Here is a 56,015-nt window from a genome sequence, read left to right as displayed (position 1 = left end):
ATCCGGTCGCGCATCGCCACGCGGTGCGGGCCGACCTTGGGTTCCTCGCAGATCAGCGTGAGGTCGATGAAGTCGATGATCCCGCCGCGCTCGGTGATGAGGCCGGCGGCATGTTGCAGGAACTGCGCCGAATCGGCGCCGCGCCACTGCGGGTCGCTCGGCGGGAAATGCGTGCCGATGTCGCCCGCGGCAATCGTGCCAAGCAGCGCGTCGGTGATGGCATGAAGCGCGACATCGGCGTCGCTATGTCCCGACAGGCCCTTGTCATGCGGGATCAGCACGCCGCCGAGCCACAGTTCCTCGCCGACCTCGAGCCGGTGGACGTCGAAGCCGGTCGCCATCCGGGTCCGGAGCGTGGCCTCGAGCCGGGCGTCGGCGGCGGCGAAATCGGCGGGGTGGGTAATCTTCTCGAGCATGGGATCTCCTGGGACCAGCGCCACGGTCCCGCCGGCGGCGCGGACCATCTGGGCATCATCGGTGGGTTCGTCGCCGCGCCAGCCGCGATGCGCGGCGAGCACGACGGGAAAGCGAAAAGCCTGTGGCGTCTGGATCCGGTGCAGTCCGTCACGCGCGACCGTTCCGCCGAGCAGCGTGCCGCTGAGCGCGGTATCGCGCGCGAGCGTGTCAGCAACGGGAAGGGCAGGAACCGCGCCGTCCCGCGTATCCAGCGCAGCGATCAGCGCGTCGATGACGGTTGCGCCGAGGAACGGGCGGGCGGCGTCATGGATCAGCACGCGTTCGACCTCGTCCGTCGCACCGGCCTCGACCAGATCGGAATTCGACAGCGCATCGGGCTGCGGGACGGTTACGGCCGGGCCGGGATGACGGATGAGCGCCTCGAGTCCGGCCAGCACCGAACGCCGACGGGTGGCCCCGCCGATCACGAACTCGACATCTCCCAGCGCGTCGGCGAGCGCCGCTTCCTGTCCGGCACCGATCACCACGATGACGCGGCCGATCGCCGGATGGCGCAGCAATGCTTCATAACTGTGCGCGAGGATCGCGCGTCCGCCAAGCGGCGCATATTGTTTGGGGACGGCGCTTCCCGAGCGTGCGCCGGTTCCGGCGGCGACGATGATGGCGGCGGTCTTGGTCGATGGCATGCGGCGCGCCTAGACCATGCCGCGCCGTCCCGCCAGCCTTGCCGCAAGCGCCTGTCCCCGCTATAGACTGCCTGTTTTTGAGGCAGACGCCGCTCCCCCCTCGCAGATTAGGCTCCCGTGACCCCGCGCACGCTTACCCCCTTGCAGATCGGCCCCGTGACGATCGCCTCCCCGGTCATCCTCGCGCCGATGACCGGCGTGACTGACATGCCGTTCCGCACGCTGGTCCGCCGCTACGGCTCGGGCCTGAACGTCACCGAGATGGTCGCGAGCCAGGCCGCGATCCGCGAGACGCGCCAGTCGATCCAGAAGGCGGCGTGGCATCCGATCGAGGATCCGGTGTCGATGCAGCTGGTCGGCTGCACGCCTTATGAGATGGGGGAGGCTGCCAAGCTGAGCGAGGATCGCGGCGCCGCGATCATCGACATCAACATGGGCTGCCCCGTGCGCAAGGTGACCAACGGCGACGCCGGTTCCGCGCTGATGCGCGATCTCGACAATGCCGCCGCGATCATCAAGGGCGTGGTGGACGCGGTCACTGTGCCCGTCACGCTCAAGATGCGGATGGGGTGGGACCACGATACGCTCAACGCGCCGCAACTCGCGCGAATCGCGCAGGACCTCGGCTGCAAGCTGGTGACGGTCCACGGTCGGACGCGCAACCAGATGTACAAGGGCAGCGCTGACTGGGCGTTCATTCGCTCGGTCAAGGACGCCGTGTCGATCCCGGTCATCGCCAATGGCGACATCTGTTCGATCGAGGATGCCAAGGCCGCGCTCGACCAGTCGGGCGCGGACGGGATCATGATCGGACGCGGGGCCTATGGCCGGCCGTGGTTGCTCGGGCAGGTGATGGAATGGTTCGCACACGGACGGCGTCGCGACGATCCCTCGCTGGACGAACAATATACCGTTATTGCAGAGCATTACGATGCGATGCTGACGCACTATGGGACCGAGACGGGCGTCAACATGGCGCGCAAGCATATCGGCTGGTACACCCGCGGCCTCCACGGCTCGGCCGAGTTTCGAAACAAGGTCAACCAGATCCCGGACCCCAAGGTCGTACAGGCGATGCTTGCCGAGTTCTACGCCCCGTGGCGCAGCCGCGCCGCCGCGTGACCCGCGCGGGGCAGGAGCCAGGGCCGGGCTTCGCCGAGCTTTTCGCGGCGCTGCCGGTCGCGGTGCTGGTCGTCGACCCGGGGTCGCGGATCATGCATGCCAATGCCGAATCCGAGACGTTGCTCAATCTGTCCGAGCGCACGATGGAGGGGCAGCCCTTGGCGTCGGTGCTGCAGCGGCCCGACGTCGACAACCCGCGCGAAGATCATGGCCTGTCGGCGTTCGACACCGAGATCCTGTTGGCACGCGGGGGCAGCGTGCGCGTCGATTATGTCGAGACGCTGATCGCGGACCATCCAGGCTGGCGCACGATCACGCTTCATCACGCCGCCGCGACGCGACGCATGGGGCACAGTGCGGACCGCGCCGCCGCCGCGCGCGCGGCGATCGGCGCGGCGGCAATGCTCGCGCACGAGATCAAGAACCCGTTGTCGGGGATCCGGGGGGCGGCGCAACTCCTGTCCAAGGCCAAGGGTGCCGTCGAGCTGACGACGCTGATCACTACCGAAGTCGATCGGGTCGCCGCGTTGATCGACCGGATGCAGGACTTCACCGATACGCGTCCGCTCAACCTGATATCCGAGAACGTCTACCCGTTGCTCGACCATGCGCGTCGCGTCGCGCTCGCCGGCTTTGCGCAGCATGTGAAGATCGAGGAACGGTTCGACCCATCGCTGCCGCCCGCGCAGCTGGACCGCGATTCGATCCTGCAGGTGGTGCTCAACCTGCTCAAGAATGCGAGCGAGGCGATGCGGGAACAGGCCGATGCCCGCATCACGCTGGCGACCGCCTACCGTCACGGCATGGCGATCGCGCCCGCGCCGGGTCGCCCGCGGCGGCCGCTGCCGATCGAGATCTGCGTGATCGACAATGGCCCCGGCGCGCCACCGGACATCGCCGACCATCTGTTCGACCCGTTCATTTCGGGAAAGCCGGAGGGGCAGGGACTTGGCCTCGCGCTCGTCGACAAGCTGGTGCGCGACATGGGCGGGATCGTCCAATATGCGCGGGAAGGAACGCCACCGATGACCGTGTTTCGTATCATGCTCCCGCGCGGTCGGGCATGAACCGGACGGGCCGGATCCTGGTCGTCGACGATGATGCGGCGATCCGCACGGTCGTCGGTCAGGCCTTGCAACGCGATGGACATCGCGTCGTCCTGGCGGCGACGATCGCGGAGGCCGACGCGCGTCTGTCCGCCGGCCTGCCCGACGTGCTGGTGACCGATGTCGTCCTGCCCGACGGCAATGGGCTGGATATGGTCGCACGGCTCGTTGCGCAGCACCCCGGCCTGCCAGCCATCGTCCTGTCGGCCCAGAATACGCTGACCACCGCGGTACGGTCGACCGAGGTCGGCGCGTTCGATTACCTGCCCAAGCCATTCGACCTCGATGCGCTGTCGCAGAGCGTGCAGAGCGCGCTCGCGCGTGGGTCGAGCGGAGCGCTCGAGCCGATCGCCAGCGAAGATGCGCTGCCCCTGATCGGACGATCACCGGCGATGCAGGACGTCTATCGCATCATCGCGCGGGTAGTCTCCAACGACCTGACCGTCCTGGTGTCCGGCGAGTCGGGAACGGGCAAGGAGCTCGTCGCCCGCGCCATTCATGACCTGGGTCCACGCCGTCGTGCCCCGTTTCTCGCGTTGAACATGGCGGCGATCCCGCGCGAACTGATCGAGGCCGAGCTCTTCGGTCACGAGCGCGGCGCCTTTACGGGCGCCCAAGCGCGATCCGCCGGACGGTTCGAGCAGGCCGCGGGCGGAACGCTGTTCCTGGACGAGATCGGCGACATGCCGATGGAGGCGCAGACCCGCTTGCTGCGCGTCCTGCAGTCCGGCGAGTTCACGACCGTCGGTGGCGCGCGCACGATCCGCGCCGACGTGCGTATCGTCGCAGCCACCAATCGCGATCTCGCGCAACTGGTTGCGACGGGGCAGTTTCGCGAAGACCTGTTCTATCGGCTCAACGTCGTGCCGGTCACCTTGCCGGCGCTGCGCGCCCGACGACAGGACATTGCCCTGCTGGCCCGGCATTTTCTCGACCGTGCGGTCGAAGACGGCCTGCCTCGCAAGCAGTTGGCGGCGGATGCTCTAGCCGTGCTGGAAGCGTACGACTGGCCAGGTAACGTTCGCGAGCTGGAAAACATGATGCGCCGCATGTCGGTGCTCGCGCGGGACGAGCGGATCGACGGCGCCGAGGTACGCGCGATGCTGGGCGGCGGCGCGCCGCAGCAGCGGCCGGCAGGCGACGCCGGGATCGAAGCCGCGATCCATGCGCGGATAGCACGGCTCGCCATCGAGGAGCCATCCGCGCTCGACGATGGAACGCTGTACGACCGCATCATCGCGGAGGTCGCGCGGCCGATGATCCAGGCGCTGCTGGCGCGCCATGGCAACAATCAGCTGCGCGCGGCGCGAGCGCTGGGAATCAACCGCAACACCTTGCGAAAGCGCCTTGATGTCCTTGGCATCGACGCCTGACGTCCGACCGGTGGGCTCGACAATGCGATCGATCGAGTATTAAGTGTGTTTTCTCGGCCACAATAGCGTTGTACCAATGTCACGATGGAAGGCAGTGCGCCCGCTTTGACTGTATCCGCGTCCCCCCGGTCCTCGCCGTTTCGGATCGTTCCGGCGATCGAGTTGCTGGTGCTCAGCGCGGCGATTGCGATCGCGTTCGCGACCTATTTCGTCATCACGAATGGAGCAGCGTCACACGCTTTGCTCAGCCCGCCGGTGATCGCACTGCTGCTCGTGGCCAATCTGTTGCCGGCTGGTGCCCTGCTGGTGTTGCTGGGCCGCCGGATCGCGATGCGGCGCGCGGCGCGGATGCCGATTGGCGGACGCGCGCGGTTGCACGTGCAACTCGTGGCGCTGTTCTCCGTCATTGCCGCGGTTCCGACCTTGTTCGTCGTCGTGTTTGCGTCGCTGCTGTTCCAATATGGCGTTCAGTTCTGGTATTCGGACCAGGCGCGCAGCATGATCGAAAACGCGACCGGCGTGGCGCGAACGTCCTACGATCAGATGTTGCGCCGCTGGCAGGACCAGGCGGTGTTCGCGGCTGCGGATATTTCGGACAACCTGCAGGTGAAACTGCGCTCGCCCGAATTTCCCAAATACTTCTTCCAGCAGATCTATCTTCGCAGCCTGTCGGACGGCTTCCTGTTCATCGCCGAGCCGAAGGGCGCTTCCCGCGAGATCGTCCAGGTCAATCCCGACAACCTCGATTATCGCAAGGAAGTGTCGCAGGCAGAGCTCGATCGGCTGCGGGCCGGAACGGCAAGCATCACCACCGTCAAGGGCGACCGGATCGAGACGGTGACGCTGGTACCCGGCACGACCAACGTCTTTTTGCTGACCGTCGCGATTTCCGACGTCCGGGTGATGGAAGTGCAGTCGAAACGCAGCATCGCGGTGCTGTCGAGCTACCGCGATCTCATCGCCAAATCCCGGTCGCTCCAGCTGAAGTTCAACGCGGCGTTGCTCGCCATGTCGTTGTTCATCATTGCCATCGCGGTGTGGATCGCGCTCGAGGTGGCGGACCGGCTGGTCAGGCCGGTCGGGGAGCTGGTCGCGGCCGCGCACAAGGTCGCGACCGGCGACCTGACCGCCCGGGTGCCCGAGACCAAAGTACAGGATGAACTCGGCACGCTCGGCACCGCGTTCAACCAGATGACGGAGCGGCTCCAGGCGCAGACCGGCGCGTTGGAGAGCCGTCGCGCGTTGATCGAGGCGGTGATGTCGGGCGTTACCGCTGGCGTCATTTCCGTTTCGCCCGAGGGGGTCATTCGCCTGATCAATCGCTCGGCCATCCTGCTGCTCGAAAGCGCCGACGACACGCCGGTTGGAAAACCGCTGAGCGTCGTTTCGCCGGAGTTGGCCGCGCTGATCGAGCGAGACGACCGCGATGCGATCGTCGAACTGGGGCAGGGCAATGAGATGCGGACGCTCGCGGTCAAGATCACGCGCGCGGCGGAGGGGCCGATCCTGACCTTCGACGACATCACCGGCCAGTTGCTCGACCAGCGCCGTGCGGCATGGTCGGATGTCGCCCGCCGGATCGCGCATGAAATCAAGAACCCGCTGACGCCGATCCAGCTCGCCGCCGAACGGCTCCAGCGTCGCTATGGCAAGCAGATCGATCCCGAGGACACGACGTTCGCGCGGCTGACCGATACGATCGTCCGCCAGGTGGGCGACTTGCGCCGCATGGTGGACGAGTTCTCGTCCTTTGCGCGGATGCCCAAGCCCGTATTCCGGGAAGAGTCGCTGGTCGAGATCGCCCGACAGACGCTGTTCCTGCACGAGGTCGCGCACCCGGGCATCACGTTCAGTCTCGAATGCCCGGAAACTACGCCCGCGCTGGTCTGCGATCGCCGCCAGATCGGCCAGGCGTTGACCAACATCGTCAAGAATGCGGTCGAGGCGGTCGAAGCCAACCCGGGCGCGCATGAAGCCGCGATCGCCATGGCGATCGAGCCGGGGGACGGCCGGACCGTACTGACCGTTTCCGATACGGGCATCGGCCTGCCGGCGGCACGGGACCGCATCGTCGAACCCTATGTCACCACGCGCGCGCGGGGCACCGGGCTCGGCCTCGCGATCGTCAAGAAGATCGTGGAGGAACATTGCGGAACGATCAGCTTCGCCGACCGCCCGGGCGGAGGAACGATCGTCACCTTGTGCTTCGATACCGAACAACTCGCCAAACTCGAGGGCGGAGACGACCTCGCGTCGTCCTCGTCCAACAGCGCATCCTCCGCGCCAGTCCTCGTACAGAACCGGACCTGAACCATGCCCCTCGATATCCTTGTCGTCGACGACGAACGTGACATCCGCGATCTGGTCGCCGGTGTCCTCGAAGACGAAGGTTATGACGCACGGGTTGCCGGCGACAGCGACTCCGCGTTGGAAGCGATTTCGGTGCGGCGCCCCTCGCTGGTGCTGCTGGACGTCTGGTTGCATGGCTCGCGGCTCGACGGGCTGGAGCTGCTCGACGAGATCAAGCGGCGTGATCCGTCGATCCCGGTGTTGATGATCTCGGGTCATGGCAATCTGGATACGGCGGTGGCCGCGATCCGGCGCGGTGCTGCCGATTTCATCGAGAAACCGTTCGAGGCGGAACGCCTGCTGCTGATGGTTGCACGGGCGACCGAGACCGAACGGCTACGGGCGGAGGTTGCAAGCCTGCGCGCAAGCGTCGGTCGCGACAACGACCTGACCGGCAGCTCGACTGCCATCAACGGCGTGCGCGCGACCCTCAAGCGAGTCGCCTCGACCGGGAGTCGCGTATTGATCATGGGCGGGGCAGGGGTCGGCAAGGAAGTCGCCGCGCGGCTGCTGCACGGCTGGAGCCAGCGCGCCACCGCCCCCTTCGTGGTCGTCAGCGCAGCCCGCATGACGCCGGAGCGGGTCGAGGAAGAACTGTTCGGCGTCGAAGAAGGGGGGCAGCTGGTCCGGTCCGGCCTGCTCGAACAGGCCCATGGCGGGACGCTGTTCCTCGACGAAATCGCGGACATGCCCCTGGCGACGCAGGGGCGGATCCTCAGGGTGTTGACCGAACAGGCGTTCAACCGGGTCGGCGGACAGCGAGTCGTCAAGGTCGACGTGCGCGTAGTATCTGCCACCGCGCGCGACCTGACGCACGAAATCGAACAGGGCCGCTTCCGCGAGGATCTGTATTACCGGCTCAACGTCGTTCCGGTCGCGATCCCCGGCCTGTCCGAACGGCGGGAGGATATCCCGGTCCTGATCGATCATTTCATGGCGCATTACGCTTCGGAACGCCGGGTTGCGACGCCACAGGTCGCCCCCGACGCGATGGTCGCGCTGCAATCCTACGAATGGCCGGGCAACGTGCGGCAGCTGCGCAACATCGTCGAGCGGACGATCATCATGGCGCCCGGCGACCGGCTGGCGCGGATCGACGTCGACATGTTGCCGCCCGATATCCTGGGTGATCCGGGCGAGATGGGCGGCGGGGCCACGGCGATCATGGGCGCGCCGCTTCGCGAGGCGCGCGAGAGCTTCGAGCGTGAATATCTCCGGGTCCAGATCCGGCGGTTTTCAGGAAACATCTCGCGGACGGCGAATTTCATCGGAATGGAACGCTCGGCCTTGCATCGCAAGCTCAAGCTTCTCGGCATCACCGAAGTTCGTGAGGACTAGTGGACGTGGGACCCGGGCGTCCCTAGATTAGCATTTCGTCACTATCCGACGCCGGGCACCGGCGCGCCGCGGGAAAACCCGCCAAGAACAAAGGATCGACCGATGGCCGACAAACAAACTTCGCTGCAAGATCTCTTCCTGAACGCGCTCCGCCGTACCAAGACGCCGATCACGATGTTCCTGGTAAAGGGCGTGAAGCTGCAGGGAATCGTGACATGGTTCGACAACTTCTCGGTGTTGCTCCGCCGCGATGGCCAGTCGCAGCTGATCTACAAGCATGCCATTTCCACGATCATGCCGGCAAATACGATCGACGTCGACGCGATCGTCAACGCGATCGGTGAAGCACAGCGCAAGCAGCCGTTGCTGCAGGAGATCTTTCTCAACGCGGTGCGCAAGTCCGAGGACAGCGTGACCATGTTCCTGGTCAACGGTGTGATGCTGCAGGGCCAGATCGCCGCGTTCGACCTGTTCTGCATGATGCTCCAGCGCGACGGCATGGCGCAGCTCGTCTACAAACATGCGGTATCGACCATCCAGCCCGCGCATCCGCTTAATCTCGCTGATGAGACAGCGGGCTCCGACGAAGATTGAGGACCATTTTTGACCACAGGATTTGAACGCGACCGCGACGATGTCGCCCGCGGTGCCAAGGCCGTCGTTGTTTATCCGGATACCGGCGCATCCTCGCGTGATGCCGAGGCGCGCCTCGCCGAAACCGCCGGGCTGGCCATGGCGATCCATGTCGAAGTGGTCGACCGGGTCGCGGTCAAGGTGCGCGCGCTTCAGCCGTCGACCCTGATCGGCAAGGGGCAGCTGGAGGCGCTTGCGGCAACGGTGCAGATGGCGGAGGCCGAGCTGGTCGTGTTCGACGCCAGTCTGACACCGGTGCAGCAACGCAATCTCGAGAAAGCGCTGTCCGCGAAGGTGATCGACCGGACCGGGCTGATCCTCGAGATTTTCGGCGAACGCGCCGCGACGGCGGAGGGGCGGCTGCAAGTCGAACTCGCGCATCTGGATTACCAGGCAGGACGTCTGGTGCGTAGCTGGACCCACCTTGAGCGCCAGCGCGGCGGCTTCGGCTTTCTCGGCGGTCCGGGCGAAACCCAGATCGAAGCGGATCGCCGGCTCATTCGCGACCGGATGGCGCGGCTCAAGAAGGAACTCGAGCAAGTCTCGCGCACGCGCGGGCTGCATCGCGACAGGCGCCAGCGCGCGCCGTGGCCCGTAATCGCGCTGGTCGGCTACACGAACGCCGGAAAATCCACGCTGTTCAACCGGATGACCGGTGCCGACGTGATGGCGGAAGACCTGCTGTTCGCAACCCTGGACCCGACGTTGCGGCAGATCGCACTGCCGGGGATCGACAAGGCGATCCTGTCGGATACCGTCGGCTTCGTGTCCGAACTGCCGACCCAGCTCGTCGCTGCGTTCAAGGCAACGCTTGAGGAGGTCGTCTCGGCCGACTTGCTGATCCACGTCCGCGACATCGCGCATCCGGACAGCATTGCGCAAAAGGACGATGTCGAGGCGGTGCTGCGCGATATCGGTGTCGAAGCGTCGGTACCGCGGATCGAGGCCTGGAATAAGCTGGACCTGCTCGACCCGGACGAGCGCACCGAGATGCTCGGCGAGGCGCAGCGTCGTGACGATGTCGTGGCGTTGTCGGCGCTGACCGGGGAAGGGGTGTCCGATCTGCTGGAGACGGTCGCCGCATTACTGACCTCAAGTCACCGTCGGTACGCGATCACGCTGGACGCGGCGGATGGCGCCGGGGCGGCGTGGCTGCACGCGCACGGAGAAGTCAGCGGGCAGACGATCGACGGCGATACGGCCGTCTATGAGGTGCGCATGGCGGAACGAGATTACGAACGGTTCTGCCAGCGCAACGACTGAGCGGTGGAATGGCGGCGGGTTGCTGGGCGCCTGCCGCTTCGAACGTGCGATACGTCTTCGGACGGCGGCAGGCCGGTGCGTGCGGGCCGCTATCCCTCGGTCCGTTTGACACGTTGCCAGGACGATTCCATTTCGGCGAGGGTCAGACCTTTGAACGCGGGCCCAGCTTCCCGTTCCATGGCGCTGAAACGGCGCTCGAATTTGCCATTCGCCCGCCGGAGTGCCGCTTCCGGGTCGACGCCCAGTTTGCGTGCCCAGTTGACGACGGAGAACAGCAGGTCCCCGATCTCGTCCTCGATCGCATCCGCCGATGCGGCGGATTCCACCTCCGCAATCTCTTCGTCGATCTTGGCCCGGGGGCCATTGGCATCCGGCCAGTCGAACCCCGTTCGTGCCGCACGGCGCTGGAGCTTGTCGGCGCGGAGGAGCGCGGGGAGGCCGATGGCAACCCCGTCCAGCGCTCCCACGCTTCCCTTGTCTGCGCGTTCGGAGGCCTTGATCTGCTCCCATGCTGCGGAACCGCCAGTGCCTCCGTCGCCGAAGATGTGCGGGTGGCGACGTTCCATCTTGTCGCTGACCGCGGCGACGACATCGGGCAGCGCAAAATATCCCGCTTCCTCGGCGATGCGGGAATGGAACACGACTTGTAACAGAAGGTCCCCGAGCTCGTCCTTGAGTTCGGGCATATCGCGCCGGGCGATTGCGTCCGCCACTTCATAGGCTTCCTCGATCGTGTAGGGCGCTATGCTTTCAAATCCCTGGGCGACGTCCCATGCGCAGCCGGTATCCGGATCGCGCAACCGCGCCATGATGCCAACCAGACGGTCGATCATTGCGCTTCGTCCGCGAACGCAGCCGGCGCGTCGCTCAGGGGCATCGAGCGGTAAACATCGTGGACCATTTCGAAAAAACACCTAACGGGCAAAGAAGCCTTTTCATGCCATGACCAGGCCGTCGACAAAAGCGGGCTTGAGGAGACGGCAGCCACGGGGGCGGAAGCGATCCGGCGACGGACTGTTTGGCAAATGCCAATTTCCACCACCAATTATCCGTCAGACCGATAATACACATTATGTTAAATAGTAATGTTGTCCGCGTGCTGCCAGAGCCAAACGATCCCCAATAAGCCACCGAAGATTGCCGTCCATACCAGCGCCAGCTTGATCACCGTCCGTGCTGGCAGGCGCCGCGACGCAAGAGCCGCGATCGGCAGGATCAGTACCAGCGCCGTGACGAAGGCGTTCACGCGTCCAGCACCAGGCCATCATAGCCCGGCTCTACATTCTCCGGCAGCTCACCCAGCAAGGTCGCATAATCCATGGTCTGATCCATATGGGTCAACGCCGCCCGTCTTGGCTGCAGTGTCGCGATCCAATGCAATGCCGTTGCAAGGTCCGCGTGCGATGGATGCGGCCGTTTGCGGAGCGCATCCACCACCCATATGTCGAGACCGCTGTACAAGACGGCCATATCCTCCGTCATGCCGCTGAGATCGGTCGCATAACCGATCACGCCGCCTTCGCCCTCGAATCGCAGGCCGGCCGACTGGATGCTGCCGTGCGGCTGGTCGGCGACGCGCACGTCGATGTCCCCGATCCGGATCTCGTCGGGCAGCGATTCAAGCGACGCGACCTTGGGATAGCCGTTCAGTCCCTGGAAGATATACCCGAACCGATCCTTCAGCCGTGTTTCCAGCGCAGGCCGTGCGATGCCGCGAACGGGGCTGCCGAGCGCATGATAGACCTGCCGCAAATCGTCGATGCCGTGGGTATGGTCGGCATGATCATGCGTCCAGATGACGGCGTCGACCGTCGCGACGCCCGCCGAAAGCAACTGCTCACGCATGTCAGGGCCAGTATCGACCAGAATGCGGGTCGTTGCGGTCTCGATCAGCACCGAAGCCCGCGTCCGGCGATTTTTCGGGTTCGCGGGGTCGCATTTGCCCCAGTCATTGCCAATTCGCGGAACGCCGGACGACGTTCCGGATCCGAGGATCCGCACTCTCATCCGCGCGTCTTCGCGAACAGCGTATGGAAGTTGGCGCGCGTGGCATGCGCCAGCGTTTCCAGCGGCTCGCCGCGCAGATCTGCCAGGAATGCAGCCGTGTCGGCGACAAACGCCGGTTCGCCCGTCTTCCCGCGATGCGGGACTGGCGCCAGGAACGGTGCGTCGGTTTCGATCAGTAATCGGTCGAGCGGCAATCGGGCGGCGGTTTCCTGCAGGTCCTTGGCGTTTTTGAACGTCACGATGCCGGAAATCGAGATGTAGAATCCGAGATCGAGCGCGATGTCGGCAAACGCACCGCTCGCCGTGAAGCAGTGAATGACCCCGGGAAAGGCCCCCTGCTCCAGCTCTTCGCGCAGGATGCGCGCCGTATCCGCCTCGGCATCGCGCGTGTGGACGACGATCGGCAGTTGCGTTGCGCGGCACGCCGCGAGGTGCGCGCGAAAGCTCGCCTGCTGGCGATCGCGATCGCTATGGTCGTAGAAATAGTCGAGACCGCTTTCGCCGATCCCGACGACGCGCGGATGCTGCGCCCGCTCGATCAGCCGGGCGGTCCCGACATCGGGATGCTGGTCGGCTTCATGGGGATGGATCCCGACCGTCGCCCAGACGTCGGATTCGCGCTCCGCCGTCGCGAGCACGGCGTCCCATTCGCTTTCGCGCGTCGCGATGTTGAGCATCGCCTCGACCCCCCGCCCGCGTGCGCGCGCGAGGATCTCGGGCTGCTGCTCCGCGAGCCCCTTGTAGTTCAGGTGGCAATGGCTGTCGGCGAACATCGTCAAGCCTCCACCGGCGCTTCGAGCCGGGGAAACACCCCGCTGGGCGCTGGCAGCGCCAGCCCCGCCGCGAGCGGATGCCCGAGCGCCGCGAAACCGCGCGCGTCCGCCGACTGGCCCAGCAGGTCGAGCAATTTGTCCGCGCCGCCCGGGATCGCCCAGCGCGCAAGAATCGCGATCTGCCGGATCGCGTCGGCGGCATGATAGAGGATCGTATCGGCGCGGGCCGGATCGGTCTTGCGCACGCTCCACGGCGCCTGGTCCGCAAAATACTGATTGGCATCGCGCGCTGCCGACCACACCGCGTCGAGCGCGTTATGCAGCGCCAGATCGTGCATCGCATCGTGCAACCCCTGCTCCGCTGCCGCCACGCTCGTTGCGAGCGTGGTCTCTGCTTCGGTTGCCGCGCCCGCCGCCGGGACGACACCGTTACAGGCCTTGGCGATGATCGACAGGCAGCGCTGCGCGAGATTGCCGAGATTGTTGGCGAGGTCCGCGTTGCACCGCGTGACGATCGCTTCGGCGGAATAGCTGCCATCCTGCCCGAAGCTGACTTCGCGCAACAGGAAATAGCGTAGCGCATCCACCCCGAAATGATCGACCAGCGCCATTGGATCGGTGACGTTGCCAAGCGACTTCGACATCTTTTCCCCGCGGTTGAGCAGGAAGCCGTGTCCGAACACCGCGCGCGGCAGTGGTATGTTCGCACTCATCAGGAAAGCCGGCCAGTAAACGGCATGAAAACGCACGATATCCTTGCCGATAATATGCAACTGCGCCGGCCAGAACGTCTCGTACAGTTCGACGTCATCGGGATAGCCGACGCCGGTCAGATAATTGGTCAGCGCATCGACCCAGACGTACATGACGTGCCCCGGACTGCCCGGCACCGGCACGCCCCAGTCGAAGCTGGTACGCGAGACAGAAAGGTCGGACAGGCCGCCCTCGACGAAGCGCAGGATTTCGTTGCGGCGCGCCTCGGGGCGGATGAAGTCGGGGTTGGCGGCGAAGAAATCGAGCAGCGGCTGCTGGTATTTGGACAGGCGGAAGAACCAGGTTTCCTCCGCGGTCCATTCGACGGGAGTACCCTGCGGCGAGAGCTTGGCGCCCCCTTCCCCGTCGACCAGCTCCTTCTCGTCGTAAAATGCCTCGTCGCGGACCGAATACCAGCCCTCGTAGCGGTCGAGATACAGGTCGCCTGCCGCCTCCATCGCCTGCCAGATCGCCTGGCTTGCACGATAATGATCGGCATCGCTGGTGCGGATGAAACGATCGTAGGAGATTTCAAGCGCGTCTGCCATCTGCTTGAAATAGCTGCTCATTTCGTCGGCCAACGCGCGCGGCGTCAGGTCGCGCTTGCGCGCTTCCTGGACCATCTTGAGCCCATGCTCGTCGGTCCCGGTCTGGAACCGGACCTCGCGCCCGAGCTGGCGCTGGTAACGCGCGATCGCATCGGTCGCGATCGCTTCATAGGCGTGCCCGATATGCGGGCGGCCATTGGGGTAGCTGATTGCGGTGGTGATATAAAAAGGGTCGGCCATGGCCGCCTCCTAGAGCAACCAACCGGCGAATTGAAGGCCTCAGGCAGCGAGCCGTGCAACGATCCCGGCCATTTCGTACACGGTTGCTTGCGCATCGAGCGTCAGCGCGCGCGCGCTCGCCGCCAGGGCGCGCGCGGCGTCGTAACTTTCGAGCGCGGTCCGCAAGCGCTGCCCCGTCCGCAACGGTGCCTCCGCCGCGATGAAGGCGGGCGCCCGGTCGAGAAACGCCTCGTAGCGCGCCTGTGCCGCCTTGAGCGCCAGCGCCTTGGCGAGCTTGCCACGGCGCGCGTTGGTGCGGTCCCCGTCCCGCGCGATCGCAGTGAGGGCCTGGTCGAGCGCAGCGAGATCGAGCCCCGCAAACCCCAAGGCGCGGCCGGGCGAGCCTTGCGCCACGCGCCGCAACGCCGCGATTTCCGCGTCGTCCGCCTTCGGCAAGGCTTCCCCCAACACCGTCGTCAACGCCGCGTCGTCGAGCGGGTCGAAGCGCAGCAACCGACAGCGCGACCGGATCGTCGGGAGCAGCCGCCCCGGGGCATGGCTGACAAGCAGGAAGATCGTGCCTTGCGGCGGTTCCTCGAGGCTCTTGAGCAGCGCGTTGGATGCGCCCGGGCGTTCCAGATCGTCGACCGCGTCGATGATGACGACCCGGCGATCCGACATCGACGGCCTGGTCGCGAACATCGGCCCCAGCGCGCGAACCTGCGCGATCGGAATGCTCCGCGCGAGCTCGAGCCCGGTCTTGTCGCCTTCCTTAGGCTGGCGCGTCAGCTCGCGATAGTCGGGGTGCGAACCCGCAGCGATCAGCGTCCGCGTGCGATCCGTCTCGGGCACGTCGAACCCCGGCGGAAGATCCGCCCCCGCACCCTCGGCAAGCATCCGGATCGCCGCGGCACGCGCGAAGCTGGCCTTGCCGATCCCCTCCGGGCCGGCGAACAGCCAGGCGTGGTGCAATGAGCCGCTGCGCATCGCCGCCGCAAACGCCGCATGCGCCGCGTGATTGCCGATCGGCAGAGTCACGGCAGCAGGTCGGCGAGGTCGGCGAGGAGCGCGGCCGACACGACGCCGATTTCTGCTGCGGCATCGATGACGCGAAACCGGTCGGGTTCGGCCGCGGCGAAGCGCCGGAACGCGGTCGCGACGTCGGCGTGGAACGCGTCGCCGCGCGCCGCGAACCGGTCGGCGGCGGCGCCGTCCCGTACCGCAGCGCGGGCGCGGCCTTCCTCAGGGCTCAGTTCGAGCACGAAGGTCCGGTCGGGCAACAATCCGCGCGCACCGAACCCGTGCAGCGCGAGGATAGCGGCATCATCGATTCCCCCGGCCAGCCCCTGATACGCGCGGCTGCTGTCGAGATAGCGGTCACAGATCACCCATCGACCAGCACCGATCGCCGGGCGGATCGTCTTTTCGACATGGTCGGCCCGCGCCGCGGCGAACAGCAGCGCTTCGCTATGCGCGCTCCACCGACCGACGCTGCCTTCCATCAACAGCCGCCGGATCGCTTCCGCGCCCTCGCTCCCGCCGGGTTCGCGCGTGATCAGCGCATCGATCCCGCGGTCGGCGAGCGCGGCGGCGAGCAGGCGCGCTTGCGTCGACTTGCCTGCCCCCTCCCCGCCCTCGAGCGAGAGGAACCGTCCGGTCACCGACACGCGATCAGCCGCCGAACAGGCTCATCAACCCCGCCCAGGCGCGTCCGAAGAAGCCGGCTTCGGCCACGTCGGTCGCCGCGACGAGCGGAAGCCGCTGCTGCGGCATGTCGGGGGTCGAAACAACGAGGTCGGCAATATGCTGCCCCGCCTTGATCGGCGCCTTGATCGGGCCGTCATAAACGACCTTGAGCGACATGTCGGCAGCCACGCCTGCAGGAAGCGTCGCGGTCAGGTCATTCGGCGCGACCAGGCCCACGGTCCGCGCACTGCCGAGCTGGACTTCGGCGGTCTCAATCTGCTTCCCCTTGGGCGCGATCTGCTTGGCCTGCCAAGCGCGGAAGCCCCAGTTGATGAACTTGACCGATTCATCGGCACGCTGCCCGGAACTCCCGAGACCCGCCATCACCATCACCAGGCGACGCCCGTTTTGCTGCGCGGATCCGGTGAAGCCGAAGCCGGCTTCCTCGGTATGGCCCGTCTTGAGCCCGTCGGCGCCCTGCACGCGCCCCAGCAACGGGTCGCGATTGGCCTGGTCGATCGGCTTCTGTCCGCCCAGGGTCTTGCCCCAGGTAAAGCTCGGGAGCGAGTAGAAGCGCTTGTAGAGATCCGGGTGATCCTGGATCGTCGCGCCTGCCAGCTTGGCGAGATCGCGCGCCGTAACGTAAGTCACGCCGCCATCGGGCCACCCGTTCGACGTGCCGAAGTGGCTGTTGGTCAGCCCGAGCTTGGCGCCTGCCCGGTTCATCCGCTCGGTGAAGGTCTGCTCGGTGCCCGAAATGCCTTCGGCCAGCACGACGCAGGCATCGTTCCCCGACAGCGTGACGATACCCTTGAGCAGGTTCTCGACGCTGACGTCCTCGCCCGACGACAGGAACATCGTCGACCCCTGGCTATGCCACTTGCGCCATGTCTCGGGCTGGACGTGGAAGGTCTGGTTGAGCTTGAGCTCGCCCGACTTGACCATCTCGAACGCGACATAGACCGTCATCATCTTCGCCATCGACGCCGGCGGCATGCGGCGGTCGGCATCCTTGGCATACAGGACCGCGCCCGAGGACAGGTCCTGGAGATAGGCGACCGGGGCCGGCGTCTGGAAATCGGGCTTGGCGATCGCAGGCGTCGTCGCAGCAATGGCGACGATGGCGGTGGCGGCGATCCAGTTCCGGCGGGATGACATGATGGTGGCTCTCGTTCTTCTAGTTGGAATGGAGAATGCGGGCGTCGCCATAGCCAGCCCGGGCGATGCCGTCACGCGCGCGCTTGGCGGATTGTGGATCGGCATAGGGCCCAAGCTGGACGCGGTACAGCCCACCGCCTGCTAAAACCTTCCCACCCAGCGTGCGTGCCAATGTGGCCGCACGCGCGCCGGAGGAAAGCGCCATGACCTGTACCGTCCAGCTGCCTCGGATGGACGTAGCTTTGGGAGCCGTGCCGGTGCCGGCAACCCACGGACGCACGGCCGGCGACGGAGCGCCCCGTGCAGCGGCCGTTGCCGGAGAATCGCCAGGCGGCGAAGCGGCAGGACCTTCGGAGAGCTTGCGTCGCAGGGCCGCTAGCAACGCCGGCGGGGCGTCGAGGCGCGGTGCGACGCTCTTGCCGGCCAAAAGGGCTTCGCGATCCGCGACCGACACGGTGACCGCGCGAACCCGCACGGGCGCATGATCGCCAACCCCCAATTGCCGCGCCGCGCCCGGCGACAGAGCAACCACGGCTTCATCCGCCGGGCCGCCAAGCACCTGTGCGGCAATCGTGCGTCCGCTATCGAGCGCGGTCAGTTCGACGAAGCTTCCGGCCGGCAGCGGAGGGAATGTCACCGCAACCATGACCGGCGAGAGCGGCCCCTCCGGTAACGGCGTCATGATCGTCGCATAACCGACCGCATCCGACGCGGATGCGCCCGAGGTCGCGCGAGGTCCCGCCTCGGCTGGCGCGGGATCCATTTGCCCCGCCAGCGGCGTCTCCGCCAGCAAGAGGAGCAATAGCGAGCCCCCCAGGCTCATCTCACCGCTCGACCGCGTCGGCGAGCAGACCCACCGACAGCGCGTAGAAATTGGAGCAATTATAATCGAGGATGACGCGATAATTGCCGGTCAGCAGATAGGCGGTTTGCCCCTGCCCGTCCGGCTCGATCAGCGTCGCCAGGACTCGGTCCCCCGGCCAGGACCGGGTCTGCGGCACGACCCCGAGCGCACGCCATTCGGCCATCGTCTTCCAGGCGCTCTGCCGCTGGAACACGCGCGGGCAACGCGGCGACACCAGGCGGGTGGCGATCTGGTTCCGGTCGAACGTCATCGGCACGGATACGGCAAACCCCCAAGGTTCCCCGGGGCGCCAGCCTGCATTGGAGAAGTAATTGCCGATCGACGCCAGCGTATCCGCGCTGCTCGTCCAGATATCCGCGCGCCCGTCCCCGTCGCCATCGCGGGCAAGCCGCAGATACACGGAAGGCAAGAACTGCGGTCCGCCGGTCGCGCCGGCCCAGCTTCCGACCAGCTGCGATCGCGGCACGCCGCGGTCCATCATCTGCAGCGTCGCGATGAATTCGTCCGCGAACAGGTCGCGCCGACGCCCTTCATAGGCAAGTGTCGCCAGCGCCCGGGGAAGGTCGAACCCGCCCATCACCCGGCCATAGCTGGTCTCATGCCCCCAGATCGCGACCATGATCGATTCGGGAACGCCGGTCTGTTGCTCGATCCGCTGCAAGCGTCCGCGTTCGGACAGATAGGCCGCCTGCCCGCGCGCGATGATCGCGCTCCCGACATGCTGTGCCTTGTACGGTGCGAAATTCGGGATCGCCGCGATCGCGGGACCGCCGGGCTGCTGCCGGTCGAGCTCGATCACGCGCGGGTTGAGCGTCAGCGACGGGATCACTGCATCCAGCGTCGCCCGGCTGACTCCGCGTGTCTCGGCCAGCGTCCGCAGGGTTGCCAGATAGGTCTGGAAGCCGGCGTCGTCCTGCGCATGTGCAGCCCCGCCCATCGATACGCAGACGAGGACCGCGGCGATGCCGCGCGTGATCCGACGCCAAGTTTTGCTGTTACCCCGCATGACCGGAACCTTGGCACAGCGGGCCAAGCGCATGAAGCCCCAAAGCCGGTAGGACTTGCACAAATCGCCAGACGCTGGCTAAGCGGGGGCGAACGGAAGAGTGGCCGAGTGGTTTAAGGCAGCGGTCTTGAAAACCGCCGTGGGTGCAAGCTCACCGTGGGTTCGAATCCCACCTCTTCCGCCAAAATCCCATTCCAGCACCGCCCAAACGATGCCTAACCCTAGCAAAACTGCGGGTTTTCGGCTATGGCTGTTCCTGACCAATCCCGATCTGTTCCATCCCAGCGCTGGGGTATCGAGGGCACTATCCGGGGTATTGGAATACGGGAGTCGGGGTACGATGCTCACAGATGCCGCAGTAAAGAACGCTGAACCGCGCGAGAAGGCATACAAGTTGACCGACTCCGGCGGGCTCTTCCTCTACGTCGCCCCGACCGGCCTGAAATCCTGGCGCATGAAGTTTCAGATGCTGGGCAAAGAGAAGCTGCTCACATTTGGCCCCTACCCCGACGTCAAGCTATCGAAGGCACGCGAGAAGCGTGACGAGGCGCGTCGCATGATCCGCGAGCACATCGACCCCTCGGGCGCACGGAAGCGGGCGCACGAGGCCCGCGAGCAGGAGCAAGTCGAACTCGCCAAGCTGGTGACTTTCGAACAATCGGCTCGGCGCTGGTACGATCTGCAGAAAGGCCGTTGGGCGCCGGTCCATGCCGACGACGTCATCACCAGCCTCGAGCGCGACGTGTTCCCCGCGATCGGGAACATGCCGTTGGGCGCGATCACCGCGCCGATCGTGCTGAAGGCGCTTCGCGCGGTCGAGGAGCGCGGTGCGATCGAGACGGCCAAGCGACTGCGACAGCGGATCTCCGCAGTGTACGTCTATTCGATCTCAGAAGGCATCGTGGAGATCGATCCGTCGGCCGTGGTCGGCAAAGCGCTGAAGCCGCTGCCCAAGAAGGGGCGGCAGCCAGCGCTGACCGACATCATTGATGCACGCGGCGTGCTGATCGCGGCCGAGGCGTCTGGCGCGTCACCGATTACCAAGCTTGCGTCGCGGCTGCTCGCGCTGACGCAGTCCCGGCCAGGCATGGTCCGCGGTGCAATCTGGTCCGAGTTCGAAGGGGTCGATTTCACGGGCGAACAGTTCGGACCGTTCCTACCGGTCTGGCGTGTGCCGGCGGACCGGATGAAGCTGGCGCTCGACCTGAAGGAAGAGCAGGCGTTCGAGCATATCATCCCCCTTTCCCGGCAGGCAGTCGATGTGCTCCTGACCGTTCATCGACTGACCGGCCGCAACCGTCTGGTGTTCCCCGGACAGCGGCACAGCCATCGCCCGCTAAGCGAGAACGCAATTGGCTACCTGTACAACCGAGTGGGGTATCACGGTCGGCACGTACCCCACGGCTGGCGGTCGTCGTTCTCCACGGTCATGAACGCACTGGCGGTACGTCGAAAGACAATCGAGGATGCGGCGATCATCGAACTGATGCTCGCGCATGTTCCGGAGAACCGGGTGAAAGCAGCGTACGATCGCGCTGGGCATATGGAGCGGCGGCGCGAGCTCGGTCAGGAATGGTCGGATATGTTGATGACGGGAATGGAACCAGCCAATGGCTTACTGGTCGGAGAGCGGCGGGCGAGGTTTGCTTCAGTAGCTAAAAGCGCGGCATGAAGTGCGTCTATCAGCACTGGGGCGACCAACATCTGCACCGCCATCTGGCTGAATACGAGTTCCGCTATAACAACCGGATTGCGAACGGCGTGGACGATAAGGCGCGCATGGTTGCCGGGCTTGAGGGAATCGTCGGCAAGCGCATCACCTATCGGCGGGATCACGCGGAAACGCGAAAAAGTGAATCGTTTCCAGCAACTTAGGTTCAAGTTCATGGAATCTCGTCGAAAACGTTGACGGGAGTCCCTCGAAATGCGATTCTGTTCTTTGGAGCGCCGGGGCACTCGGGCTGGAGGTATCAAACCCACTGGCGTCTGTGCGGCACGCTTGGCATTTAGGCCGGGCTAAAAGGCGACGGATTAGACGGGTCCGGGCTCCACAACTTTTTGCCACCACTGCGGCCCTGGATAGCCGTAGTAGCGCAGTATCTCGCGTTGCGGCTCAGGCACTGCGAAGCGGTCTAACGTCCTCCAGTTCGGCAGCAGTTTGACGCCATAGCCGCAGGTCAGCTTGCGTTCGGGCGAGCGCGCCATCGCAGGCGCGAGAAGCTTAGCGAACGCCGGATCACAAGCGCCCGTGTCGTGGATATCCAGCGCTTTGAAGAACGCGCTTGCCGCTATGTCAGGTAGCTTTAGACCATCTCGCTCTTTGTGGTTAAATACGGTCATCAAGTCTCGATGCATCACTGACCATTCGAGGTTGCCCCAAGGTATGTATAAAGGAACGGCACCACTAGCGCTCTTAAGTCTGAGCCACTCATAGTATGCATGCATCTGGCTATACGACAGTCCACCTCGCTCGCTGTACTCCAGCTTCATTAGCTTTGGCTCGCCATACTTTCTCATGGAGGCAGCATGCACAAAATCAGTTACACGTTCTAAAAGCACCCTTGTCAACCAGCAGTAAAACCAGCTGTTCGACGGTATATTTGACGCTTTTGGGTTGGTGTACCCTTGCATGTTTTGTTTATTAGACGCGACCACAAATAGCTTGACGCGTTTCTGCGCAATGTAAGAGCATACAAGAGCCTTGCGATCTGGCCTGAGCTTTTGAAAGTGAATGTCGCGTAGTTGCTGACTGCCAATCAGCTTCATCAACTCCGTAATCCATACTTGAACGTCGGGTTCAAACTCAGCAGGGATGACCGCAGCAGATACGATCATCCACTCGCTAGATCCCCGCTCGGAGCGAGGCTTTACCCGTGCTAGCCCGGGGTCGCCGGACTCGTCGATATACGTTACGTAGTGGTATTCTGGAGGCGAGTTACTCATGACAGAAGCAGCAAGCAGCGGGCACCCGCAGAGTCAACTCGGCAACTTCAATGAAGCCGCGCGTGACCTTGAAACCGACGACTACGAAGCGCGCATCGACACGGGGCTGTGCAAGATCGTGACGGATAGGCTGGTGTCGGAGAATCCGGAGTGAGGTTTGTGGTTCTGCTAGCTATGTCGCTCGTCACAGCCTGCGCGTCAAAACCCTCCGTCGAGCGCCAGCTAAGCCAATGCAAGGTAAGTGCAGAGCCGCTGTATGCAGCGCGCCCGACCGATGAAGCAGCGATGGAAGGGCATCTTGCTAACTGCATGCGGGCAGCGGGTTACATCTTTGTTGAAGCAAAGACCGCGCAGGTCGCTCATTCGGTATCTGAGAAAGTGTGTTTTGCCGATTGGGATGGTGCCCATTTCAGACCCGAGTGCTACCTACCCCAATAGCGGGTTGGTCAAATACGTAATCGCCACATTTAAAACGCCGCCAACAAATCAGCCGGCGGCGTTCCCAAGCGCTTTACAAATTATCTTCAGCGCTCGGCGTACGGGGTTTAAGCGTAGCTCACTGTTGTGCGAACCTTCGACCGACGACGCATCGCAAACCCAACTGCGCCAAAGCCGACGAGCATCATTGCCCACGTTGCTGTTTCAGGCACGGCCCCGGCTACTGCCGCGGGGGTAATCGTCAGGTTAGCATTGCCGAAAAACGGATTAATCAGGACAAAATTACCGGTTAAGAAAGTGGGCGCATTTGCCGGTCCGGAAAACAGCGTGGGGCCAGAAAATTGCGAAAAGCCTACGTTCGCAGCGTTGATGTTCAGCGCAGCGAATAGGCCGTTCCCAAATCCGATATTGTCTGCGGTTCCTGCAATCCCACCAAAAATGCCAGTCACATTTTTAAAGGCGAACTGGTCGGAGCCCAGAAAGCTGCTGAACGTATCCGGCGTAGGATTAGAGTCGAGCTGGAATACTGCTGTGCCTGAAGGGCCGGAAAAGTTGAAAAGCAACGGTGCTGCGTATGCGGGCGAGGCCAAGCCAACGATTGCAGCCGACAAACAGAATGCTAGTTTTTTCATATTTACTCCCCGCCTCCCAAAACCCGCGAATGACGGAACGAAGGCGACGAAGGTACGCGGGATTTCATCAATAGTTTCAGAAGCGTTAAAAACGAAAGATTGTTACGCGACGTCAATGGAGATGCCGTTCCTTACTCCACGTAATTCTACGTCATGCTCCAGCCCATCGGATTGGCAACCCATTCATTTATATCGGTTTCGTACCAGGCAACCAACCCTTCGCTAATCTTGGTGGACGAGGGGAAGGTCCCTGCCCCGATGCGCCGGTAGATCGTTGTTCGCGACAGCTTGGTGCGCTCGATCACGTCGCGCAGGCGCATAAGATTGTCGCGACTACGGTCGCGTAGTCCATAGGTGCCCGCTTCGGCAAAGCTGCGAGCGCCGCCGCCGCTGCTACTGGTCCCAAGCGCGGTCATGCCTTAGCCGCCATTTCCTGTCGCTCCCGCAAGACGTCGCGGATCCATTCACCTTCGGAGCGCCACGACTGGTTATGCGGGTCCATGACGATACCGTTCGGGAAGAGGATCGGTGGCGCATCCGTCAGCCCGCCGTTGCGACCTTCCGCTGAATACGGGTCGACTTCGCCATCGCTGGTGATCGCCCAAGCGATCACCGGTGTGCGCCAGGGATGAGCGTCTTCCTCACCCGGGTTGCCAGGAGGGCTCAAAAGATACGTGTCGGGGGCAGCAGGGAGCATCGCCGACGGGATGCGTTCCAGATTGTTTCTCTGCCAGGCAGAGATAGTGCAGCTCGACCCGTCGCTCAACATCACGTCATAAGCGTCGATGGCTGGCTGAAAAGCCGGGGTATCCTTGGCTTTTGCGCCGATAATTTTGATGTCGGCTACAGGGCGAAGGCAGCCGCGCGTGTCCTCGAAGAATTGCATACGTCGCTCCTTAATGAGTGATGGTGTCAGAACGGTTTGGCGGGCCGTTCGAAGTCATCGCGGCGGTTTCCGCACTGCCTGCGGGGTACGGCCCAGCTGGACTGCGAAATGAACACCGAGCCACTGGATCTCCAGATAGCGAACCTCGCCCTCCCCGCCGCTTTCAATGCGGCCACCCTCGTCGGTCCGCAGTTCCTGCAATCGTTCAACGCCGATCCAACCCCACATATACCAGGGCTTGATCGCGGCGATTAAGCGCGGCCACGGCGATCGCGCTACGGTCCCGCCGCTCATGCCGCCATCCGGTCGATCGGGAACGCGACAATGCGCTCCCCGCCATCACCGCCGCCGCCGCCTTGCCTGGCTTCCCAGTCCCCGCAGAACCGGCTCTCGTGGGTTTGCGGGAACATGCTGACCGGGAACGGTGCGTCACCCTGAATGACGACTGGCGCGTGCAGCTGGCACGTCCCGAGGTCGTAGCCGGAGGATGGGTCTCGCGTTGCATTGGCGAGCTTGGGGCCGCAACGCTCCCACCAGCCGCAGGTAGCGCAGCTTTGATCGACCGACTTGCCCATCATGCAAGCTCCGTCAGGAGCGAGGCGTCGGCGTCGGCGTAGGCGTCGACGCCGCACAACGCGCGGGTATCGGCGGCGAGCCGCTCGATGATCGCCTTGATATCGCTGAGCATGTAGGCCTCCTCCTTCTTCAGAAGCTCCACCTTGATGGCAAGCTCAGGCAGGCCTGGAGCAGGCATGAGCAGCAGCTTGATCATCGCATTGGTGAACGTGCTGACTAAATCATTCCCATGCTCTTCCTGATCATCGTAATCCACGGCATCCAACGCCGCTTTTGCAGCCGGGTCGCTTTGAAAATCGTACCCTTGAGGCCACTGGTCGACGACGGCACGATGCGCGGCCTCTGCCGGTACCAGCACATCGCGATAGTACGTCTCGTAAATACGGCGCGACGTCCTGTAGTGCTGGAGCACGCCTGTGAAAGTGAACGGGCCAAACGTGATCGAATCGTCGGTAGCGGCGCGGGCGAACTTTCGAGCTTCAGCGGCCAGCATGTCGTCGTACGCATCACAGCCGCGCCCCTGCCCTCTGCAAGTTAGCACTTTCAGTGCGAATGCTTCAGCCGTCTCCGACGGCTGGCTCAACAGCTCAGTTTCGATGTTGATGCGGATATCGATTAGCCGCTCGCTTTCGTCCCAATGCTCCTGCGGGATCGCATCGATGGCAGCGTTCCGCTCGGGGCCTACTGGCAAACTTTCGTCGATCGAGCAGTATATTTGATCGTGAGCGTCCTCGTCGGCCTTCGCAGCGAGATAAGCCTCGGCAAGTTCATGCCACGGGCGTGCTGCAACTGCCGCAGAAGGCGAATCCGATGCGACACGAGCACGCGCAAAGCATCCCGCGATCGCGTCTCCGATGTTTCGCGCGAAAGCCGAGCGCGGCGAGAATGACCATGCAGTTGCCGCCAGTTCGTTCAGTTGGTTGAGCAGCGGGGACATTGAAAGGAGGTCGCCAACCAACCCCAGCTGCGCGGCGGGTTCGTTCATCGGTGCGTTAACCAGCGGCCCGAACGATGGGCAGTCACCGTACTCGACCACCGCAATGTAAGTTTTCAGCGCGATGTCGTGCGAGTTGACTGAGCCGACCTGGCCGATCGTGCGCAATGCGGCATGAAGGCGATCGATCTCGTCACCAGTCGCATCATCATCGCCACCATTGAATGTCTCAGCGAGTGTCGCGGCTTTGGCCCATTCGATGAAGGCGGAAAACATCGGCGGCGATAGCAGCTCGCGCGCTTCCTTGATGACCTGTTCCGCCAACGAAGAGACCGCCAGTTCCTCGAGCGTGGCGTCTCGCTTGTGCTCAGGAAGGTCTGCCAGCTTGGCGTCGACCGCGGCTGCGGTCCGGCTAGCGGAGTAAACGACCCGGACGTTGGTGGCCTTCGGGGCCGGAAACGGGATCGGTGCGATAGATGCGAACTGAGTTGCCATGTGCCTTGCTCCCACGTGTGGCGCAGGAGTTTGGCGGAGGCTGCCTGGGCGAGCGCGCTTTTACGGTCCTGCGATCAGCGTCTGCGGCCCCTGGGCGCTCAGCTGACGCGTCAACCAATACGTTTTGTATCGGGTTTGGTCAATACACTTTGTATCGCTAGAGCTCTTTGCCGATCCAGACTACCCGCCCATGGATGACAAAATCCCCCTCGAGCAGATCTACCGCTATCGGCAAAATAGAGAGATTGTCGGCGATGGCTTCACCGCGATACTGATCGGCAAAACGCAACCTACGCAACAAAACTTTTCCTGCCTTGGACATCAGCCAAATCTGGTCATGATGGTGAGGGTTTCGTTGCGCCGTATCAATCAACATCAGTTCCCCGACCTTGATTGTGGGCTCCATCTCCGCGGTATCAGCGAACATCGCGATAACTTGTCTAAATCCAGCTTTGCCAACGCTTTCGGCGATAATACGACTAAAAGCAATATAACGCCGCGAAGATAGGTAAATGCTGATGTTTTGGAGTATAGGCGAATCAAATTTTACAAAATGTAATAGTACAGAGTCGTAGTCTTCAACAAGCCTCTCTTCAAATTCCCGGGCCTCACCGGAAGGCGGATCAAAGCCCTCCACTAACGCTTTCAAGGACTCATGATTAGACGGTACTTTATCGGCGACTAGCCCGAGCAACCATGACGGGCTGACTTCGTACACCTTCCCGTAGATCGCTGCCTGCTCTGAATCAAAACCACGGGTTCCGTTTTCATGGTGGCGGTAGCTCCCCTCGTTCCAGCCGAATTCCCGAGCCGCAGCCGCCGCTGACACATAACCCGCATCCTCACGCGCTTGTCGCAATCGGTTTCCTGCACTCATGTATCGCCCTTTCGACATGCAATCCGTTTTGGATTGCAGCGTATCGTTTCAATGTGTATCGTTAGCGAATGGATCGTATCGCGGAAATTTTCAACCTCTGGCCTTCTGCGGCTGAACTGGCGCGGGAACTCGGGGCAAATCCGATCACCGTCAGGCAGTGGAGAAGGCGCCAACGTATTCCGGCTCAGCACTGGGGCAACGTGATCGAAGCATGCGGTAAGCGAGGGGTACCGGTTCGATGGACGGAATTGGCCCCGCAAACCAGTGTCGTTCAGGATGCCTCCGGTCAAAATATGAGGGGGATCAGTCATTGCACGCCAACGAACGTCGGACCGCATCAACGATCCCCGTCATGAACTCCCGCGGTTCACCGTCCAGCCCGAAGTGGTTCAGTCGATCGAACCGGTCGAGAAAGGCGTGGATCGTAAACCGATCGACCCCTGTCTCGTCCATAGCGTCGACCAGCGCCGCAATCAGGTTCGCCAGCGCGAAGAACGTCATGCGGTTTCTATCCCGCGCTTGTTTGTCTTTCCCCATGAAAGGGCTTTTGCAGCATGACTAGCCCGCACATCCACGGCCAGAGCCCGACGTTCTCCGCTTCATGCGCGGCAAGCGCTAGCGATCTGGCTTGGGCCCACGTCCTGTCTGCGCACGACCGCTACCCGGAAACCCTATCAGCGCGGTTGCAATCGAGATCAGCTCATTACGAGCGGTATCGTACGTTTCTCCGGTCGATTCCGCAGCGGGTAAATCATGCTCAGCTGCCTGTAGCAGAATACGCCCCGCTTTTTCCGGTGGCAATAACTCTTCTTCGACGAGGTGACGCATCACGTCGCGAAGGATGGCAGTATGGGCCGCGACAAGGTGATGAATGGCGATCGCCCAGTCTTCGTTCAATTCGCTCATCAACATCTCCAATTACCGCTCGTAACAGCCGCTTGCAGCAAACAGCAACTGTTTGGACGGAAGGCAACGCCGAATGAGCACGCTGAGCACTCATTCTCAGCGTCGGACGTTCTCCGCGTCCAACGCCATCGACACCCAGAACAAGCTGCTCACCGCGATCAAATCTGAAGACTCCGCGACCTGGACCGATATCGGTCGGGTGCTCGGCAAGTCCGACGATCGCGCCGCCGCCTACGCCAATACCGCATCCGCGATCGACATGCCGACATTCCTTGTCGCTTGCCGCGAATGGGGCGGCCGGTTCGCGGACCCGCTTCTCGCACTGGTCGGCGGTCGTTGGGCAGACGCGGGATCGGTCTGCACCAGTGACGATAAGGGGGCACTGACTCTGGCTATGCTCTTGCCGGCGGTGATGGAGATCGAGGCGGACGGCCTGACCGAGCCGCACGAGCTGGTGCCGCACGAGATCCTCATCCGCCGGGTCAATGCCTTGACGTCAGTATGGCTCGATATGATCGCCGCCGAACGGAGCCGAGCATGAACGCGTTCACCGGGGCCGCCTGCGACGGCGAGCGGGAGCTTCCGCAGAACATTGAAGCCGAAGCCGTCGTGCTCGGCGCGATGATGATCGACAACCGCCTGGCGGACGACGTGCTCAACCAGCTCGACCCCGAGCATTTTTTCGAGCCCCTGCATAGTCGTATATTCGCGGTCATCAAGGATCTGCGGCGGCGCGATTTACTAGCATCGCCAGTTACGTTGCGCCCGATGTTCGAAGCTGACGCCGGCATGATCGAGCTCGGAGGCACCAAGTATCTTGCGCAGCTCACCGGCAGCGGCGCCGGGCTCTTAGGCGCCCGCCAGTATGCGTCGCAAATCGTTGACCTGGCGCGACTCCGCGCTCTGATCGAGGTCGGTCGCACGTTGATCGAAAGCGCGATGGACACGTCGATCGAGGTCAATCCGCGCGCGCAAATCGAGAATGCTGAGCAGCTGCTCGCGACGGTTGCCGTCGGCGGCGGCAAAGGTGCACCGAAGCCGATCGGGTTCGCCGACGCTTGGGACGCTGCGCTGCGCAAGTCGAAGGCGGTCGCGAACGGCACCGCATCGCGCGGTGCCATGATCACCGGCCTAAGCGAATGGAACGAGATCACCGGCGGCATGCTGCCTGGGCAGCTGATCCTGCTCGGCGGCCGCCCCGGCATGGGCAAGACCGCGGTGGCTCTCGCGGTCGCGCGCCGTGCGGCGGAAGCCGGCCATGGCGTCCTGTTTATCTCGCGCGAAATGCCGGTCGAGCAGTTGATGATGCGGATCATCGCCGACATGATGTTCGAAGAAGGCGCACGGGTCACGTTCGACGACGTCCTGGCCGGGCGGTTGAACGAAGCCGATCTCATGCTTGCCGCGCGGATCCGCGACCGCATCGATGGCTGGCCTCTCGTATTCGAGGAGCCGCCGCGTCTGAACGCGTCGCAGGTCGCACCGCTGATCCGCAAGCACCAGCGCCGGCTGACGGCCAAGGGTGCCACGCTGACCGTGACGATCGTCGATTATCTCGGCCTTCTGGATCCGCCAGTGAAGCGACAGAACCGCGAGCAGGAGATGGGCGACACCAGCAAGGAGCTGAAGATGGCCGCGCGCGACACGGGCACCACGGTAGTCGCGCTGGCCCAGCTCAACCGTGGCGTCGAGCAGCGTGAGGACAAGCGCCCTCTCCTTTCAGACCTGCGCGACAGCGGCAGCCTCGAGCAGGACGCCGACACGGTCGTGTTTGCCTACCGCGCGGAATACTATCTCAAGCAGATTGAGCCCGACCAGCACGACATGAAGAAGCGCGATGCGTGGGAGATCGAGATGGGAGCCGAGCGCGATCGTCTGGATATCTACTCGGCGAAGGTGCGCCAAGGTGCCACTGGCCGCCGCAAGGTGTACTTCTTTGGCGCCCGCCAAGCCGTGCGCGGCATGGACTTCATGCGCACCGGCGGCGGCCCGCTGTGAGTGGCTTCTTCCTGGTTCACCGTGGGTGGATGGATAGCTTCAAACCGGAGCCGTTCACTGAACGCGAAGCCTTCCTGTGGTCGGTCGAGCAGGCGGCGTACGCAGCGCATGAGATGTGGTTCAAGGGCCAGCGCATCCCGGTTGAGCGCGGCCAGTTCGCAACATCGATCCGCGCCATGGCCGAAGCGTTCGATTGGACTCCCAAGCGCGTACGTGGGCTGATGGAGCGCTTAGGGAAAGCCGGAATTTGGGCACAGCAAGCGGCACATAAAGGGGCACAGTCACCAACCCTTATAACCGTCTGTAATTACGACAAATATCAAGCAGCGGAACCCGTGGAGGGCACAGCCAAGGGCACAGCGAAGGGCTCATCAAGGGCACAGCGAGGGCACAGTCGGGGCACACAACAGAAAGAAGGGAATAAAAGGAATAAAGAAGAAGAAGAAGAGAGACCTTCGGTCTCGTCGATCGGCGAGCCGACCGATCAGCCTGTTGAAATTGCGGAGGTTGCAAAGCCCGAACAGCAGGTTTCCTCGATCGTTGTGCTGCCGGTCACCGATCCCGTGGTCGAAGCCTTCGGTGCCTACCAGGCGATGCGCAACGATCTCGTGCCGAATGCCCGAACCATCGAACTCACCCTCAACCGGAAGCGGAAGCTGGCCGACCGGGTCCGGGAAATCGGCGGCAGCATGGCTTGGCTCGACGTGCTCGCCCAGATCCGCGGCTCGCCATTCCTTCGAGGCGAAACAAGCCGCAACGGCTTCGTCGCTGAGATCGATTGGCTTTTGCAGCCAGCCAACCTGACCAAAGTTCGCGAGGGTACGTTCGATGACAAACGAGATCACCGTCAGCGCCGGGTCGCTGATACCTCCAGCCCCATCGACGCCATGCGTGTCGCCCGAGCTGCTCTCGGCTTTGGCTGATCGAGCCTACGTGTTCGACGGATCGGCCGCCTGGACACCCGGGCATGCGCTCGCGGTTCTGGAGGCCAAGGACTCGGCCGGGATGCTCGACGCTACCCTCGGCGCTATCCAGGCCAGCTCAACTCCGGTGCCGCGAGAATGGCTGGTCGACCGCCTCACTGCGATGTGGACGATGTTCATGGCGTCAAGAAGGGACGCAAGCCCCGGTTCGGTGACGATCTGGCTCGCCGAATACGTTCGGTTGCTGGATGATTTGCCGTGGGACGTCGTCGCGATCGCGATCGACGGCGCGATCCGCGCGGCGCGGCATGGGTTCCTACCCTCGGTCGGCGAGATCCGGGCGATTTCGGATCCGCTGGTGGAAGAGCGTCGGTGCTTGCTCGAGCGACTTGCGGCCGTTGCCGATCACGCCGCCGCCGGGGCGAATAATTGAGCAGTCCAGATTTGGAGGGGGACTTTACGTGAATGAACGGACACACTGGGGATTGGACGTCGCAGGCCTCCATTGGTGCATTCTGCGAACTGCAGGGCAGCGCACACTTCCACTGGCGGCGTCGCTGCTGGCTGCGGGATTTGACGTCTGGACGCCACAGGAGATCAGCATAAAACGCGCTCCGCGCGGCAGTAAGGCCAAAATCGAACGGACCGTGGCTATGATGCCCTCGTTCGTGTTTGCGCGGGGAAATGCGCTCCCAGAGCTGGCAGACGTCCTCGCTTTGCCCGTCAGCCCGCATCCCCCTTTTTCGATCTTCCGCTACAACGGACGCATACCTCTGATCGCAGATCGGGAAGTTGAACGACTACGAACGGCTGAGCGTAAGGTGGTCCCCAAAGCGAAACAGCGAGTATTTTCACCTGGAACGCGTGTGCATATCCCTGAAGGTGCATTTGCCGGTCTCAGTGGCATCGTAGAAGACGGAAATGGCAAGTCGACCATGGTCTGCTTTGGCGGAAACGTGTCGTTCAACATTGCCACTTTCCTTTTACAGCCTGATGGTATATCTACAGCCACAGCCTGAACGGGCACCACCGCATTAGCGGTTTCGGCGAGTATCGCGCTGGTAGGCCGTACGGCTTGACCGCCCTCGCTATCACCACTTGGAAGCATGAGCTTTCCCGGATGTCCGAAGGCTGAAAAAACCACCCGCAAAGCGTGCGAATGCCGCGGGTGGTTTTAGTTTGCTTGGGTACTACGCCATTAACTGCGGCGGTTCGCGACCGTAACCGAACGGCTGCCCAACGCCAACTATTTCAAGATACCGCTCGAAATAGCTGGACGTGCTACCTATTCCGATTGCGATTAAAACTTCGGAAGTTCACCCGCGCTTCGATAATAACCGGCGGCGCGGGTGAACCTCTCCCCCGAGATTGTCTCGCTCGCTGCAATGTACGAGCTCGACGCGTATTCTATCGTCGTATATTGATTTAAAGCAACCACAGTTTGGCCGGCTAGCCGTTTCCCCTCCCGGGCGGTCAGCACGCCGCCTCACTCAAGCACACGACGCAAGACATAGGTCAGCGCTTCGGCACCTGCGATCGGCTGACTGGTGGTGGGGGAAGACGATCTGCGCCGACGGCGGCTGATCCACTACGTCAAGCAGTAGTCCAACATGCTTGATATCCTAGTATTAGTAATATCATATTTCGGGCTCGTTCAACTCGATAAGTCGATCGAGTGCAATTTTTGCGCTATGCAAGCTTCCGCCCTCGAACCATACGCAATTCGCTGTGGCGCCAACCCCATGACATTCCGGCAATATTGCGGTCACCATCATTGGGTTCGGTGTTTCGAGGCACCTAACAAACGAGTCGACTTTGATCACTTCATCAAGTCGCTGGGTAGACTGCACAGTCTCAGTTCTGCCAGCGGTACAACAGCTTCCACAACTTGCGATTGTGCACGCCAAAGACACCGAGCATGTTTTGCCTCGCCTTCGGCAGAAAGCAATTCGACGACAATCATGACGGGCCCTCCCGTGGCGCGCTGCACCAGGGACTCCACTCCTATGGTCTGAGACATCGAAAAACCTGCGCGAAACATTCGTTTAGGCGCGTTGGCAAGCCAGCAGAGCCAAGTCAATGTACGGTATCGTACACTCAGGATCGTGGGCCTCATCAATTAGAATAATCCTCGTGGTAGCAATTGCCCGGAGCTAGCTCACGCTCAGTAGCAACCAATTAGGACATCGTAACATGCTGAATTGTCATAGCTAATGATCAGTTCGGCTTGTCGCGATCCGGAATGGTTCGCCGACACCCCATGAGTACGTTGAAGGCAACACCGCTGCAATTAGCGGGCTGGTGGTGAGGGAAGCTGCCAGGGTCGAACGTCTCCGAGGTCGCGCTGGGCAAGCTCAGCGCCGTCGACGGCTCGAAGCTGAGCCGCTCTGCAGACGTTGTGCTGAGCGTGGCCGCGTGACCGCCGCAACCGTGCCTGATCATATCGTGCCGCTTGCGCACGGCGGCGCGGATGATGACATCAACATCCGATGCCTGTGCGGTCCGTGCCATGATGAGGTGACAGCCGAGCAGTTCGGACATCGCCGCGTTGTCGGTACAGATGGCGACGGCTGGCCGCTTGATCAGCCTACCCGAAATGCGGCGAGATGAGTGCGCAGAGGATGACAACTGGCACGCCGCTTGCCGAGGCATGGGGGTGGGTCAAAACCCGGTCGGATGGGGCGGCGGACACCGCATGGACCTAAAATTCACGCATCCACAATTCAGAATATAGGGGTCGAACGATGCCGAAGCCGCGGTTGCCGGCCTTGAAGGCGGCGATCACCGGCGCAGCGGCGAAGAACCCTGCCCGCTTCAAAGGTCGCGCCAAGCCAAAAGGCAAATCGGTAGGCCCTCCGCCCGATCATTTGACTGTTGAGGCCCGCCGCGCGTGGCGCATGTTCGTCAGCCGCATGCCGTGGCTGAACGCTTCCGACGAAGCGATGCTGGAACTGGCTTCGATGATCCGCGGCTTAATCCTCGCTGGTGATGACGTCGGCGTTCAGAAGCTTGGCCTCTATGCGACGACGCTGAGCAAGCTGGGCGCGTCACCGACCGATCGGACGAAGGTGGCGATGCCGGATGACGATGACGAAGAGGAGGAAGACGAGTTCTTCGGCACGTGCTGAGCCGACCGCCAGTCTCGAAACTGACCGCGCGACTGCTTATGCAAATGCCGTTGTCGCCGGTGCGATCGTCGCCGGCCCACACGTTCGCAATGCTTGTCGTCGTCACCTTGACGACCTGAAATATGGCGGCGCGCGAGGCTTAGCGTTCGACCCCGCCGCCGCCGCGCGTGCGATCCGGTTCTTCGAGACGAAGCTGAAGCTGTCCGAGGGCCAGTTCGAAGGGCTTCCCCTGCTGCTTCACCCCAGTCAGTCGTTCAAGGTCGGCTCGATATTCGGATGGAAGCGCTCGGATGGTACCCGGCGTTTTCGTCGTGCCTATGTCGAAGAGGGCAAAGGCAACGGGAAGTCGCCTATCGCCGGCGGCATCGGCCTATACGGCATGATGGCGGATAACGAACCCGGTGCGCAGATCTACGCGGCCGGGGCGACCAAAGATCAGGCGGGCATCCTGTTCCGCGACGCCGTCAACATGGTCGACAAGTCGCCGGATCTGAAATCTCGTATCAAGCCCAGCGGCGGGCCGGGCCGCGAATACAATATGGCGAATCTCGCCAGCGGGTCGTTCTTCCGACCGATCAGCCGGGAGGCAAAGAAGACCGGGTCAGGCCCCCGCCCCCATTTCGCGCTCTGCGACGAGGTCCACGAACACCCCGACCGCGGCGTGATGGAGATGCTCGAACGCGGCTTCAAATTTCGCCGTCAGCCGCTGCTCTTCATGATCACGAACAGCGGCACCGATCGAAATTCGATTTGCTGGGAAGAGCACGAGCACGCGGTGAAGGTCGCGGCCGGTAACGCCGAGGCCAAAGACGAAGACCCCGCCTATGTCGGCACGCCGATCGACGACACGACGTTCAGCTACGTTTGTGCGCTCGATCAGGGTGACGATCCGCTCAACGATCCGTCGTGCTGGCCGAAAGCGAATCCGCTGCTGGGCGTGACGATTACGGAGGAGTATCTCGCAGGCGTCGTTGCGCAGGGTAAGGCAATGCCGGGGAAGCTGAACGGCATCCTGCGTTTGCACTTTTGCGTTTGGACCGATGCCGAGGCGGCTTGGATGACCCGAGCGACCCTCGAACCGGCGCTCGCCGATTTTGATCCTGCCGAGCATGCCGGCAAGTCGATCGCGATGGGGCTCGACCTTTCGCAGACGCGCGACATCACAGCCAAGGCCTGCATCGTGCAAACCGGCGAGGTGACGGTCGAGCGGCTGGACGATCAGGGACAGCCGTACGTCATCGTGGCGCCGACATACGACGCGTGGATCGAAGCCTGGACGCCCGGCGATACCGCCGCTGCCCGCGCGCTGCTCGACAAGCTCGACTATCCTCGCTGGATCCGGGAGGGCCACCTCCAAGCACCGAAGGGCGAGAGCATCGCCTATCGGCACATCGCCCAGTCGGTCGCCGAAGATGTGCATCGCTACAAGGTGCTCGGCTTGGGGTATGACCGGTATGCCTACCGCTCAATGTTCGAGCCAGAACTGAACGCGCTCGGCATAACCGTCGAGCAGGTGGAGCATCCGCAGGGCGGCACCAAGAAGGGCAAGCCGACGCAGGCGATGATCGACGCGGCCAAAGCAGCCAAGGTCGAACCCGAAGGCCTCTGGATGCCATCGTCGCTCCGCGAGCTGGAAACGCTGCTCTTCGAACGTCGAATACGCCTGCGCCGCAACCCAGTGCTGGTGTCGGCAATGATGTCGGCGGTGACCGACAGCGACCGCTGGGACAATTACTGGCTCGCGAAAGCGCGGTCTGTGAACAAAATCGACGCGGCGGTTGCGCTGTGCATGGCGGTGGGAGTGATTATGGCCATGCCGACCACCAAGAGCATCGACGCCTGGATCGCGAGCTTCGCATGGAGCTTGTCTGATGACGATGACTCCCGGGCGTCTCAATCGGCGCGTGACGCTCAAGCGCAAGACGCAATTCAGCAACGGCAAGGGTGGTTTCACGGTATCCTGGCCGGACATCGCCACGGTGTGGGCGGAGGTCCTCGGCCAGAACGGTCGCGAGGCGCTGCTTGACCAAGTGGTGCAGGGGATCTCGTTTTTCCGCATCACGGTTCGCTGGCGCGCGGACCTCGCCGATGCCGACCAGATCCGATACGGCACGCTTGATCTCAACATCCGCTCGATCATCGATCCCGACGGCCGACGCGAGTGGCTGCAGATACCGATTGAAGGACCAGACGACGAAGGCCGTCGTGCAGGACTGGTCGGCGATGAAGACGCCGACTGCGTCCAATGGCCTTTGCAGCGCGCTTGCCACGCTCCCGGTCGGCGGCCCTTACGAGATCGAGGCGGGCTATGTCGATGCATCGGGGACGCGCTATACCGCGACATCGCGCGGGGCGTCGTGCGGTATGCTGGGCATGACCTGGGGGCAAAGCAACTCTGGCGGGCGCAACAGCGGATGGACGACGCCTACCTACAGCTCGATGGCGTTCTCCGCGCAGCAGTATCCGGATAGTCCGCAGGGCGGCACCCCGCTGCGCGAATGGGCGAGCGCCTACAACACGAAGATCATCCCACAGGCGAGCTACGCGACGGCCTATGTGATGTCGCAGGCACTCGGCATCCCCGTGGGCATCTCGGCGGTCGGCGTGGCCAGCCGGACGCTCCAGTCGCTGTCGCCGGGCGGCGCTGACTGGGTATCCTTCACCAATGCGGTCGGATACCATCGCGGCGTGGTGGAGTTCGTCGTTTGGGATCAGGGCGAGGCAGATGCCGATGGTGCGTCTGCGCCGACCGGATACTCGGCATCGTTCCGCGGCAACCTCCTGCCCGGCTTGCGCACCGCGACCAACAACCCGAACCTTAAGGTGTTCATCGCTCCGGTTGGCCGCTTCGCAGCGTCGACCCCGCCATCGTCGCCGAACTATCCCGCTGCGCAGATCAACGCGCAGCGGGAGGTATTGCGCCAGCAGTATCTGGACATCATCGCCAACGAGCCGCTGGTACAGTTCTCCGCCAGCAAGCTCGGATGCGTCCACAGCGATTCGTACCACTACTCGACGTCGAACACGGGCTACCCGGAGATGAGCCGGCGCGACGGCTTCACGATCGCCAAGGCGTTCGGTGCGGCGATCCACGACGGCAAGGGTCCGACGGTGGCCAGCGCGAGCCGCAGCGGCGCGGTCATCACGCTCACCATGGCCATGGGCGGCGCTACCGGTCTCACCGGACCGACGACGTTGGCAACCGGCACGGTTCCGACGCCGACGCTCGGAAATGCGCTGTACGGCTTCCAGGTGTCGAAGGACGGGTTTGCCACGACCTTGCCGATCAGCACGATCACGATCTCGGGCAACAGTCTCGTGATCACGCTGGCGGCAGACCCCGGGGCGGCGGTATCGATCCGCAGCTGCTACGGCTGGGACTATGACGACACCAACCTGATCTATGGGACGTATGCAGATACGACCCCGATCCCGGTGTTCCCGACCATGACGCCGGTGGTCGCGGCCTGATGATCTGCCACGAATGCGGCGCCCACACGATCGGCCTGGTGAAGCGGGGACCGCTCGAGGTTCAGCTGGACCCGCCACGCGGCAGCTGGCGGGGTATCAACCTGGGCCTCTCGCCCCGCGAGGTGTCCATCCTCCACATCCTCACCCAGAGGCAAAGGGCGTCGCACCTGTCGCTGCTGCTCGTCGGTGTTGGCGAGGATGTGAGCCACAATTCGCTGAAGGTGGGCATCACCCATGTCTGCGCCAAACTCCCGCCCGAGGTCAGGATCGAATCTGTTCGCGGCTGGGGTTACGAACTCATCATCAAGGAGGACTGACTTATGACGAACAAGGAAAAGATGACGGCAGCCGTGGCGAATATCCCGGACGATGCCGCGGCGACCGTCTTGCTGGTGAAGGCGCCGGACGGAGGCCTATCCGTTGTCAGCCCCTCGATCCCGGCCGGGCTGATGGTCGGTATGATCGGGGAATCGCTCGTCGCGATCGGCGCAAAGGCGGGCGACGATGTTGTCGGGTCGATTGGCAAAACGCTGGTGGCGATCGCGCACGCCAGCAAGCCGGCTCCGGTGCGCGCGCTATCTGCGTAACTTCAGGGAGGCGGGCCGCGGTAGAGGAATCATCCCGCGGCCCTGGCCGACTCGATCTGTTGGGGGGACGAGATCGGTTGCTCACTATGCTAGGCAAATCGGTGACGCATGCAACACATTACGTTTCAACACTTTTTGACAAACCAGCGTTACACTCCGGCGGTGCAAGTACGATACTAATTGCTCGATCACCTAGGATAGCGGCCGGAGCGGGCAGCAGTTCGGATGGCGCATCGATTGAAAGAACGCGGACGTATTTGGGAGCAGCACCCGACACGCAATAGTCTAGCTACATAAGTTAACGCGCGCGACACCTCAACTCGCAGTATGTGCACTTGTAAGGTATTGTTTACACTTTGATTTCGGCCAATTTCCAACAATCCCGCTTTTCCGCCATTGGCACGGTTTCTGCACCGGACAAACGCGATGCGGCGCAGTGCCGTGCTCGAAGGGGATGTCATGAAATTGAATATAATTCTGCTCGCTGGAGCCGCCATGCTTGTCGGTACGGGTGCACAAGCCCAAACTCTCAGCAACTCGAACGCTAACGGCTATGTCACGACGACCGCTCTGCCGGGCACGTTCTCTCTCACGGGTGGCGACAATGGCTCGGGCACCTTCGGAGATACCTTGTATACCGACACTGCGATGGGCCCGCTTTCGATCGCCGGGACCTTCAATTACCAGTCGTTTGATGTGGATGGTGGGGTTTTCGACCCGGCTGGTTACATCCTTGGTGGCACGCTTTTCCAGCTTTCCAACAGCGGTGCTTCCTCGAACGGAAACTTCAGCTTCAATGTCGGGGCGGGCCAGACCTACGGTTTCTACGTCCACACGACCGATAACCGGTTTGGACCGGGTCGCATTTCGGTCGTGAGCAATGCGTTCGCTGCCGCAACTGGCGCCGTCCCCGAGCCCGCCACTTGGGCGATGATGCTGGCCGGCTTCGGCATGATCGGCTTTGCTGCTCGTAAACGCTCGTCGGTCAAGACTGCCGTCAGCTACGCGTAAACCGTTCATGCAGATATTGAGCCGCCGATCGCGAGATCGGCGGCTTTTTAAGTGGAGCTTCAACCGCTGGCCGTAGCTAGCTGCACCAAGCGCCGGACCTTCGCTGCTGAACCAAGATTCCGTTGAACGCCGGGCAGACGTTCTGCACCGGTTGCCAACGTCTGACAAAATTGGTCAACCTGAGGGAGGCGGGCCACGGTAGAGGAATTATACCGCGGCCCTGGCCGAACCAGTTTCTGGAGAACTAGTGGTTGACCTCAGGCTAGGCCTATCAGCAAAGCAAGCAACGGATTTTATCTCTATAGGGTATGGCTCCCTGCTAGACGCTGAAGATCCGAGACGGAAGCTGCACGTTTACCAATCGGCATAAAGAAAGTTGCAATAGCTGCCTCACCTCAGCTTGTCTGCCAGACCCTGTGCGCAACTAATTCGCAACGTTCGAATATCCTGCGATCTGCGGTAAGTAGAAAATGTCCACCAAAAGCAAAAGCCGCTGTTTCTTTCGAAACAACGGCCCTGCTGAACAATTGGAGCCTGTTTTAAGCGTAGGTAACACGAACAGTGGAACGCTTGTGCGAACGCAGGCCTGCGCCGACCATTCCGAAGCCCATAAGCATCATTGCCCATGTCGCAGTCTCGGGAACGGCAGCAGAGATTTCGCTTAGAGCAAAGTTGCCGGTCGCGTTGGCACCACTGTTGCTGTACAACACATAAGGATCCGTGCCGCCCGGGGCGGAATAGATGTTAATTTCTGCACCTGCGATTTCGAACAATAGCCCGCCGGCCGTCAGCAAGGGATTCTGGCCTGGGAGCAGAGTGTCATCGTAGGTGAAGAAACCGCTGGGCGAATTACCCGATCCCGCGGTTAGAGTACCAGCCCCGGAAGCTACGGTACCAAATGCGTTGATAGTACCGCTCGTGGCGGTGAACGTACCGTCGCCGTTGTCCATTGCCTCAAGAGTACCCGACGCACCGTTGATACCACCGGTACCCGAAAAAGTGAAAACGAACGATGCTGCGGATGCGCTAGAAGCCACGGTGGCGAGAGCGAGCGACGCGACCGTTGCGAACATTGCGATAGACTTTTTCAAGATCATCTCCTCGGGTTGGCTATTGAACTTAAATCCGTGAGCAATTTCCGCGCCAATCCAGCATTCTCGTGGCTTTTTGCGTCTTGGGTGAATGATAATGTAATCGGTTCTTACAGTTTGCGTACGTTTCTGAAACGGGGCGAACCTGCAATTGGCATAGCGTCTGCTGCGGCTGATTAGGCCCTTTCTAACTCTCGAAGATAGACCGCGCATGTGGACCGATGAGTGGACGGACCAATGAGATAACAAAACGGGCCCCAGGTGCCGGGCGGGCTGCAGTTCGGTACACACCGTAATTGCAGCCCTGGCCGCGCCTTGCCGTCCGGGAACACGCGGTTATTGGCAACTGTAGGGTTTTCAAACCTCGTCGCAACAAGCGATCTCAACCGCCACATTTTGCCGGGCAATATGGCGGGCTGCAGGGGGGGGACTCTGCAGCCCTGGCCGCACAGGCCGAGGGGATCGCCGGCGGTTAAAAGCACCATAAGCCTCCGGCTGACGCGCTCAACAACATCGCTCAGGAAACACCGGGAAATGCGGCGCTCAAGGCCTTCAAAACCGACCGATCAAATCATTCTCTTCAGTCGCCTTCGACGCCTGAATAGAAAGGCGGGCCACGGCGGAGGAATCATACCGCGGCCCTTGCCGATCCTATCTGTTGCGGGGACGAGACCGGTTGCCAGTAAGCTAGGCCGACCGGTAATTTAGTCAACGAGTTAGGATGAGACTTTCGGTTAATCGGGAGCGGGCTGCAGTTCGGCTTGAGCCGTAATTGCAGCCCTAGCCGCGCCATACCTTCCGAGGAGTGCGCGGTTGAAGGCCGTGTACGCGTCTGCCGGGTCAGCGCAACGAACGTTTGAGGAGCAATACTAGAACCGTCCCGGATTGGGGCGACGTAGTCTCCATACCGGCGCATTCCCTTTTCGCTTGCACGACGAAAGCTCTTCCGCCGCGTACTGGTCCGAAGCGCTTACTGGCATCAGAACCACTGGTCGGTACTGGTCGCGCCGGGGCCTTCGAACAAGGCATCAATAGCGGCGTCGAGATCCACCCGCAGCGCGATCGCCGCACCATTGCGCCCGCGCGGGACGAACCGGACCAAGCCTCGGGTGCGCCAGTCTTTCATCTGCGCGACGCTCACACGCGTATACTCTAGCGCCTCGGCTTCGGTGAGCGCTACGGGCCAGCCGGGAAGCGACGCAAGGTCGCGTGTCATAGCTCACGCCCGTGCGGCAGGCAGGTCGGCCAGCCCTGCCTGCTCTCACGCAGCTCAATGCAGCGGATTCTCGTTTGATCGAAAGCGAAGGTGCGCCCGTCCTGGTGATGCAGTTCGCGCATAATCGTCGCCTCAAAATGTGGGCTATCTCTATGGGGCACGCTATCGATTCGCTGCAACGGGATCAACTCGGCTCGGCCGCAGTTATCTCCCTGATGGATCAGCGCGAACTCAGCCTCACCGTCGTCGGCATCGATTACGCCAATGCCGACAAGGCCAAAAGCAACCGCCGGTTCGAGCTGTTGCAGTGCTCGCCCGGCGATCCGGTCGAACTGCGGCGCGAGCCTAAAAACCCCCATGACCCACACGCGGTTGCGGTGTTCAGCGAACGGGGCATCCAGATCGGACACCTTACGGCAGAGCGCGCACCGTGGATTGGCAGCAAGATCGCGGCGGGGGAAGAAGCCTTGGCCGTCTTTCAGGCGCTTGCCGGCGGCGTGGCTACCATCAGGGTCCGGTTTGGCGGCGGCGCGCCAACCCTCCCCCCAGTTCCGCCCCCGCCGCCGCCAACCGCAAGCTTCGACGACTTCCACGCAGACCCGGATGGACCGGAGTGGGGAGCGTAAGACACAACTGCGAGGCGTAATTATACGACGGGGTATAAACCGGGGTATTCAGCAAATCGCCTACTGAAGAACCCTTGGCATTCTGCCGTTACAGCCCGTTGTTGTGGCGGGCACCTCTTCCGCCAGCGTCGCGACCGTCCGGTTCAGGATCTCACGTCCGGCGATTGCGGAAAAACGCGATCAGGGGCGCCTCGATCAGTTGGAAGGACAAGGCCGCGACGACCAGGCAGAGGGCGATCGATACCGACGAGAACAGCCACAAAGCCGGGATCGAGGTACTCAACTCGAGTTTGCGCCATAATTGGCTCATCGCCGACAAGACGAACGGGTGCATGAGATAGAGCGAATAGGACGCGTTTCCGGCCAGCAGCGGTAGCCAGTGCCGGCGAACGCCCCCTGCCGAATCGCAGGCCAGCGCACCGGTCACGAGCAGAAACGCCGGAATTCCTCTGCTGACTACACGCGGAAATTCCGGAAACATGTCAGCACCGACCACCAGCAGGATCAGTCCGATCCCCGCGACACCCAATCCGTAACGCGGCCCGATCGATTGCAGCATGCGCGTTCGAGCATAAAACTCTCCGAGCAGCATGCCCGAGAAAAATTCCAACATGATCGACGACGTGTAAAACTCGATTTGCCTGTCAAACAGCGTCCCGCGAAGCGGTCCAACGCCCGCAATCAGCCCGATGATTGGAAGAGCACTGAAGACGAGGGCAGCGACAACAAGGCGATACGATCGACCGATCAACAGTAACCCGCTGAACACAAGATAGAAGAACATCTCGTAATTGAGTGTCCAGCCAGGGATCACGACAGGTTCCATCAACCCGGTCGAAGGATGCGGCCATGCGATGAAGGCGTAGGATGCCACAACATGGTTCAAGTCGAACCGTCCAGTCTGCAGGACAGCCGGGGCAATGGCCATTACCGCAACCATGATCGTGGTCGCGATCCAGTACAAAGGAACGATCCGGACCAGGCGATGATTCAGGAACTTGGTTGGAGAATTGGGGCGATCACAGGTCGTGATCCACATGATCAATCCGCTGATCACGAAAAAGGCATCGACGCCACCGGCCAGACCCGTGCCGAACCCGGACGTATAGCCGAGGTGCTGCAATTGCGGTTGCAGATGATACACGACAACAAGGAAGGCCGCGAGGCCACGCACATATTGGACGCCGATCAGTTCGCGGATCGGCGACGGCGTAGCCTGTGAGGGCCTGCCGGGATGTCCCATTTGCCGCATGGCCGTCCATATGCTCACAAGTTTGCTACCGCGCTTATCCTAGTCGAACGACCAGGCGCTTTTATAAAAAACCCACAAAACCCGGTCTCAAGCGATAAGGACGACCAATCGATCGGTTCACAATCTTCCGCAACAGCGGAGCAACATATGTGGGCTGCTTAGGGTAGGACGATCGGTGCAGCCAGCGTTTTCAGGGGTGGTGTACCCACGAACCAAGCCGGACCGTCATGGTCGAACGGATGGATACGCGACGACAAACGACACCGCAGACCGTCGTGACCGCACGTCGGCTGCGGGAAATAGTCAAAGACTTGGGCGGCGCCGATCCGACGCCGCCCCAAACCGTCTTACTTCTTGCCGATGGAAGACATCGCGCCGAACCGCTTGTTGAAGCGGGCAACCTGGCCGCCTGCGTCGAGCATCGTGCCACGCCCGCCGGTCCAGGCCGGATGCGCGAGCGGATCGATGTCGAGCGTCATCAGGTCGCCTTCCTTGCCCCAGGTGGTACGGGTCTGGAACTGCGTGCCGTCGGTCATCTGCACCGTGATGGTGTGATAATCGGGATGGATGTTCTTCTTCACGACTGAATTCTCCGAAAAGCCGCTGGTTTCCGACCAGCAAGCGAAGGCGCGGCCCCTATCAGAGCCTGGCCCCAAGTGCAACTCTACCACGCGGACAGACGAAGGCTTTCGATCATCGCTGTCAACGGCAGGGGCAATTCGATGGCGCTCGCGAACGCTCAGCGTATCGTCCACCACCGCCGCAGCGCGACCACGGACCAGATCGCCTCCACCAGACCGAACGGCCACGCGCCCTGCAGGAAGCCGTAGGTCGATCCAAGCAGGCACGCGCCGGAAAAACCCAGCACCCACCAGGGCGAGCGGTCTTCCAGCGCGTAGCACAGCAACATTGCCGAAACCGCGAACAGGCCGAACCAGGTCAACCCGTCCATCAGAGGATCACTTGGGCGGGTCGGCGATCATCGCGGTGAAGTTCGCCTCCGCAGCGAGTTGGCCGTCGATCGTCGCGCGTCCCGCGAACTTGCAGACGCTCGAACGCTTCTGGACGAACGCAACCTCGAGCTTGAGCAGCACGCCGGGCTCGACCGGCTTGCGGAACTTCGCCCCGTCGATCGCCATGAAATACACCAGCTTGCCCGATCCGGCGAGACCGAGCGATTCGACCGCAAGGATCCCCGCCGCCTGCGCCATCGCCTCTACGATCAGCACGCCCGGCATGATCGGCCGTCCAGGGAAATGCCCCTGGAAGAATTGCTCGTTGATCGTCACCGCCTTGATCGCGCTGATCGACCGGTCGAGGATGCACTCCTCGACCCGGTCCACCAACAGCATCGGGTATCGATGCGGCAACGCCGCCATGACCCGCCCGATATCGAGCGGGCCCATTGCGCCGCGGCCTTCGCCTTCACCGTCCGCCATCAGACGCTCAGCGACCCTGCGGTGCCTTGGCGCCCGCAGCCGGCGCAGCGGCAGCACCACCAGCGGCGCGCTGACGCTGCATTGCCGAGATATAGGCAAGCTGCTGATACTGCTGGAGCAGCTGCTGGGTCTGCTGGCTCGGCTGCCAACCAGCCGGTGGCGTGAACGCAACCGTCGGGTTGGTGCGATCGAGCTCGGCCTTGATGTCGTCGGTGACATCGACGGCAGGCGTGCTGAACTGGACGCTACCGGCCGAGAGCAACAGGCTCAGCTTCTTGGAGGCGACAACTGCCTGCATGGCAGCGGCATATTTCTGCGAAATCTGTTCGATCGCATATGCCTGGGCCAGCGTTGCCGGACCACGAAGCCGCGCGACGTCGGCCTGACCGGTGCGCTGCGCGGTTTCGATCTGGGCGAGCGCCGGGTTCTTTGCTGCCTGCGCCTTCTGGATCTCGTCGTCGGACAACTGCTTGTCCTTGTTGAGATCGAGCGGGGCATACAGCGTGTTGAGCTGGGCCTGGAGCGCCTGTGCGCGGGCGGTCGCCTGGTCGAGCTGTGCCTTGTAGGTCGTTGCGATCGACGTGTTCGCTGCGTCGAGCGCCTTTGCCGTCAGGATGACGGTCTCGGGATCGGCGATCGCGATACCGCCGACCTGCGCCTGAGCAGCACCCGCGAGCGACAGCCCGACACAACCGAGCAGCATGGAATAGGTGGTCTTCATCAGAATTGTGTCCCCACATTGAATGTTACAAGTTTACTATCGTCGCCCTTGTCCTTGAGCAGGGCGTAAGCGAGATCGATGCGCAACGGCCCGAACGGCGAGTTCCAGTTCACGCCAGTACCGACGGAAATGCGCGGACGTGGCGAGTCACCGACGAAGCGTTCGAGGAACGGAGAGATTGGCTGCCCCGACAGCGGGGTGTTGACCGACGTCCCGCTGCACGGTCCGCCGACCGTCGCCGAATAGCCGACTGTGCAGGTGGTGCTTGCCGATGGGTTGTTCCCGTCCGTCGCCGGCACGACGTAATAGGGCTGACCATTGGTTGCCAGGACCGGACGGTTGAGCGACTGAACCACCGTTCGGCCGGTGACCGGGTCGACCGCGGTCGGGAAGGTCGCCGTCGGCAACGGCCGCGTGATGCCGAACAACGCGCCTGCCTGCACGTAGATCGACGGCCGCAAGCCGAGTTCGCGCGCACCTGCGCCGAGCGGGATTTCCAGCTCGAGCTTGCCCAGGTAATAGGCGCGCCCACCGAGCGCGTCGTCCACGATCTGCGTCCGGTCGGTGACCAGCGTCTGGTTGCCCGCGGCGTCGGTCACATAGGGAATGCGCTGAATACGCGGCCCTACGCCGCGAATGTCGAACCCGCGGAAGTCCGGCTCGCCGAGGTAAAAGCGGTCGGTGATGCGGACCGAATCGATCCCTGCCCCCCGGCTCTTCTCCAGCGACTTGATATAGCCGCCCTCGACGTTCAGCGAGGCGATGAACCCGCTGCCGACGTTGACGAATTTCGACCCTTCGATCTTGGTGCGGATGTACTTCACGTCGCCGCCGAGGCCAGCGAAGTCCTGGCTGAAGATGAAGCGCTGGCCGGCCGTCGGGCGCAGGCGGCTGTTAAGGCTGTCATACAACAAGGAATAACCGACCGACGATGTCCAGCGGTTGCCGATGGCTTCGCAAAGGTACCGCCCGGCGAGCAGGTTGTCGCACTGGCCGTTGGTGAAATACGTCGCCTGATCGAGCCCGACCTGATCATAGGACAGCCCATAGCGGCCGGCGAGCTGCCAATATTCCGTCAGCGGGATACCCGCGCGCAGCTGGAAGCCGGTCGACACCTGCGTGTAGGTCGTCTGTCGCGTGTTGCCCAGATAGTTGAACGCATTGTAGTCGCGGCGGAAGATATCGCCGCCGACCGCGATGTTCTTGTCGAACAGATAGGGTTCGGTGAACCCCAGCTCGACCGACTTGGAATAGGTCGAATAATTGACGCTTGCGCGCAGTTCCTGGCCCTTGCCGCGGAAGTTGCGCTGGCGGATCGAGGCCTGAATGATGAACTTCTCGAGGCTCGAGAAACCTGCCGAAAGCGACAGCTCGCCGGTCGACTTTTCCTCGACGTTCGCGGTCAGCACGACGCGATCGGGGGACGACCCCTGCGTCTGCTTGATCTCGAATTTGTCCTGGAAGAAGCCGAGCGAATTGATGCGATCCTGCGAGCGCTTGACCTGGAAGCTGCTGAACGCATCGCCTTCCGCGAGACGAATCTCGCGGCGGATGATCTTGTCCTGCGTCTGCGTATTGCCGTTGATGTCGATGCGCTCGACGTAGGATCGCTTCGCTTCGGCGATGTGGAAGTTGATCCCCATCGTCAGCGTGTCCTTGTCACGCTGGAAGTCCGGGTTCACCTCGGTGAAGGCATAGCCGAACGCGCCAGCCGCTTCGCTCAGCGAATCGACCGCGGTCTCGACCTTCTTGGCGTTGTACCAGTCGCCCTTGTTGATCCCGAGGCTGGCGGCGAGCTTCTTGTTGTCGAAGTCGCGGATGTCGCTGTCGACGGTGACGTCGCCGAACTTGTAGCGCTTCCCCTCCTCCACCACGTAGGTGATGATGAAGTCCTTCTTGTCGGGCGTCAGTTCGGCGACGGCGGACGTCACCTTGAAGTCGGCATAGCCTTCGGTCAGGTAGAACTGGCGCAGCTTCTGCTGGTCATACGCCAAGCGATCCTGGTCGTAGCTCGTGTTCGAACTCAGCAACGTCGTCAGGCGCGCCTGCTTGGTCGCCATCTGCTCGCGCAGCTTGTTGTCCGAGAATTCCTCGTTGCCCAGAATATTGATCTGGCGAACCTTGGATTTCGGCCCTTCGCTCACCTCGAAGATCACGTCGACCCGGTTCTGGTCGAGGTTGACCATCTTGGGCTCGACCACCGCGGCGAAGCGGCCCTGGCGGCGATACAATTCGATGATGCGGGCGACGTCCTGACGAACCGCGGTGCGCGTGAAGATCTGGCGGGGGGCGAGTTTCACCTCCTTCTTGATCTTGTCTTCCTTGAGCCGCTTGTTGCCCTCGAAGATGACACGATTGATCACCGGGTTTTCACGAATCCGCAACACGATGTCGCCAGTCTCGGCCCCTGCGATCGAGACGTCGGCGAACAGGTCGCTCGCGTAGAGATCCTTGATCGCCTGATCGAGCGACTCGTTGGTGAACGCCTGACCGGTGCGCAACTTGGTGTAGGACAGCACCGTCTCGGGCTCGAGCCGCTGCGATCCCTCGACGCGGATCGTCTTGATCGTGCGGGTGACCGCGGGCGCAGCCGCAACGGGCGACGCGACCGGCGCAGGCGCCGTGGTCCGCGCGCTGGCCCTGGCGGGCGACCGTCCGGTTGCTGGCGTGGTCTGGGCCTCGACGGGCAGACAGGACAGCATCGTGCCTGCCAGCAGCACGGCGGTGGCCCGTGCTCCGAAAGTTGAAACCTTGATCGCTGTCACATCCCACCCCAAATCGGAGAAAATACTCGCGTGCCCAAAAACGCTGGCCCGCCCTGCCTCACCTGCGTCAACCGATCAACCCGGCGAGGGTCTTCCAGAGTCCGAATGCGCCAAGATCGTTGAACGTCACCATCACCATCAACGCCAGTATTGCGGCCAATCCCCCGCGGAAAGCCCATTCCTGGACCGACGGTGCAACCGGTTTCCGCTGGACGGCCTCGATCGCGTAGAAAAACAAATGGCCGCCATCCAGCAACGGGATTGGCAACAGGTTGATGAATCCCAGATTAATCGAAACGCCAGCGATGAAGAAGATCAGCACCGGCCAGCCCAGCGTCAGTTGCTCGCCGGACGCCTTGGCAATGCGCAGTGGCCCGCCGAGTTCGTCGACCGAGCGACGGCCAGACAGGATCTGCCCCAGCCCCTCGACGGTGGTTCGCAGGATCGTCCCGGTCATCTCGATCCCGACGACGGGCGCTTCGAGCATGCCCACGCGCGCGGCGACCGGTGCGGTCGGGCCGATACCGAGCAGGCCCTTCTTGAACTCGTTCCCGAAGCGATCCCGCTCCGTCGCGACGCCGAGCACCGCCTGGCGGCGTTCGGGACGACCAGCGTGGATGAAATCGATCCGCACCGCTTCGGCGGGACGCAGCACGGTGTACTGGAAAACATCTTTGAAGGTCGTGATCGCACGACCGTTCAGCGCCGTGATCCGGTCGCCCGGCTGCAACCCGGCCTTCGCCGCGGCGCTCCCGGGGCTGACGAGCCCGACCACCGACGGGGTTCGGTCGACGCCGTAGCTCATGGCGAACCCGGCGAGAATGAGAATGGCAATGAGGAAGTTCGTGACCGGCCCCGCCGCCACGACGATCGCGCGCTGCCACACGGGCCGCGCCTGCAAGGTCCGCGCGCGCTCGGCTGCGGTAAGTTCCAGCCAGGCTGGATCGGGAACGCTCGCGGCATTCATGTCGCCGGCGAATTTGACATAGCCGCCCAGTGGCAAGGCGCTGAACTTCCACCGCGTTCCGCGGCGATCGGTCCAGCCGAAGAGTTCCTTGCCAAAGCCAATCGAAAACGCGTCGATCTTCACGCCGAACATGCGCCCGGCGAGATAATGGCCCATCTCATGCAGGAATACGAGCGGACCGATCACCAGCGCGAAGGCCAGGATGGTCAGCAGAAATCCGGGCGATTGGCTCAAACGACGCTATCCTTCATCAACGCCCCGTTGCGGTACCCCACCTGCCGGCGCGCTATGCTGCGCGCTTCAGCATCGACCGCAAGAACGTCGCCCAACGTTCCCGGTGCGGCCGGATGATAGACGGACAGCGTATCGTCCACGATTGCGGCAATTTCGAGGAAGCCGATCTCGCGGTTGAGGAAGGCGGCAACCGCGACTTCGTTGGCGGCATTGAGGATCGCCGGCCGTGCGCCGCCCACGTCGAGCGCTTCCCGCGTGAGCCGCAACGCGGGGAAGCGGTCGGGATCGGGGGCGTGGAAGTCGAGGTTGCCGATCGCGACCAGGTCGAGCGGCGCCATCGGCGTCGCCATCCGGTCCGGCCAGGCAAGGCAGTGCGCGATTGGCGTACGCATGTCGGGCGGCCCCATCTGCGCCAGGACCGATCCATCGACATAGTCGACGAGCGAGTGGATCACCGATTGCGGATGGATGACGATCTCGATCGCATCGTGCGGCACAGGAAAGAGGCGCGCCGCTTCGATCAGCTCGAGGCCCTTGTTGAACAGGGTCGCCGAATCGACCGAGATCTTCGCCCCCATCGACCAGTTCGGGTGCGCGACGGCCTGTTCGGGCGTCACGCTGCGCATCTGTTCGGTCGTCCAGGTGCGGAACGGACCGCCGCTGCACGTAAGAATGATCCGGCGGACCCGTTCGGGCCGGGCGGCGTCGAAACACTGGAAAATCGCATTATGTTCGGAATCGGCGGGAAGCAGCGTGGCGCCGTATTTCGCGGCGGCCGCCAGCACCACGTCTCCCGCGGACACAAGCGGTTCCTTGTTCGCGAGGATGATCGTCTTCCCCCCCGCGATTGCCGCCATGACCGGCTCGAGCCCGATACAGCCGACGATCGCCCCCATGGTGATATCGGCGCCAAGCGTCGCCGCCTCGATGACTGCGGCCCTGCCGCCTGCGCAGACCGTATCGGTCCCCGCGAGCGCCAGTCGCAGGTCCGGCAGGCAAGCCTCGTCGGCAACGACGGCCAACCGTGCGCGTGTCCGGATGGCAGCAGCGGCCAGACGCGCGACGTCGCAATTGGCCGTCAGGGCGAGGACCTGGAACCGTTCGGGCTCGCGCTCGACCAGGTCGAGGGTCGACGTCCCGATGGACCCCGTCGCCCCCAGAATTGTAATCGTCTTCACCACCAATAAACCTTCGGCAAAATCACGAGAAAAGCGGCAATGGGCGCGACCGGAACGAGTCCGTCCAGCCGGTCAAGGACACCGCCATGTCCCGGCAGGATCGTCCCGCTGTCCTTTACGCCGGCGCGACGCTTCAGCCAGCTTTCGTACAAATCACCGATCTGCGCCAGCACCGCCAGAAATGGCGTCGCCAGCGTCAAGCGGAGCGGCAAGCCGTATGCGACGTGGAGCAACGCCGCCAATGCGCCAGCGGCCAGGACGCCCCCGGCAAGCCCGGCCCATGTCTTGTTGGGGCTGATCCTGGGCGCGAGCTTGGGTCCGCCGAAGAACCGGCCAGCGAAATAAGCTCCGATATCGCACGCCCACACCAGCGCCAGCGCCCATAGCGCGAATACGATCCCGCCCGGCTGGCTGCGGATGAGCAACAAGGCCAGGACGGGCAACCCGACATAGGCCGCGCCGAGCGCAAGGCCCTGCCGTCGGGTGACGATCACGATGAAGAACCCTGCACCTGCGATCAGTCCGAGCGCGAAAAAGCCGGGCCCGGCACCGAGCGTGGGTGCCATGATCGCCAGCGGAACCGACAACGCATATTGGGCCAGGCGCTTCGTCTGCGGCGGGGTCGCGTGCAGATCCGCCCATTCCGCCATCATGACCAAGCCCAGCGCCACACACAGCAGCCAGAATGCCAGACCGCCAACGATTACGGATAGCATCGCGACCGCAATCAGGGCCACGCCGACGATGGCCCGCAGGGCGAGGTTCGACGCTTTTTTCGGCGGACGTTGGGGCTTCACAGGCCCCCGAACCGCCGTTGCCGCTGCCCGAACGCCGCGATCGCGCGCGCGAACGTGTCGCCGTCGAACTCCGGCCATAGCGTATCGACAAACAGCAATTCGGCGTAAGCCGCCTGCCATAGCAGAAAATTGGACAACCGCACTTCGCCCGACGTGCGGATCAGCAAGTCGAGCGGCGGAAGATCGCGGGTTTCGAGCTGCTGCTCGAAAAGGTCCGCGTCGATCGTTGCGGGGTCGAGCGTCCCGTCCCGCGCCTGCTCCGCCAGCCGACGCGCAACCGAAGCGATCTCGGCCTGCGCGCCATAATTGAGCGCGATCACCAGGATCGGGCCGGTATTGGCGGACGTCCGCGCCACGGCATCGTCGATCAGCTGCACGAGGTCGCCGCTGAACCGGCGATAGTCGCCGATCACGCGCAGCCGGACATTGTCCCGGACGAGCTCGTCGAGGTCACTGCGGATGAACAGGCGGAGCAAACCCATCAGGTCGCTCACCTCTTCCTCGGGCCGACGCCAATTCTCGCTCGAGAACGCATAGAGCGTCAGCACCTCTACGCCGAGCGTCCGTGCCGCCCGCGCTACGCGCCGTACGGCTTCGACGCCCTGGCGGTGCCCGGCGACGCGCGGCAAGTGCCGCTTCTTCGCCCAGCGGCCATTGCCGTCCATGATGATCGCGACGTGACGCGGGAGGACGGCAACGCCGGAATCCGGCGTCCCCGATTCCAATGTCCTCGCCCGATCGGCAGCCGGGGCGGCGAACGGCCTCACTTCCCCAGGATTTCCTTTTCCTTGGCGGTTGCGGCGGCATCGATCTCGCCGATCGTCTTGTCGGTCAGCTTCTGCACTTCGGTCTCGAGCTTCTTGCGCTCGTCCTCACTGTAGACGCCCTTCTTCTCGTCGGTCTTGAGGCTGTCCATCCCGTCACGCCGCACGTTCCGCGCCGCAATGCGCGCATCTTCCGCGTACTTACCGGCGAGCTTGGCGAGTTCCTTGCGGCGCTCCTCGGTCAGGTCGGGGATCGGCAAACGCAGGGTGGTGCCGTCGACGATCGGGTTGAGCCCGAGCCCGGCCGAGCGGATCGCCTTGTCGCACGGCCCCACGTTCATCTTGTCCCACACCTGGACCGAGATCATCCGCGGCTCGGGGACCGAGACGGTCGCAACCTGGTTGAGCGGCATCTGCGCGCCATACACTTCGACCGTCACCGGATCGAGCAGCGACGTCGACGCGCGCCCGGTCCGCAGACCGCTGAGGTCGCCCTTCAACGATTCGATGCTGCCCGCCATGCGGCGCTCGAGATCGGCCTTGTCATAGGCTGCCATGATTATGCTCCTGTCTCTGCCTGGACGATCGTGGATACGCCTTCACCCCGCAGCACCGCGGCAAGATTGCCGGGCTCGCGGATGTTGAAGACGACGATCGGGATATTGTTGTCACGGCACAGGGCGATCGCGCTCGCGTCCATGACCTTGAGGTCCTTCGCGAGCACGGTGCCATAGCCGATCGTGTCGTAGCGCTTGGCGGTGGGGACGAGCTTCGGGTCGGCGTCATAGACACCGTCGACCGAAGTGCCCTTGAACAGCGCGTCGCACTTCATCTCGGCGGCACGCAAGGCGGCACCGCTGTCGGTGGTGAAATAAGGACTGCCGACGCCCGCCGCGAAGATCACGACGCGCCCCTTTTCGAGGTGGCGCTCCGCGCGGCGGCGGATGAACGGCTCGCAGACGCTCGCCATCGGGATCGCGGACTGGACGCGCGTGTCGACGCCGATCTGCTCGAGCGCATTCTGCACCGCGAGCGCGTTCATCACGGTCGCGAGCATCCCCATATAGTCGGCGGTCGCGCGCTCGAAGCCCTTGGCAGCGGCGGCGAGGCCGCGGAAGATGTTGCCGCCCCCGACGACGACGCACACCTCGAACCCCTTCGACCGCGCATCCGCGATCTCGCCCGCGACGCGCGCGGTCACCGCCGGATCGATCGACAATCCGCCGGGGCCCATCAGGACCTCGCCCGACAGTTTCAGGAGGATACGTTTGAAATTTGGGTTTGGCACGACAATCCGAACGGCAAGAAGACGGGGCGCGCGGACCTTATCGGGGGCGCGAAGCGATTGGAAGCGCGGAAACTGTACTGACGCGTCGATCAGCCGACGCGGAGCGGAAACCGTCGCGGGATTGCGCCGGGTCGTCGTCGGCACCGGCCGACGGGCGGGTGCGTCCCATCAACGACCCCTCCCGTTCGTTTCGAGCGAAGTCGAGAAACCTGGCACATCGCGGGGTTTGTAGACGTCGCTCGAAACGAACGGATCGGCACGGGTGCATCACACCCATACCAAAGTCCAACACCCGGCAGCCGTCTCGGGCCACCGGGTGTCGAGCGCGATACGCTTAGGCGGTCGGCTGGGGAACGCCCGATGCCGCAGCGACTTCCGCTGCGAAATCCGTGGCTTCCTTCTCGATGCCCTCACCCAGCTGGAAGCGGACATAGTCCTTGAGCTCGATCGACTTGCCCGCGGCCTTTGCGGCATTGGCAACGACGTCCGAGATCTTGGTTTTGCCGTCCATCACCAGCAGCTGGCTGACGAGCGCGTTTTCCTTGCGGTACTTGGCGATCGCACCATCGACCATCTTGGCGACGATGTCGGCGGGCTTGCCGCTCTCGGCTGCCTTTTCGGTCGCGATCGCACGCTCGCGCGCGACGATCTCGGGGTCGAGGCCGTCCTCGTTGAGCGCCAGCGGGAAAGCGGCCGCGATGTGCATCGCGATCTGCTTGCCGAGCGGCTCGAGCACGTCGGCACTGGCATCGCTCTCGAGCGCGACGAGCACGCCGATCTTGCCGAGGCCCTGTGCCGCCTGGTTGTGAATGTACGGAATGACCGCACCCTGGGTCACTTCCAGACGCTTTGCGCGACGGATGTTCTGGTTCTCGCCGATCGTCGCGATGTTGTTGGTGAGCGTTTCCTCGACGGTCTTCTCGCCGAGCGATGCCGCCTTGATGACGGCAATGTCGTCACCGAGCCGCAGCGCAACCGCGGTCACGTCACGGACGAAGGTCTGGAACTGCTCGTTCTTCGCGACGAAATCGGTCTCGGAATTGACTTCGACCGCTGCACCGATCGTGCCGTCGACTTCGACGCCGATCAGGCCCTCGGCCGCGGTGCGGCTCGACTTCTTGGCAGCAGCCGCGAGGCCCTTGGCGCGCAGCCAGTCCATCGCAGCGGTCATGTCGCCACCGGCTTCGGTCAGCGCCTTCTTGCAATCCATCATGCCCGCGCCGCTCTTCTCGCGCAGGTCCTTCACCGCAGCGGCAGTAATGTCGGCCATGTCACTTATCCTCTTGTGTGTCAGATGCGGTTTTGGACGGGGCAGAGCGATGCCCTACCCCGTCCCTATGTCAGTTCTGCGACGCTTATGCGTCGATCTGGCGCTCGGCCTCTGCGACCATTTCGGCCTGCAGGGCTGCATCGCTGGCTGCGGTCGGCTCGGCACCGGCCTCGGCAGGTGCGGTCTCGAGCAGTGCTTCCTCGGCGGGCGGTGCTTCCATCGAACCGATGTCCTGGCGACGGGCGAGCTGCTCGTTACCACCACGGGTCGCGGCGATCGCGATCGCTTCGCAATACAGGCGGATCGCCCGGCTTGCGTCGTCGTTCGCGGGAACCGGGAACGCGATGCCGTCCGGCGAGACGTTCGAATCGAGGATCGCGACGACCGGAATACCCAGCGTGTTCGCTTCCTTGATCGCCAGCTCTTCCTTGTTCGCGTCGATCACGAACATCACGTCGGGGATGCCGCCCATGTCGCGGATACCGCCGAGCGACAGCTCGAGCTTGTCCTTCTCGCGGGTCAGCTGGAGCACTTCCTTCTTGGTCAGGCCGACCGTGTCGCCCGAAAGCTGCTCCTCGAGCGTCTTCATGCGCTTGATCGAGTTGGAAATGGTCTTCCAGTTGGTGAGCATCCCGCCCAACCAGCGATGGTTGACGAAGTGCTGGCCCGAGCGACGCGCTGCGTCCGCGACGGGCTCCTGCGCCTGGCGCTTGGTGCCGACGAACAGAACCTTGCCGCCTGCCGCGGTCGACGCCGAGACGAACTCGAGCGCGCGGGCGAAGAGCGGAACGGTCTGCGAAAGATCGAGGATGTGGACGCCGTTACGGTCGCCGAAAATGTAAGGCTTCATCTTCGGGTTCCAGCGATGCGTCTGGTGGCCGAAGTGTGCGCCCGTCTCGAGCAGCTGCTGCATGGAAACGACAGGTGCCGCCATAGATAATTCCTTTCCGGTTGGTCCTCTGGGAAGCGAGTAATCGGTTCGGGGTCAAACCCCTGCACGACACCGGTGATGTGTGCTTCCCATGCGGTGTGAAGGCGCGCCCATTACCCGACCTCGTCCACAAACGCAAGGGCACGAAACCGCTTGACGAGTGGAACGTATATGGAACATACCATGGTCACGGCAGGAACAGGGAACGACAATCCCTTGTGGTGGTTAGGGCATTAACCTTCCTGCGAAGAGACAGAGGAATTGGGCGATGATGATGGTGACGGACTTCCTGGTCTTCGCGAGCGCATTCGCTGCCAGCGGCGCAGTATTTTGGCTGACGCTGGCACCTGCGTTCCCGCGGATCATTTC

The 56,015-nt window shown here is 63.0% G+C and carries 58 protein-coding genes, 1 tRNA gene and 4 pseudogenes (1 of these 63 only partly in view); 26 read left to right on the top strand and 37 right to left on the bottom strand.

Annotated elements, in window-relative coordinates; genetic code table 11:
- A protein-coding gene (gene ispF, locus L8G49_RS15040; RefSeq protein ID WP_242186579.1) for a 2-C-methyl-D-erythritol 2,4-cyclodiphosphate synthase crosses the window boundary here: on the bottom strand, positions 1 to 1,103 show its 5' portion. It extends 142 nt beyond the left edge of the window; 1,103 of the gene's 1,245 nt are visible here — the first part of the coding sequence; its start codon is at positions 1,101 to 1,103; the stop codon falls past the left edge of the window.
- 117 nt (positions 1,104 to 1,220) lie between these two features.
- On the opposite strand from ispF, the gene dusB reads away from it, so the two are divergent.
- The 7 genes and pseudogenes from dusB (at position 1,221) to hflX (ending at position 10,287) form a co-directional block, all read left to right on the top strand.
- The gene (gene dusB / locus L8G49_RS15035) at positions 1,221 to 2,225 is read left to right on the top strand and encodes a tRNA dihydrouridine synthase DusB (RefSeq protein WP_347272073.1); all 1,005 of its coding nucleotides are present in this window, start codon (positions 1,221 to 1,223) and stop codon (positions 2,223 to 2,225) included.
- The gene (locus tag L8G49_RS15030; RefSeq protein WP_242186578.1) at positions 2,201 to 3,292 is read left to right on the top strand and encodes an ATP-binding protein; all 1,092 of its coding nucleotides are present in this window, start codon (positions 2,201 to 2,203) and stop codon (positions 3,290 to 3,292) included. The genes dusB and L8G49_RS15030 overlap by 25 nt, the downstream gene beginning before the upstream one ends.
- Complete coding sequence (gene ntrC, locus L8G49_RS15025; RefSeq protein WP_242186577.1) at positions 3,289 to 4,704, top strand: nitrogen regulation protein NR(I); 1,416 nt, start codon at positions 3,289 to 3,291, stop codon at positions 4,702 to 4,704. The genes L8G49_RS15030 and ntrC overlap by 4 nt, the downstream gene beginning before the upstream one ends.
- Positions 4,705 to 4,809: 105 nt before the next feature.
- Complete coding sequence (locus tag L8G49_RS15020) at positions 4,810 to 7,014, top strand: ATP-binding protein (protein WP_242186575.1); 2,205 nt, start codon at positions 4,810 to 4,812, stop codon at positions 7,012 to 7,014.
- Between the two features lie 3 nt (positions 7,015 to 7,017).
- The gene (locus tag L8G49_RS15015) at positions 7,018 to 8,391 is read left to right on the top strand and encodes a sigma-54 dependent transcriptional regulator (protein WP_242139026.1); all 1,374 of its coding nucleotides are present in this window, start codon (positions 7,018 to 7,020) and stop codon (positions 8,389 to 8,391) included.
- A 90-nt stretch (positions 8,392 to 8,481) separates the two neighbouring features.
- A pseudogene (gene hfq / locus L8G49_RS15010) lies at positions 8,482 to 8,985 on the top strand (RNA chaperone Hfq); the annotation flags it as partial.
- A 9-nt stretch (positions 8,986 to 8,994) separates the two neighbouring features.
- Positions 8,995 to 10,287 carry a GTPase HflX gene (hflX, locus tag L8G49_RS15005; protein ID WP_242186573.1) on the top strand — a complete coding sequence of 431 codons (1,293 nt, stop codon included), beginning with the start codon at positions 8,995 to 8,997 and terminating at the stop codon, positions 10,285 to 10,287.
- 89 nt (positions 10,288 to 10,376) lie between these two features.
- Here the strand turns inward: hflX and mazG are convergent, their stop codons facing one another.
- The 10 genes from mazG to L8G49_RS14955 form a co-directional block, all read right to left on the bottom strand.
- Entirely contained in the window at positions 10,377 to 11,120 is a 744-nt protein-coding gene (gene mazG / locus L8G49_RS15000) for a nucleoside triphosphate pyrophosphohydrolase (protein WP_242186572.1), read from the bottom strand.
- A gap of 242 nt (positions 11,121 to 11,362) precedes the next feature.
- Positions 11,363 to 11,533 (bottom strand): hypothetical protein, encoded by a 171-nt coding sequence (locus L8G49_RS14995; RefSeq protein ID WP_242139029.1) that lies wholly within the window; start codon positions 11,531 to 11,533, stop codon positions 11,363 to 11,365.
- A complete protein-coding gene (locus L8G49_RS14990; protein WP_242186571.1) occupies positions 11,530 to 12,294 on the bottom strand; it encodes an MBL fold metallo-hydrolase in 765 nt (254 codons plus the stop codon). The genes L8G49_RS14995 and L8G49_RS14990 overlap by 4 nt, the downstream gene beginning before the upstream one ends.
- The gene (locus tag L8G49_RS14985) at positions 12,291 to 13,067 is read right to left on the bottom strand and encodes a TatD family hydrolase (protein WP_242186570.1); all 777 of its coding nucleotides are present in this window, start codon (positions 13,065 to 13,067) and stop codon (positions 12,291 to 12,293) included. Before L8G49_RS14985 ends, L8G49_RS14990 begins: the two co-directional genes overlap by 4 nt.
- Positions 13,068 to 13,069: 2 nt before the next feature.
- Entirely contained in the window at positions 13,070 to 14,608 is a 1,539-nt protein-coding gene (metG, locus tag L8G49_RS14980) for a methionine--tRNA ligase (RefSeq protein WP_242186569.1), read from the bottom strand.
- A 39-nt stretch (positions 14,609 to 14,647) separates the two neighbouring features.
- The gene (locus L8G49_RS14975) at positions 14,648 to 15,625 is read right to left on the bottom strand and encodes a DNA polymerase III subunit delta' (RefSeq protein WP_242186568.1); all 978 of its coding nucleotides are present in this window, start codon (positions 15,623 to 15,625) and stop codon (positions 14,648 to 14,650) included.
- Entirely contained in the window at positions 15,622 to 16,254 is a 633-nt protein-coding gene (gene tmk, locus L8G49_RS14970) for a dTMP kinase (protein ID WP_242186567.1), read from the bottom strand. Before tmk ends, L8G49_RS14975 begins: the two co-directional genes overlap by 4 nt.
- Before the next feature lie 4 nt (positions 16,255 to 16,258).
- The gene (locus L8G49_RS14965) at positions 16,259 to 17,431 is read right to left on the bottom strand and encodes a D-alanyl-D-alanine carboxypeptidase family protein (RefSeq protein WP_242186566.1); all 1,173 of its coding nucleotides are present in this window, start codon (positions 17,429 to 17,431) and stop codon (positions 16,259 to 16,261) included.
- 19 nt (positions 17,432 to 17,450) lie between these two features.
- On the bottom strand, positions 17,451 to 18,254 hold the full coding sequence (locus tag L8G49_RS14960) for an SPOR domain-containing protein (protein ID WP_242186565.1): 804 nt from the start codon (positions 18,252 to 18,254) through the stop codon (positions 17,451 to 17,453).
- Between the two features lies 1 nt (position 18,255).
- Positions 18,256 to 19,233 (bottom strand): lytic murein transglycosylase, encoded by a 978-nt coding sequence (locus L8G49_RS14955; RefSeq protein ID WP_242139270.1) that lies wholly within the window; start codon positions 19,231 to 19,233, stop codon positions 18,256 to 18,258.
- A gap of 163 nt (positions 19,234 to 19,396) precedes the next feature.
- On the opposite strand from L8G49_RS14955, the gene L8G49_RS14950 reads away from it, so the two are divergent.
- The 3 genes and pseudogenes from L8G49_RS14950 to L8G49_RS14940 all read left to right on the top strand — a co-directional run.
- Positions 19,397 to 19,486: transfer RNA gene (locus L8G49_RS14950), tRNA-Ser, on the top strand.
- A gap of 27 nt (positions 19,487 to 19,513) precedes the next feature.
- A pseudogene (locus tag L8G49_RS14945) lies at positions 19,514 to 19,888 on the top strand (Arm DNA-binding domain-containing protein); the annotation flags it as partial.
- Positions 19,889 to 20,949: 1,061 nt separating this feature from the next.
- Positions 20,950 to 21,177, top strand: a pseudogene (locus L8G49_RS14940) (hypothetical protein); the annotation flags it as partial.
- A gap of 156 nt (positions 21,178 to 21,333) precedes the next feature.
- On the opposite strand, the gene L8G49_RS14935 reads toward L8G49_RS14940, so the two are convergent.
- Positions 21,334 to 22,137 (bottom strand): hypothetical protein, encoded by an 804-nt coding sequence (locus L8G49_RS14935; RefSeq protein ID WP_347272072.1) that lies wholly within the window; start codon positions 22,135 to 22,137, stop codon positions 21,334 to 21,336.
- Between the two features lie 106 nt (positions 22,138 to 22,243).
- Between L8G49_RS14935 and L8G49_RS14930 the strand changes: the two genes are divergently transcribed.
- Both L8G49_RS14930 and L8G49_RS14925 read left to right on the top strand, forming a co-directional pair.
- Positions 22,244 to 22,399, top strand: a complete 156-nt coding sequence (locus tag L8G49_RS14930) for a hypothetical protein (protein ID WP_242186563.1) — start codon at positions 22,244 to 22,246, stop codon at positions 22,397 to 22,399.
- 20 nt (positions 22,400 to 22,419) lie between these two features.
- The gene (locus L8G49_RS14925) at positions 22,420 to 22,683 is read left to right on the top strand and encodes a hypothetical protein (protein WP_242186562.1); all 264 of its coding nucleotides are present in this window, start codon (positions 22,420 to 22,422) and stop codon (positions 22,681 to 22,683) included.
- Positions 22,684 to 22,790: 107 nt separating this feature from the next.
- Here L8G49_RS14925 and L8G49_RS14920 read toward each other — a convergent pair whose 3' ends face one another.
- From L8G49_RS14920 to L8G49_RS14880, 9 genes are all read right to left on the bottom strand, one after another.
- Positions 22,791 to 23,315, bottom strand: a complete 525-nt coding sequence (locus L8G49_RS14920; protein ID WP_242186561.1) for a PEPxxWA-CTERM sorting domain-containing protein — start codon at positions 23,313 to 23,315, stop codon at positions 22,791 to 22,793.
- Positions 23,316 to 23,461: 146 nt separating this feature from the next.
- Positions 23,462 to 23,731 (bottom strand): AlpA family phage regulatory protein, encoded by a 270-nt coding sequence (locus L8G49_RS14915; protein ID WP_242186560.1) that lies wholly within the window; start codon positions 23,729 to 23,731, stop codon positions 23,462 to 23,464.
- On the bottom strand, positions 23,728 to 24,201 hold the full coding sequence (locus L8G49_RS14910) for a hypothetical protein (protein ID WP_242186559.1): 474 nt from the start codon (positions 24,199 to 24,201) through the stop codon (positions 23,728 to 23,730). Before L8G49_RS14910 ends, L8G49_RS14915 begins: the two co-directional genes overlap by 4 nt.
- Positions 24,202 to 24,255: 54 nt before the next feature.
- The gene (locus L8G49_RS14905; protein ID WP_242186558.1) at positions 24,256 to 24,495 is read right to left on the bottom strand and encodes a hypothetical protein; all 240 of its coding nucleotides are present in this window, start codon (positions 24,493 to 24,495) and stop codon (positions 24,256 to 24,258) included.
- Positions 24,492 to 24,779: a hypothetical protein gene (locus L8G49_RS14900; RefSeq protein ID WP_242186557.1), complete on the bottom strand. Its 288-nt coding sequence runs from the start codon at positions 24,777 to 24,779 to the stop codon at positions 24,492 to 24,494. Before L8G49_RS14900 ends, L8G49_RS14905 begins: the two co-directional genes overlap by 4 nt.
- On the bottom strand, positions 24,776 to 26,206 hold the full coding sequence (locus tag L8G49_RS14895; RefSeq protein ID WP_242186556.1) for a hypothetical protein: 1,431 nt from the start codon (positions 26,204 to 26,206) through the stop codon (positions 24,776 to 24,778). The genes L8G49_RS14900 and L8G49_RS14895 overlap by 4 nt, the downstream gene beginning before the upstream one ends.
- A gap of 157 nt (positions 26,207 to 26,363) precedes the next feature.
- Positions 26,364 to 27,083, bottom strand: coding sequence for a helix-turn-helix domain-containing protein (locus tag L8G49_RS14890; protein WP_242186555.1), 720 nt, complete (start codon positions 27,081 to 27,083; stop codon positions 26,364 to 26,366).
- A gap of 303 nt (positions 27,084 to 27,386) precedes the next feature.
- Positions 27,387 to 27,584 (bottom strand): hypothetical protein, encoded by a 198-nt coding sequence (locus tag L8G49_RS14885; protein ID WP_242186554.1) that lies wholly within the window; start codon positions 27,582 to 27,584, stop codon positions 27,387 to 27,389.
- 114 nt (positions 27,585 to 27,698) lie between these two features.
- Positions 27,699 to 27,989: a hypothetical protein gene (locus tag L8G49_RS14880; RefSeq protein WP_242186553.1), complete on the bottom strand. Its 291-nt coding sequence runs from the start codon at positions 27,987 to 27,989 to the stop codon at positions 27,699 to 27,701.
- Positions 27,990 to 28,062: 73 nt separating this feature from the next.
- Here L8G49_RS14880 and L8G49_RS14875 point away from each other — a divergent pair, with 73 nt between their 5' ends.
- The 13 genes and pseudogenes from L8G49_RS14875 to L8G49_RS14815 all read left to right on the top strand — a co-directional run bounded on the left by L8G49_RS14875 (position 28,063) and on the right by L8G49_RS14815 (position 39,107).
- Positions 28,063 to 28,530, top strand: coding sequence for a hypothetical protein (locus tag L8G49_RS14875; protein ID WP_242186552.1), 468 nt, complete (start codon positions 28,063 to 28,065; stop codon positions 28,528 to 28,530).
- Positions 28,527 to 29,987, top strand: coding sequence for a DnaB-like helicase C-terminal domain-containing protein (locus tag L8G49_RS14870; protein ID WP_242186551.1), 1,461 nt, complete (start codon positions 28,527 to 28,529; stop codon positions 29,985 to 29,987). Before L8G49_RS14875 ends, L8G49_RS14870 begins: the two co-directional genes overlap by 4 nt.
- A 29-nt stretch (positions 29,988 to 30,016) precedes the next feature.
- Complete coding sequence (locus L8G49_RS14865; protein WP_242186550.1) at positions 30,017 to 30,910, top strand: hypothetical protein; 894 nt, start codon at positions 30,017 to 30,019, stop codon at positions 30,908 to 30,910.
- Positions 30,903 to 31,343 (top strand): hypothetical protein, encoded by a 441-nt coding sequence (locus tag L8G49_RS14860; RefSeq protein WP_242186549.1) that lies wholly within the window; start codon positions 30,903 to 30,905, stop codon positions 31,341 to 31,343. The genes L8G49_RS14865 and L8G49_RS14860 overlap by 8 nt, the downstream gene beginning before the upstream one ends.
- Positions 31,344 to 31,563: 220 nt before the next feature.
- Positions 31,564 to 31,929: a hypothetical protein gene (locus L8G49_RS14855; protein WP_242186548.1), complete on the top strand. Its 366-nt coding sequence runs from the start codon at positions 31,564 to 31,566 to the stop codon at positions 31,927 to 31,929.
- Between the two features lie 1,282 nt (positions 31,930 to 33,211).
- Positions 33,212 to 33,520, top strand: a complete 309-nt coding sequence (locus L8G49_RS21025) for an HNH endonuclease signature motif containing protein (RefSeq protein WP_347272071.1) — start codon at positions 33,212 to 33,214, stop codon at positions 33,518 to 33,520.
- A 134-nt stretch (positions 33,521 to 33,654) separates the two neighbouring features.
- Entirely contained in the window at positions 33,655 to 34,038 is a 384-nt protein-coding gene (locus L8G49_RS14845; protein ID WP_242186547.1) for a hypothetical protein, read from the top strand.
- On the top strand, positions 33,992 to 36,064 hold the full coding sequence (locus L8G49_RS14840; RefSeq protein WP_347272070.1) for a terminase large subunit: 2,073 nt from the start codon (positions 33,992 to 33,994) through the stop codon (positions 36,062 to 36,064). The genes L8G49_RS14845 and L8G49_RS14840 overlap by 47 nt, the downstream gene beginning before the upstream one ends.
- Positions 35,991 to 36,152, top strand: a pseudogene (locus tag L8G49_RS14835) (head-tail adaptor protein); the annotation flags it as partial. The gene L8G49_RS14840 and the pseudogene L8G49_RS14835, both read left to right, overlap by 74 nt.
- 109 nt (positions 36,153 to 36,261) lie before the next feature.
- Positions 36,262 to 37,509, top strand: coding sequence for a sialate O-acetylesterase (locus L8G49_RS14830; RefSeq protein ID WP_242186546.1), 1,248 nt, complete (start codon positions 36,262 to 36,264; stop codon positions 37,507 to 37,509).
- Positions 37,509 to 37,826 (top strand): hypothetical protein, encoded by a 318-nt coding sequence (locus tag L8G49_RS14825; RefSeq protein WP_242186545.1) that lies wholly within the window; start codon positions 37,509 to 37,511, stop codon positions 37,824 to 37,826. Before L8G49_RS14830 ends, L8G49_RS14825 begins: the two co-directional genes overlap by 1 nt.
- Positions 37,827 to 37,829: 3 nt before the next feature.
- Positions 37,830 to 38,096 (top strand): hypothetical protein, encoded by a 267-nt coding sequence (locus tag L8G49_RS14820; protein ID WP_242186544.1) that lies wholly within the window; start codon positions 37,830 to 37,832, stop codon positions 38,094 to 38,096.
- A 396-nt stretch (positions 38,097 to 38,492) separates the two neighbouring features.
- Complete coding sequence (locus L8G49_RS14815; protein ID WP_242186543.1) at positions 38,493 to 39,107, top strand: PEPxxWA-CTERM sorting domain-containing protein; 615 nt, start codon at positions 38,493 to 38,495, stop codon at positions 39,105 to 39,107.
- A 539-nt stretch (positions 39,108 to 39,646) separates the two neighbouring features.
- Here L8G49_RS14815 and L8G49_RS14810 read toward each other — a convergent pair.
- Positions 39,647 to 40,198, bottom strand: coding sequence for a PEPxxWA-CTERM sorting domain-containing protein (locus tag L8G49_RS14810; protein ID WP_242186542.1), 552 nt, complete (start codon positions 40,196 to 40,198; stop codon positions 39,647 to 39,649).
- A 979-nt stretch (positions 40,199 to 41,177) separates the two neighbouring features.
- Complete coding sequence (locus tag L8G49_RS14805; protein ID WP_242186541.1) at positions 41,178 to 41,414, bottom strand: hypothetical protein; 237 nt, start codon at positions 41,412 to 41,414, stop codon at positions 41,178 to 41,180.
- Between the two features lie 74 nt (positions 41,415 to 41,488).
- Here L8G49_RS14805 and L8G49_RS14800 point away from each other — a divergent pair, with 74 nt between their 5' ends.
- A complete protein-coding gene (locus L8G49_RS14800; RefSeq protein WP_242186540.1) occupies positions 41,489 to 42,040 on the top strand; it encodes an HIRAN domain-containing protein in 552 nt (183 codons plus the stop codon).
- A gap of 151 nt (positions 42,041 to 42,191) precedes the next feature.
- Here L8G49_RS14800 and L8G49_RS14795 read toward each other — a convergent pair whose 3' ends face one another.
- From L8G49_RS14795 to rpsB, 14 genes are all read right to left on the bottom strand, one after another.
- Positions 42,192 to 43,283 carry an acyltransferase gene (locus tag L8G49_RS14795; RefSeq protein WP_242186539.1) on the bottom strand — a complete coding sequence of 364 codons (1,092 nt, stop codon included), beginning with the start codon at positions 43,281 to 43,283 and terminating at the stop codon, positions 42,192 to 42,194.
- 356 nt (positions 43,284 to 43,639) lie between these two features.
- A complete protein-coding gene (gene rpmE, locus L8G49_RS14790; protein ID WP_010163703.1) occupies positions 43,640 to 43,873 on the bottom strand; it encodes a 50S ribosomal protein L31 in 234 nt (77 codons plus the stop codon).
- A gap of 158 nt (positions 43,874 to 44,031) precedes the next feature.
- A complete protein-coding gene (locus L8G49_RS14785) occupies positions 44,032 to 44,244 on the bottom strand; it encodes a hypothetical protein (RefSeq protein WP_242139038.1) in 213 nt (70 codons plus the stop codon).
- Positions 44,245 to 44,251: 7 nt separating this feature from the next.
- Entirely contained in the window at positions 44,252 to 44,731 is a 480-nt protein-coding gene (gene fabZ / locus L8G49_RS14780) for a 3-hydroxyacyl-ACP dehydratase FabZ (protein WP_242139039.1), read from the bottom strand.
- Between the two features lie 7 nt (positions 44,732 to 44,738).
- Positions 44,739 to 45,452 carry an OmpH family outer membrane protein gene (locus L8G49_RS14775; RefSeq protein ID WP_242139040.1) on the bottom strand — a complete coding sequence of 238 codons (714 nt, stop codon included), beginning with the start codon at positions 45,450 to 45,452 and terminating at the stop codon, positions 44,739 to 44,741.
- Positions 45,452 to 48,154 (bottom strand): outer membrane protein assembly factor BamA, encoded by a 2,703-nt coding sequence (bamA, locus tag L8G49_RS14770; RefSeq protein ID WP_242186639.1) that lies wholly within the window; start codon positions 48,152 to 48,154, stop codon positions 45,452 to 45,454. Before bamA ends, L8G49_RS14775 begins: the two co-directional genes overlap by 1 nt.
- A 130-nt stretch (positions 48,155 to 48,284) precedes the next feature.
- Positions 48,285 to 49,418 carry a M50 family metallopeptidase gene (locus L8G49_RS14765; RefSeq protein ID WP_242186538.1) on the bottom strand — a complete coding sequence of 378 codons (1,134 nt, stop codon included), beginning with the start codon at positions 49,416 to 49,418 and terminating at the stop codon, positions 48,285 to 48,287.
- On the bottom strand, positions 49,415 to 50,596 hold the full coding sequence (locus tag L8G49_RS14760) for a 1-deoxy-D-xylulose-5-phosphate reductoisomerase (RefSeq protein WP_242139043.1): 1,182 nt from the start codon (positions 50,594 to 50,596) through the stop codon (positions 49,415 to 49,417). The genes L8G49_RS14765 and L8G49_RS14760 overlap by 4 nt, the downstream gene beginning before the upstream one ends.
- On the bottom strand, positions 50,593 to 51,393 hold the full coding sequence (locus L8G49_RS14755) for a phosphatidate cytidylyltransferase (protein WP_347272069.1): 801 nt from the start codon (positions 51,391 to 51,393) through the stop codon (positions 50,593 to 50,595). The genes L8G49_RS14760 and L8G49_RS14755 overlap by 4 nt, the downstream gene beginning before the upstream one ends.
- Positions 51,390 to 52,118, bottom strand: coding sequence for an isoprenyl transferase (locus tag L8G49_RS14750; RefSeq protein WP_277923306.1), 729 nt, complete (start codon positions 52,116 to 52,118; stop codon positions 51,390 to 51,392). Before L8G49_RS14750 ends, L8G49_RS14755 begins: the two co-directional genes overlap by 4 nt.
- A gap of 38 nt (positions 52,119 to 52,156) precedes the next feature.
- On the bottom strand, positions 52,157 to 52,714 hold the full coding sequence (frr, locus tag L8G49_RS14745; protein ID WP_010163691.1) for a ribosome recycling factor: 558 nt from the start codon (positions 52,712 to 52,714) through the stop codon (positions 52,157 to 52,159).
- A 2-nt stretch (positions 52,715 to 52,716) separates the two neighbouring features.
- Positions 52,717 to 53,445, bottom strand: a complete 729-nt coding sequence (pyrH, locus tag L8G49_RS14740) for a UMP kinase (protein WP_347272068.1) — start codon at positions 53,443 to 53,445, stop codon at positions 52,717 to 52,719.
- A 334-nt stretch (positions 53,446 to 53,779) separates the two neighbouring features.
- Complete coding sequence (gene tsf, locus L8G49_RS14735) at positions 53,780 to 54,715, bottom strand: translation elongation factor Ts (protein ID WP_242186537.1); 936 nt, start codon at positions 54,713 to 54,715, stop codon at positions 53,780 to 53,782.
- Between the two features lie 85 nt (positions 54,716 to 54,800).
- Positions 54,801 to 55,649 (bottom strand): 30S ribosomal protein S2, encoded by an 849-nt coding sequence (gene rpsB / locus L8G49_RS14730; protein ID WP_242139045.1) that lies wholly within the window; start codon positions 55,647 to 55,649, stop codon positions 54,801 to 54,803.
- Positions 55,650 to 56,015: the final 366 nt, after the last annotated feature.

This window comes from Sphingomonas sp. CARO-RG-8B-R24-01, assembly GCF_022662295.1.
Classification (GTDB): Bacteria; Pseudomonadota; Alphaproteobacteria; order Sphingomonadales; family Sphingomonadaceae; genus Sphingomonas.
The sequence above is the reverse complement of the archived record's forward strand: the minus strand, read 5'-3'. Positions and strand labels throughout refer to the sequence as shown.

What these genes read in the sequence shown, in the direction of transcription:
- L8G49_RS14805 (WP_242186541.1), bottom strand. Translation starts at nt 41,414, where the DNA reads ATGACACGCGACCTTGCGTCGCTTCCCGGCTGGCCCGTAGCGCTCACC.
- bamA (WP_242186639.1), bottom strand. Translation starts at nt 48,154, where the DNA reads ATGCTGTCCTGTCTGCCCGTCGAGGCCCAGACCACGCCAGCAACCGGA.
- mazG (WP_242186572.1), bottom strand. Translation starts at nt 11,120, where the DNA reads ATGATCGACCGTCTGGTTGGCATCATGGCGCGGTTGCGCGATCCGGAT.
- L8G49_RS14985 (WP_242186570.1), bottom strand. Translation starts at nt 13,067, where the DNA reads ATGTTCGCCGACAGCCATTGCCACCTGAACTACAAGGGGCTCGCGGAG.
- L8G49_RS14825 (WP_242186545.1), top strand. Translation starts at nt 37,509, where the DNA reads ATGATCTGCCACGAATGCGGCGCCCACACGATCGGCCTGGTGAAGCGG.
- L8G49_RS14900 (WP_242186557.1), bottom strand. Translation starts at nt 24,779, where the DNA reads ATGATGGGCAAGTCGGTCGATCAAAGCTGCGCTACCTGCGGCTGGTGG.
- L8G49_RS14960 (WP_242186565.1), bottom strand. Translation starts at nt 18,254, where the DNA reads ATGAGCCTGGGGGGCTCGCTATTGCTCCTCTTGCTGGCGGAGACGCCG.
- L8G49_RS14880 (WP_242186553.1), bottom strand. Translation starts at nt 27,989, where the DNA reads ATGAGCGAATTGAACGAAGACTGGGCGATCGCCATTCATCACCTTGTC.
- rpsB (WP_242139045.1), bottom strand. Translation starts at nt 55,649, where the DNA reads ATGGCGGCACCTGTCGTTTCCATGCAGCAGCTGCTCGAGACGGGCGCA.
- frr (WP_010163691.1), bottom strand. Translation starts at nt 52,714, where the DNA reads ATGGCAGCCTATGACAAGGCCGATCTCGAGCGCCGCATGGCGGGCAGC.
- L8G49_RS14845 (WP_242186547.1), top strand. Translation starts at nt 33,655, where the DNA reads ATGCCGAAGCCGCGGTTGCCGGCCTTGAAGGCGGCGATCACCGGCGCA.
- L8G49_RS14885 (WP_242186554.1), bottom strand. Translation starts at nt 27,584, where the DNA reads ATGACGTTCTTCGCGCTGGCGAACCTGATTGCGGCGCTGGTCGACGCT.
- L8G49_RS14920 (WP_242186561.1), bottom strand. Translation starts at nt 23,315, where the DNA reads ATGAAAAAACTAGCATTCTGTTTGTCGGCTGCAATCGTTGGCTTGGCC.
- L8G49_RS14925 (WP_242186562.1), top strand. Translation starts at nt 22,420, where the DNA reads ATGTCGCTCGTCACAGCCTGCGCGTCAAAACCCTCCGTCGAGCGCCAG.
- L8G49_RS14840 (WP_347272070.1), top strand. Translation starts at nt 33,992, where the DNA reads ATGACGATGACGAAGAGGAGGAAGACGAGTTCTTCGGCACGTGCTGAG.
- L8G49_RS14955 (WP_242139270.1), bottom strand. Translation starts at nt 19,233, where the DNA reads ATGGGCGGGGCTGCACATGCGCAGGACGACGCCGGCTTCCAGACCTAT.
- L8G49_RS14855 (WP_242186548.1), top strand. Translation starts at nt 31,564, where the DNA reads ATGATGCCCTCGTTCGTGTTTGCGCGGGGAAATGCGCTCCCAGAGCTG.
- metG (WP_242186569.1), bottom strand. Translation starts at nt 14,608, where the DNA reads ATGGCCGACCCTTTTTATATCACCACCGCAATCAGCTACCCCAATGGC.
- fabZ (WP_242139039.1), bottom strand. Translation starts at nt 44,731, where the DNA reads ATGGCGGACGGTGAAGGCGAAGGCCGCGGCGCAATGGGCCCGCTCGAT.
- L8G49_RS14990 (WP_242186571.1), bottom strand. Translation starts at nt 12,294, where the DNA reads ATGAGAGTGCGGATCCTCGGATCCGGAACGTCGTCCGGCGTTCCGCGA.
- L8G49_RS14895 (WP_242186556.1), bottom strand. Translation starts at nt 26,206, where the DNA reads ATGGCAACTCAGTTCGCATCTATCGCACCGATCCCGTTTCCGGCCCCG.
- L8G49_RS14865 (WP_242186550.1), top strand. Translation starts at nt 30,017, where the DNA reads ATGGATAGCTTCAAACCGGAGCCGTTCACTGAACGCGAAGCCTTCCTG.
- L8G49_RS14905 (WP_242186558.1), bottom strand. Translation starts at nt 24,495, where the DNA reads ATGAGCGGCGGGACCGTAGCGCGATCGCCGTGGCCGCGCTTAATCGCC.
- L8G49_RS14820 (WP_242186544.1), top strand. Translation starts at nt 37,830, where the DNA reads ATGACGAACAAGGAAAAGATGACGGCAGCCGTGGCGAATATCCCGGAC.
- L8G49_RS14890 (WP_242186555.1), bottom strand. Translation starts at nt 27,083, where the DNA reads ATGAGTGCAGGAAACCGATTGCGACAAGCGCGTGAGGATGCGGGTTAT.
- L8G49_RS14785 (WP_242139038.1), bottom strand. Translation starts at nt 44,244, where the DNA reads ATGGACGGGTTGACCTGGTTCGGCCTGTTCGCGGTTTCGGCAATGTTG.
- L8G49_RS14795 (WP_242186539.1), bottom strand. Translation starts at nt 43,283, where the DNA reads ATGGGACATCCCGGCAGGCCCTCACAGGCTACGCCGTCGCCGATCCGC.
- L8G49_RS14775 (WP_242139040.1), bottom strand. Translation starts at nt 45,452, where the DNA reads ATGAAGACCACCTATTCCATGCTGCTCGGTTGTGTCGGGCTGTCGCTC.
- L8G49_RS15015 (WP_242139026.1), top strand. Translation starts at nt 7,018, where the DNA reads ATGCCCCTCGATATCCTTGTCGTCGACGACGAACGTGACATCCGCGAT.
- L8G49_RS14965 (WP_242186566.1), bottom strand. Translation starts at nt 17,431, where the DNA reads ATGTCATCCCGCCGGAACTGGATCGCCGCCACCGCCATCGTCGCCATT.
- L8G49_RS14830 (WP_242186546.1), top strand. Translation starts at nt 36,262, where the DNA reads ATGAAGACGCCGACTGCGTCCAATGGCCTTTGCAGCGCGCTTGCCACG.
- L8G49_RS14935 (WP_347272072.1), bottom strand. Translation starts at nt 22,137, where the DNA reads ATGATCGTATCTGCTGCGGTCATCCCTGCTGAGTTTGAACCCGACGTT.
- L8G49_RS14910 (WP_242186559.1), bottom strand. Translation starts at nt 24,201, where the DNA reads ATGCAATTCTTCGAGGACACGCGCGGCTGCCTTCGCCCTGTAGCCGAC.
- L8G49_RS14930 (WP_242186563.1), top strand. Translation starts at nt 22,244, where the DNA reads ATGACAGAAGCAGCAAGCAGCGGGCACCCGCAGAGTCAACTCGGCAAC.
- L8G49_RS14870 (WP_242186551.1), top strand. Translation starts at nt 28,527, where the DNA reads ATGAACGCGTTCACCGGGGCCGCCTGCGACGGCGAGCGGGAGCTTCCG.
- ntrC (WP_242186577.1), top strand. Translation starts at nt 3,289, where the DNA reads ATGAACCGGACGGGCCGGATCCTGGTCGTCGACGATGATGCGGCGATC.
- L8G49_RS14875 (WP_242186552.1), top strand. Translation starts at nt 28,063, where the DNA reads ATGAGCACGCTGAGCACTCATTCTCAGCGTCGGACGTTCTCCGCGTCC.
- tsf (WP_242186537.1), bottom strand. Translation starts at nt 54,715, where the DNA reads ATGGCCGACATTACTGCCGCTGCGGTGAAGGACCTGCGCGAGAAGAGC.
- L8G49_RS14915 (WP_242186560.1), bottom strand. Translation starts at nt 23,731, where the DNA reads ATGACCGCGCTTGGGACCAGTAGCAGCGGCGGCGGCGCTCGCAGCTTT.